This window comes from Paraburkholderia sp. CI2, from assembly GCF_014201055.1.
Lineage (GTDB): Bacteria > Pseudomonadota > Gammaproteobacteria > Burkholderiales > Burkholderiaceae > Paraburkholderia > Paraburkholderia tuberum.
In genome coordinates this window covers 57672-115342 of the sequence record NZ_JACHDL010000013.1, presented here as the reverse complement: position 1 = coordinate 115342, position 57671 = coordinate 57672, and the positions used below count along the sequence as shown (strand labels likewise).

Here is a 57671-nt window from a genome sequence, read left to right as displayed (position 1 = left end):
GCCACTTTCTGCCGCTCGGCACGATTGCGTGGGGGCTCGCGCTGTTCTACCTGTTCGGCAATCTCGACATGCTCGGCAAGTACGACGGCATCAACGGCATCCCGGTGTTGAATGTTTTCGGGATCAACCTCGAGTCCGGCCGCCATATCTATTACCTGATCTGGGTGGTCGTGCTCGGTGCGGTCGTCTCTGTTCAGAATCTGCTTAATAGCCGGCCGGGGCGCGCAATCCGTGCGTTGCGCGGCGGTGGTCTGATGGCCGAGGCAATGGGCGTCAACACCGGCTGGATGCGCGTCGTGATTTTCGTTTATGCGGCAGTGCTTGCGTCGGTTTCCGGTTTTTTGTACGCGCACTTGCAGCGCGCCGTGAATCCGACGCCGTTTGGACTGAATCACGGCATCGAGTTCCTGTTCATGGCGGTGGTGGGCGGCGTCTCGCACGTCTGGGGCGCGGTGCTCGGCGCGGCGATCCTGACCGTGCTGCAGGATTATTTGCAGACGCTGCTGCCAAAACTGCTCGGCGAGAACGGCAACTTCGAAGTGATCGTGTTCGGCATCATCATGGTGCTGCTTCTGCAGTACGCGCGGCAGGGCGTCTGGCCGTTCGTCGCGCGCTTTTTCCCGCGTGGCCCGCGGGCGCATCTCGCCGGTCACGCGGATCCTCTGCCGCAGCGCAACAAGCCACAGACCGGCGAAGACCTGCTGAAGGTGAACAAGGCGCGCAAGCAGTTCGGCGGTCTCGTCGCGGTGAACGACGTCAGCTTCGAGGTCAAAGCAGGGCAGATCATCGGGCTGATCGGACCGAACGGCGCGGGCAAGTCGACGACCTTCAATCTCGTGACCGGTGTGCTGCAGGCGACAAGCGGCGAGATCACGTTCCGCGGCGAGCGCATCGATGCGCTGAGTTCACGTGAAATCGTCAAGCGCGGCATCGGCCGGACGTTCCAGCACGTGAAGCTGCTGCCGGGTATGACCGTGCTCGAGAACGTCGCGATCGGTGCGCATCTTCGTGGCCATGCGGGCGTGTGGCGCAGTGTCGTGCGGCTGAACAGCTCCGAAGAGCAGCGGTTGATGGCCGAAGCCGCTCGGCAGATTCGCCGCGTCGGCCTCGAACAGCACATGTATGACGAAGCGGGCAGCCTGGCGCTTGGTCAACAGCGGATTCTCGAAATTGCGCGCGCCCTGTGCTGCGACCCGACTCTGCTATTGCTCGATGAACCGGCCGCTGGTCTCCGGTATCAGGAAAAGCTTCAGCTCGCCGAACTGCTGCGCAGACTGAAGACAGAAGGGATGAGCGTGCTGCTCGTCGAGCACGACATGGATTTCGTGATGAATTTGACGGACCGGCTCGTGGTGATGGAGTTCGGCACGCGGATCGCTGAGGGCCTGCCGCAGGAAGTCCAGCAGGATCCGGCGGTGCTCGAAGCGTATCTGGGTGGGGTGGAATGATGGACGACATGACAACGACCGGCGTGGCGGCGGCGGGACCGATTCTCGAAGTGAGCCAATTGTCCGTCCGCTACGGCAAGGTTGAAGCGCTGCACAATGCGGCGATCAAGGTGCGGGCGGGGCAGATCGTCTCCGTGATCGGCCCGAACGGCGCGGGAAAGTCGACGCTGCTGAATGCGATCATGGGCGCGTTGCCGACGTCCGGTCATGCGAAAGGCGCGGTTTCCTATCAGGGCGACGACGTCAGCGCGATGCCGGTCGAAAAACGCGTCGCGCTTGGAATGTGCCTGGTGCCGGAAAAGCGCGAGCTTTTCGCTTCGATGACCGTCGAGGACAATCTGCTGCTTGGCGCCTACCGGCGCAAGCGAGCAGGGGAGCGCAACTTTCTCGATCAGCTGGAACCGGTGTTCGAACTGTTTCCGCGGCTGAAGGAGCGGCGCAAGCAGGCGGCCGGCACGCTTTCCGGCGGCGAGCGGCAGATGCTCGCGGTCGGCCGCGCCCTGATGGGCAAGCCCGATCTGCTGATGCTGGACGAGCCGAGCCTCGGTCTCGCGCCGCTGATCGTGAAGGAAATCTTTCACATCATCAGCGCCTTGCGGCAGACGGGCGTCGCGACGCTGCTGATCGAGCAGAATGCGCGCGCTGCATTGCAGATCTCGGACTACGGCTACGTGCTGGAAACCGGCGAGTTGGCACTGGAAGGACCGGCAACCGACCTCGCGCAAAATCCCCGGGTGATCGAAACCTATCTCGGTCTTGCCAAAAAGGTCGCATAAGCCCGCACTTATTTCGCTGATCGCTGTCTCTGGAAGCGGTGTGTTTCACGTGAAACACACCGCTTTTTTATTGTTTCACCATTCGGACGAAATTCGGGCCGAAACTGAACCCGTTATAATTCGCCCATACATTTCTTTTGAAGGCTCACGCGACGATCTGGCGTGAGATCCCGCGATGCTTTTTCCCTCAGAATTTGACGTAATCGTCGTCGGTGGCGGTCATGCCGGCACCGAAGCTGCTTTGGCGTCGGCGCGCATGGGCAACAAAACGCTGCTTTTGACCCATAACATCGAAACCCTTGGTCAGATGAGCTGCAATCCGTCGATTGGCGGCATTGGCAAAGGCCATCTGGTCAAGGAGGTCGACGCGCTGGGTGGCGCCATGGCGGCCGCTACCGACGAAAGCGGCATCCAGTTTCGGATCCTGAATTCGTCGAAAGGACCGGCGGTCCGCGCGACGCGCGCTCAGGCTGACCGCGTGCTGTACAAAGCGGCGATCCGCCATCGTCTAGAGAATCAGCCGAACCTCTGGCTATTTCAGCAGGCCGTCGACGATCTGATGGTCGAGGGCGACCGCGTGGTCGGCGCCATCACGCAAGTGGGTATTCGTTTCCGGTCGCGCGCGGTGGTGCTGACGGCGGGCACGTTCCTCGACGGCAAGATTCACGTGGGGTTGAACAACTACACCGGTGGACGCGCGGGCGACCCGGCTGCGGTTTCGCTGTCGGTGCGGTTGAAAGAGCTGAAGCTACCGCAGGGCCGGCTTAAGACCGGTACGCCACCGCGAATCGACGGTCGCACGATCGACTATTCGCAGCTCGAAGAGCAGCCCGGCGATCTGGACCCGGTGCCGGTGTTCTCGTTCCTCGGGCGTGTCGAGCAGCACCCGCGCCAGGTGCCGTGCTGGGTCACGCATACGAATCAACGGACACATGACATCATTCGCGGCGGTCTCGATCGCTCGCCAATGTACACAGGCGTGATCGAGGGGGTGGGGCCACGCTATTGCCCGTCGATCGAGGACAAGATTCACCGGTTTGCGTCGAAGGAATCGCATCAGATCTACCTCGAGCCGGAAGGTCTGACGACCAACGAGTTCTATCCGAACGGGATCTCGACGAGCCTGCCCTTCGACGTGCAGCTCGAGCTGGTGCGTTCGATGCGCGGCCTCGAGCATGCGCATATCCTGCGCCCGGGCTACGCGATCGAGTACGACTATTTCGATCCGCGTGGCCTGAAGGCATCGCTAGAAACGAAGGTGATCAGTGGCCTGTTCTTCGCCGGACAGATCAACGGGACGACCGGCTACGAAGAGGCAGCTGCACAGGGCACGCTGGCCGGCATCAACGCCGGTCTGTTCGTGCAAGGCAAGGAAGCATGGTGTCCGCGTCGCGACCAGGCTTATCTCGGCGTGCTCGTGGACGATCTAGTCACGCGCGGGGTGTCCGAGCCGTACCGGATGTTCACGAGCCGCGCGGAATACCGTCTGAGCTTGCGCGAAGACAACGCCGATATGCGGCTGACGGAGATCGGGCGCGAACTTGGCGTGGTCGATGACGCTCGCTGGGACGCCTTCAGTCGCAAGCGTGACGCTGTTTCACGTGAAACACAGCGCTTGCGTTCAACCTGGGTCAATCCTAAGACCTTATCGGCAGAAGAGGCGACCGCCTTGCTTGGCAAGTCAATCGACCACGAATACAGTCTCGCGGACCTGCTGCGTCGTCCGGGCGTCAGCTACGACGGCGTCTGCGGGCTGCGTGACGGCACTTGTGGCGCGCCCGAAGCACTTGCGGAAGACCCCGTGCTGCTCGCGCAAATCAAGGAACAGATCGAAATCGGCGTCAAATATCAGGGCTACATCGACCGACAGGCCGGTGAGATCGAACGCAACGAGGCGCAAGAGAACACGCGTCTGCCTGACGGGCTGGACTACACCGAGGTCCGTGGGCTGTCGTTCGAAGCTCGCCAGAAGTTGATGCAGTTCCGGCCGGAAACGATCGGACAGGCGTCGCGTATTTCCGGTATCACGCCTGCCGCGATCTCGCTGCTGATGGTCCATCTGAAGCGTGGCCTCGGGCGTCGTCCGTCGAAGTCCGCCGAGCCCGGCGCCGACAGCACGCCGGTGGTTCAATGACGGCAGCGCAGAGGGGAATCGACCAACAGGCCTTGGCGTCATTGCTGGCGGAAGGTGTCCGTGAACTTGGTCTCGAACTCAGCGACGCGCAGCAGCACGAGCTGCTCGATTTCGTCGCGCTGCTCGCGAAGTGGAACAACGTCTACAACCTGACAGCGATCCGCGATCCGAGGCAGATGCTAATCCAGCACATTCTCGATTCGCTATCGATCGTGCCGCACCTGGCGCCGCGCGGGCCGTCGTCGGTGCTCGACGTCGGTTCGGGCGGGGGGCTGCCGGGCATCGTGCTCGCGATCGTGCTGCCCGATTGGACCATCACGACGAACGACATCGTCCATAAGAAGACTGCCTTTCAGTCGCAGGCGAAGGCGGAACTGGGCCTCGCGAACCTGTCGGTTGTGACCGGTCGGGTGGAGACGCTGCGGCCTGGCGCCGAAGTACCGGCAAAGTTCGACGTAATTGTCTCGCGCGCGTTCGCAGAACTCTCGGATTTCGTTACACTGGCCCGTCATCTGGTTGCGGAGCAGGGCGCAATTTGGGCGATGAAGGGTATGCGGCCGGATGCCGAAATCGCGCGTCTGCCGGCGGGCGCTCACGTGGAACAGATCATCCGGCTGAACGTGCCGTCGCTCGACGCCGAGCGGCATCTGATCGAGGTGCGAGTGGACCCCGAAAGCTGACGGCCGCTTCGGCCTGTCAACACCCTCAACGATTTTCACTTCATCCAAGCAGCAAAAGGGACACACCAACGATGGCAAAAATCTTCTGCGTTGCGAACCAGAAGGGCGGCGTCGGCAAGACGACCACCACAGTCAATCTGGCCGCGAGCCTGGCAGCGCAGGGACAGCGAGTCCTTCTCATCGATCTGGACCCGCAAGGCAACGCCACGATGGGCAGCGGTATCGACAAGGCCGAATGTACGAACACGGTCTACGAGGTGCTCGTGGACAACGTGTCGGTGGCCGATGCGCGAGTACGGCCCGAGGCGGTCGGATACGACGTGCTTCCCGCGAACCGTGAGCTCGCGGGCGCCGAGGTCGAACTCGTCAGTATGCAGAATCGCGAGCGTCAACTGAAGGCGGCGCTCGCCGGGGTCGAGGGCGAGTACGATTTCGTGCTGATCGATTGCCCGCCGGCTTTGTCACTGCTGACGCTCAACGGACTATGCGCCGCGCACGGCGTCGTCATTCCGATGCAGTGCGAATACTTCGCGCTCGAAGGGCTGTCCGACCTCGTCAACACGATCAAGCAGGTCCATGCGAATCTGAATCGCGACCTCAAGGTGATCGGTCTGCTGCGCGTCATGTTCGATCCGCGCATTACGTTGCAACAGCAAGTCTCGGATCAATTGAAAGAGCACTTCGGCGACAAGGTCTTCGACGCGGTGATTCCACGCAACGTGCGATTGGCCGAGGCGCCCAGCTATGGGCTGCCCGGTGTGGTGTTCGACAGGGCGTCGCGAGGCGCGCAGGCGTACGTGCAGTTCGGCGTCGAAATGATTGAGCGGGTGCGCGCGCTGAATGACGCGCCCCAGGCATCCTAAGCGGATCGAGGAAGCACGATGAACGCAGTAGCAAGAAAGAAGGGACTGGGCCGCGGTTTGGAGGCATTGCTCGGCGGCACCGCCGATATCACCGAGGCAGCGGTGATCGACGGCGCACCGAACGTATTGCCGCTCGGCAAGATGCAGGCGGGCAAATACCAGCCGCGCACGCGCATGGACGAAGGCGCGCTGCAGGAGCTTGCGGCGAGCATCCGCGCGCAAGGGCTGATGCAGCCGATTCTCGTGCGTCCGATCGCGGCGGATCGCTATGAGATCATCGCGGGGGAGCGGCGTTTTCGCGCGGCGCGGCTCGCGGGCCTCGACGAGGTGCCGGTGCTTGTGAAGGACGTGCCCGACCAGGCCGCCGCGGCGATGGCGCTGATCGAAAACATCCAGCGCGAGGATCTGAATCCCCTCGAAGAGGCCCAGGGGATCCAGCGCCTGCTCGACGAATTCAATTTCACGCATGAGCAGGCGGCAGAGTCGGTGGGCCGCTCGCGAAGCGCGGTGTCGAACCTGCTGCGTCTGCTGAACCTTGCGACACCGGTACAGACGATGTTGCTCGCCGGCGATCTCGACATGGGCCACGCTCGCGCGCTGCTCGCCGTCGATGCCGCGACGCAGATCACGCTGGGCAACCAGGTCGTCAACAAGCGCCTGTCTGTGCGCGAGACGGAAAAGCTGGTTGCGATGACCACGAAGGTGACGCCGGCGGCCAAGGCCCGCGCGAACCCGGACGGCGGCCGTGACACGCGACGCCTGGAAGAGGAACTGTCGGACCTGCTGTCCGCTACGGTGAAAATCAAGCTCGGCCGACGCGGTCGCGGCCAGGTGCTGGTGGACTTCGGCGATCTCGACGCGCTGGAAGGCATTCTGGTTCGTTTGCGCGGGAACGCGAACGTCTGAGCACAGATTGGCGCTCAGCAGGCAAGAGTGGTGAACGGCTGGCGGCCTGTGCATGAGCACTGCCGCGAGTTGGTCTACCTCGGTGCGAGCGGCTATTGTGGATTCCAAAACAACCGATGCACGAATAATCAGGAATCCTAGCTTCAGACGCTCCACATTCACCCGATAATCATCCTGACGAGCCGCTATCAAAAGCGACCCGATCATCATTGAAATTTGCGGTGAGGCTGATTCAGCTCATTAGAAGAGCTATCCCGTTCAGCCCTTAAAAAGAGGCATTTGTTGCATTTTCGAGACGTCTGCCGCTGGGTCGGAACGCACTGCCAACGAGCTTCGATCCACGCGACCACCCGCACGGGTTTTGCCGCCCCCCGCCCGCCTTACATTTGACGTGTTTCGCGTCGTTAGCGTACGTTTTACCGCATCGTGAAGGGAAGTTTCACGCGGTTATAGGCTGGCCTAAAGTCTTGAATTGCCTGCAACTATCGCTTACAATCGCCCGGATTTAATTGCACGGCAACCCCGTAAGCGCTGCGTAAACTCGCGGGCTGAACGAGACTTTCGGAACATTGCGATGGCGGTCAAAACGTCGAATCTGTCGCCGGAGAATGGTGACGACAGACACCGCGCTGAACGCTCCGCACCCGAGATGTCCTCCAGTCGGCAGTTCGATCCGGCGGAAGCGTGGGATGACGCGCAGGAAGATAACAATATCGTTCCGCTCACGCGGGCCGAGGCGGAAAAGCTGTTTGGTCCCGGCGTGGGTCGTCCATCGCGCGTAACGCCGTTCAGGGTCGTCGCAGCGCAAATGGTTTTGTCCTTGGTCGCAACGCTGTTGTGGTGGCTGTTCTACAAGCCGCCGGGTGCTGCTGCGCTGTCCGCGTTCCTCGGGGGGGCGATCTGCTGGGTGCCGGGCGCGTTGTTCGCGGCACGACTGAAAAAGCAGGGCGGCGCCGAGACCGTGATGAGCTGGATGATCGGCGAAGCACTCAAGATGGGGACAACGATTGCGATGTTTGTCGCAATCGCCTTCTGGTATCACGACGTACGCTGGATTCCGCTGCTCGTGACCTACCTCATCGCGCTGAAGACTTACTGGATCGCCTTGGCGTGGCGCTAAGGTAGCAGCACAAAAAACAGCAGCAAAAAGAATTTAAGGCCGGCGCGCAGCGCCGGCACGGGTGTGCGGGTGAGACAGGGCCCGCACCCGGCGCGTTCCCGCAACACAGTGTTCCGGCAGGAGCGGCCTCGAACGATTTTCGACAATTTGGGTGGCTTTAACGATATGGCAGCTAGCGAAGGCACGCGCGCAATGGATCCGTCCGAGTACATCGCGCACCACTTGCAGAACTTTTCCACCGCACACCAGACGTCGATTTTCGACATCCATGTGTGGAATCTCGACACCCTTTTCTGGTCGATCGTGTGCGGCCTCGTCACGATCTTCGTGCTGCATCTGGCAGCCCGCAAGGCAACGGCCGGCGTGCCGGGTCGCTTCCAATGCGCGATCGAAATGCTTGTCGAAATGGTCGAGGATCAATCGAAGGCCATGATCCACGGCTCGCGCACCTTCATCGCGCCGCTCGCGCTGACCGTGTTCGTCTGGGTCGCGCTAATGAACTCACTCGACTTCATTCCCGTCGACCTGCCGGGCCGTGTGATCGGCTGGCTGGGTCTGTCCGAAGCCATCCCGCACCACCGCATCGTGCCGACCGCCGACCTGAACGGCACGATCGGTATCGCGCTCGGCGTGTTCGTGCTGATGATTTACTACAACTTCAAGATCAAGGGCGTTGGCGGCTTCGTGCATGAACTGCTGTCCGCTCCGTTCGGCGCGCATCCGCTGCTGTGGATCCCGAACCTCGCACTGAACATCATCGAGTTCGTCGCGAAGACGGTCTCGCTCGGCATGCGGTTGTTCGGCAACATGTACGCGGGCGAACTGTTGTTCCTGCTGATTGCCCTGCTCGGCAGCATCTGGAGCTTCGGCGCGGACACGACGGTGCTTGGCTTCATCGGCCACGTGGTCGCCGGCACAGTGTGGTCAATCTTCCACATCCTGATCGTTCTGCTGCAGGCGTTCATTTTTATGATGCTGACGCTGGTGTACATCGGCCAGGCACACGACACGCACTAACCTGCGTTGTCGGCAAAGAATCGTAGTTTTTCAAATCCCAGTTCCAACCAGTTCTAAAAGACTTTTCACAAAGGAGTGATCATGCAAGCTTTCATCGCCAACATCCAGGGTCTGACCGCCATCGGTATCGGCATCATCATCGGCCTGGGTGCTATCGGCGCCTGTATCGGTATCGGTCTGATGGGCGGCAAGTACATCGAAGCATGCGCCCGTCAACCGGAACTGATGAACCCGCTGCAAACCAAGATGTTCCTGCTGGCTGGTCTGATCGATGCGGCGTTCCTGATTGGCGTTGGTGTGGCAATGCTGTTTGCGTTCGCGAACCCGCTGCTCTCGAAGCTGGCAGGCTGAGGTTCCTCGGAGGTTTGCGCCTGAGCTATAACAGGTAAAGGCGCAGGGCGGAACGGGTACTGGGGCGCTGATCGAGCAGAATCGATGAGCGCCTTGCCGTTTCACTTTCCGAACTAGCAACGTTTAAGGAAACACCGTGAATCTCAACGCAACCCTGTTTGCGCAAATGGTCGTGTTCCTGATCCTCGCGTGGTTCACGATGAAATTCGTGTGGCCGCCGCTGATCAACGCCATCGACGAGCGCGCGAGGAAGATCGCCGACGGTCTGTCCGCCGCGGAAAAGGGCAAGCAGGAACTCGAAGCCGCTCACAAGCGCGTCGACCAGGAACTGGCTCAGGCTCGCAACGACGGCCAGCAACGCATTGCCGACGCTGAAAAGCGCGCTGTCGCAGTCGCCGACGAAATCAAGGCTCAGGCGCAGGCGGAAGCCGCCCGCATCATCGCGCAGGCGAAGGCCGACGCGGATCAGCAAGTCGTGAAGGCGCGCGAAGCGCTGCGTGGCGAAGTTGCTGCACTCGCTGTGAAGGGCGCTGAACAGATCCTGCAGCGCGAAGTCGACCAGGCGGCTCATGCTGACCTGCTGAATCAACTGAAAGCCGAGCTCTGATCATGGCCGAACTTGCAACCATCGCCCGTCCGTACGCGGAAGCGCTGTTTGGCGTGGCCGAAGCTGGTGACATCGCCGCCTGGTCCACGCTCGTGCAGGAGCTGGCACAGGTTGCGCGTCTGCCCGAAGTGCTGTCGATCGCCTCGAGCCCGAAAGTGAGCCGTGCCCAGGTAAGCGATCTGCTGCTGGCCGCGGTCAAGTCGCCGCTCAAGGACGACGCGCAAGCGAAGAATCTGGTGCAGATGCTGGTGGACAACCATCGCCTGCAGCTGCTGCCGGAAATCGCCTCGCAGTTCGAAGAGTTGAAGAACGCCCGCGAAGGGGCAGCAGATGTGCTGATCGTCAGCGCATTCCCGCTCGAAGGTGCGCAGTTGAACGAACTCGTCGCAAGCCTCGAACGCAAGTTCAAGCGCAAGCTGAAGCCGACGGTCGAAGTCGATCACTCGCTGATCGGCGGCGTACGCGTGACGGTCGGCGACGAAGTGCTCGATACCTCGGTCCGCGCGCGGCTCGCCAGCATGCAAACGGCCCTGACGGCCTGAAGCGCTTCGCGTTTTAGCGGCTGGCACGCAACAGAATTGACTATCAGGAGCGAATAATGCAACTCAATCCCTCTGAGATCAGCGAGCTGATCAAGAGCCGGATCCAGGGCCTTGACGCGAGCGCAGACGTTCGCAACCAGGGCACCGTGATCTCCGTGACCGACGGTATCGTGCGTATCCACGGCCTGTCGGAAGTGATGCAGGGCGAAATGCTCGAATTCCCGGGCAACACCTTCGGTCTCGCACTGAACCTCGAGCGCGACTCGGTCGGCGCCGTGATTCTGGGTGAATACGAACACATTTCGGAAGGCGACGTCGTCAAGACGACGGGCCGCATTCTGGAAGTGCCGGTGGGTCCGGAACTGCTCGGCCGCGTGGTCGACACACTCGGCAACCCGATCGACGGCAAAGGCCCGATCAACGCGAAGAAGACCGATGCAATCGAAAAGATTGCTCCGGGCGTGATCTGGCGTAAGTCGGTTTCGGAACCGGTCCAGACCGGTCTGAAGTCGATCGACGCGATGGTGCCGATCGGCCGTGGCCAGCGTGAGCTGATCATCGGCGACCGTCAGTGCGGCAAGACCGCAGTCGCAGTCGACGCGATCATCAACCAGAAGGGCAAGAATCTCGTCTGTATCTACGTCGCGATCGGCCAGAAGGCTTCGTCGATCATGAACGTGTTGCGCAAGCTGGAAGAAACTGGCGCGCTGGAGTACACGATCGTCGTGGCCGCTTCCGCTTCGGAATCGGCCGCGATGCAATACCTCGCGCCGTACGCCGGCTGCACGATGGGCGAATACTTCCGCGATCGCGGCCAGGACGCGCTGATCGTTTATGACGACTTGACCAAGCAGGCTTGGGCATACCGTCAGATCTCGCTGCTGCTGCGCCGCCCGCCGGGCCGTGAAGCTTACCCGGGTGACGTGTTCTATCTGCACTCGCGTCTGCTCGAGCGTGCTGCTCGCGTGTCGGAAGAGTACGTCGAGAAGTTCACCAATGGTGAAGTGAAGGGCAGGAGCGGTTCGCTGACGGCACTGCCGGTCATCGAAACGCAGGCAGGCGACGTGACCGCATTCGTTCCGACGAACGTGATCTCGATTACCGACGGCCAGATCTTCCTTGAAACCGACCTCTTCAACGCAGGTATCCGCCCGGCAATTAACGCTGGCGTGTCGGTGTCGCGTGTGGGTGGCGCGGCTCAAACGAAGGTCGTGAAGAAGCTGTCGGGCGGTATCCGTACCGACCTGGCGCAGTACCGCGAACTCGCTGCGTTCGCGCAGTTCGCATCGGACCTCGACGAAGCGACCCGCAAGCAGCTCGAGCGCGGCCGCCGCGTGACGGAACTGCTGAAGCAGCCGCAGTATCAGCCGCTGCAAGTGTGGGAACTGGCTGTGTCGCTGTTCGCGGCGAACAACGGCTATCTCGACGACCTCGAAGTTGCTCAAGTCCTGCCGTTCGAAAAGGGCTTGCGCGACCACCTGAAGTCGAGCCATGCTGACCTGGTCAAGCGTATCGAAGATACCAAGGAACTCTCGAAGGACGACGAAGGCCTGCTGCACACGGCCGTCAAAGACTTCAAGAAGTCCGGCGCTTATTGATCCGCGAGTGATCCGCAAGGCATAAACGGACCTTGAAGCGGCGCGGGCCGCATGCGAATGCTCCCGCGCTACTTCGGCCGCATTGCATGGGACCCGAGTAAGCGCTAAAGCGCTAACTCGGGCCGACAAAGGAGCAAGCAATGGCTGGAATGAAGGAAATTCGCGGCAAGATCAAGAGCGTGCAAAACACGCGCAAGATCACGAAAGCGATGGAGATGGTGGCCGCCTCCAAGATGCGCCGCGCTCAGGAGCGCATGCGCGCTGCTCGCCCGTATGCCGACAAGGTCCGCGATATCGCCGCGCACATGAGCCGTGCGAACCCGGAGTATCGTCACCCGTTCATGGTGTCGAACGAAGGCGCGAAGGCGGCCGGCATCATCCTCGTCACGACTGATAAAGGTCTGTGCGGGGGGATGAACACCAACGTGCTGCGTGCGTCGCTGCAGAAGTTCAAGGAACTGGAAGGCCAGGGCAAGACGATCGAGGCAACCGCGATCGGCAGCAAGGGCCTGGGCTTCCTGAACCGACTGCAGGCGAAAGTCGTGTCGAACGTCGTGCAACTGGGCGATACGCCGCATCTGGAAAAACTGATCGGCGCTGTGAAGGTGCAGCTCGACCTGTACTCGGAAGGGAAGATTTCGGCGGTGTACCTCGCGTACACGCGCTTCGTCAACACGATGAAGCAGGAGCCGGTGATCGAGCAACTGCTGCCATTGTCGGCGGACCAGTTCGAGCGCACGGAAGAAGACGGTACGACGCCGAGCACGCAGTGGGACTACATCTACGAGCCGGATGCGCAGGCAGTGGTGGACGAACTGCTGGTGCGTTATGTCGAAGCGCTGGTCTATCAGGCCGTCGCGGAAAACATGGCATCGGAGCAGTCGGCCCGCATGGTCGCGATGAAAGCCGCTTCGGACAACGCGAAGACGGTCATCAACGATCTGCAGCTCGTCTACAACAAGAGCCGTCAGGCCGCGATCACGAAAGAACTGTCGGAAATCGTCGGTGGAGCGGCGGCCGTCTGACCCCGGTCAGGCAGGTCGTTGCGTGTGCGCCCGAGCGGCGCACCCATCGGAGAAACTGCGCCTTTGCGCGAGTGAAGAATTGAGTATCTAAAGGAAAAGCGATGAGTACTACTGCTTTGGTAGAAGGCAAGATCGTACAGTGCATCGGCGCGGTGATCGACGTGGAATTTCCGCGTGAAACCATGCCGAAGATCTACGACGCGCTCATTCTGGAAGGTTCGGAACTGACGCTCGAAGTCCAGCAGCAGCTGGGCGACGGCGTGGTCCGTACCATCTGTCTGGGTGCTTCGGATGGTCTGCGCCGCGGCACGATCGTCAAGAACACGGGCAACCCGATCAGCGTGCCGGTCGGCAAGCCGACCCTCGGCCGTATCATGGACGTGCTTGGCCGTCCGATCGACGAAGCCGGCCCGATCTCGAGCGAAACCACGCGTGCGATCCACCAGAAGGCTCCGGCGTTCGACCAACTGTCGCCGTCGACCGAGCTGCTCGAAACCGGCATCAAGGTTATCGACCTGATCTGCCCGTTCGCGAAGGGCGGTAAGGTGGGTCTGTTCGGTGGCGCCGGCGTGGGCAAGACCGTGAACATGATGGAACTGATCAACAACATCGCGAAGGAACACGGCGGTTACTCCGTGTTCGCCGGTGTGGGCGAGCGTACCCGCGAAGGGAACGACTTCTATCATGAAATGAAGGACTCGAACGTTCTCGACAAGGTCGCGCTGGTGTACGGCCAGATGAACGAGCCGCCGGGCAACCGTCTGCGCGTCGCGCTGACCGGCCTGACGATGGCCGAGCACTTCCGTGACGAAGGCCTCGACGTGCTGTTCTTCGTCGACAACATCTACCGTTTTACGCTGGCCGGTACCGAAGTGTCGGCACTGCTCGGCCGTATGCCGTCGGCAGTGGGCTATCAGCCGACGCTGGCTGAAGAAATGGGTAAGTTGCAGGAGCGTATTACGTCGACCAAGACTGGCTCGATCACATCGGTGCAGGCCGTGTACGTCCCTGCAGACGACTTGACCGACCCGTCGCCGGCTACGACCTTCGGCCACCTCGACGCAACCGTCGTGCTGTCGCGTGACATCGCTTCGCTCGGTATCTACCCCGCGGTGGACCCGCTCGATTCGACCTCGCGTCAGATCGACCCGCACGTGATCGGCGAAGAGCACTACTCGATCACGCGCGGCGTGCAGCAAACGCTGCAGCGCTACAAGGAACTGCGCGACATTATCGCGATTCTGGGCATGGACGAACTCGCGCCGGAAGACAAGCTTTCCGTCGCGCGCGCTCGCAAGATTCAGCGTTTCCTGTCGCAGCCGTTCCACGTCGCTGAAGTGTTCACGGGTTCGCCGGGCAAGTACGTGCCGCTGAAGGAAACGATCCGTGGCTTCAAGATGATCGTCGAAGGCGAGTGCGACCACCTGCCGGAGCAAGCGTTCTACATGGTCGGCACGATCGACGAAGCCTTCGAAAAAGCCAAGAAGATCCAGTAAAGGTCGGGTGTAACGAAGCGGGTGCCGACCTCGCGCATCACGGCTGCCAAAACGGTAGTGTTGCGCAAAGCCAGCGTCTCTGATTACGCTCAACCCGCCTTGCATGGGACGGGAGTCAGCACTCAAGCGCTAACTCTCGTCGACAGGAGTCGACACATATGGCAACCATTAAAGTAGACGTCGTCAGCGCGGAAGAGGAAATCTTCTCGGGCCAGGCGAAGTTCGTCGCGCTGCCAGGCGAAGCGGGTGAACTCGGCATTCTGCCGGGCCACACGCCGCTCATCACGCGGATCCGTCCGGGTGCGGTGCGCATCGAAGTTGAAAACGGCGAAGAAGAGTTTGTGTTCGTCGCCGGCGGCATCCTCGAAGTCCAACCGGGTGCAGTGACGGTTCTCGCCGACACCGCGATCCGCGGCAAGGATCTCGACGAAGCCAAGGCCGAAGACGCACGCAAGCGTGCGGAAGAGGCGCTGCAGAACACGGGCTCGAACCTCGAGTACGCGACCGCACAGGCGGAACTCGCGTACGCGACGGCGCAACTCGCGGCAATCCAGCGTTTGCGCAAGCTGCGCGGCCAGCACTAAAGCAGCACGTAGTAGAAGAAAGCAGCCTGCGCGGCTGCTTTTTTTTGATAGCTAGTTGACGTTTACGTAAAGGTCGGCAAAATCCACGAGATTGGAGAAGCGGACGGTCGCCGCTCGCCGCGCTCGATGCGACGTGGTGCGGGTAAGACTTGATGCCGGCCGGATACGCGCCGGTGCACAATCGATTTCAAATTCATTTCAATCGAGCGCGCTTGCGCTCACGGAGACAACACCATGGCAACGCATAGCTCGGGAGAAGGTGCGCTCATCGAACCCGCGGATGGACTGTCGTATGTGCGCGGGTCGACTGAAAATCCGTTGAGCGAAGCGACCGTCGGCGAGCTTCTGCGCGACACCGCGGCGCGCTTTCCCGACCGGCCGGCCGTGGTGTTTCGGGAGCAGCGCATCCGCTGGACGTGGAGCGAATTCGCGCAGGAAGTGGATGTGCTTGCGTCCGGGCTGCTTGCACTCGGCATCGCGAAGGGCGATCGCGTCGGCATCTGGTCGCCGAACCGCGTCGAGTGGCTGCTGACGCAGTTCGCGACCGCGCGTATCGGCGCGATCCTCGTCAACATCAATCCTGCCTACCGGCTCGCGGAGCTCGAATACGCGCTGAACAAGGCCGGTTGCAAGACGATCATCACCGCCGAGCGCTTCAAGACGTCGATGTACCTCGAGATGCTGCAGGAACTCGCGCCCGAATTGGCGACGCAGCCGCCGGGTGAACTGCATGCCGCGCGGCTGCCGGAACTGCGCTACGTGATCCGCATGTGCGACACGGAGACGCCAGGCATGCTGAGCTTTTCCGACGTGATCGAGCGTGGCCGTGCGTCGTTCGACGCCACTCGGCTCGATGCGATCGGCGCGACGCTGTCGTGCCGGGAGCCGATCAACATCCAGTTCACGAGCGGCACGACGGGCAATCCGAAGGGCGCGACGCTGACGCATCGCAACGTCGTGAACAACGCGCGCTATATCGCGATGGCGATGCGGCTCAGCGAGCAGGACGGCCTGTGCATTCCAGTGCCGCTGTACCACTGCTTCGGGATGGTGCTGGCGGTGCTAGCGTGCGTGTCGGTCGGGGCGAACATGGTGTTTCCGGGCGAGGGCTTCGATCCGGCCGCGACACTCACCGCGACCGCGGAGGAAAAATGCACCGCGCTGCACGGCGTCCCGACGATGTTCATCGCAGAACTCGACCATCCGACCTTCCCCTCGTACGACTTCTCGCGGCTGCGCACCGGCATCATGGCGGGCTCGCCGTGCCCGATCGAGACGATGAAGAAGGTCGTCTCGAAGATGCACCTGAGCGAGATCACGATCGCCTACGGCATGACGGAAACCAGCCCAGTCTCGTTCCAGAGCTCGACGACCGATCCGCTCGACAAGCGTACGACGACAGTCGGGCGCATCCAGCCGCATCTCGAAGTGAAAATCGTCGATCCGCTCGGCAATATCGTGCCGGTCGGCGAAACGGGCGAGCTATGCACGCGCGGCTACTCGGTGATGCTCGGTTACTGGGGGGACGACGCGAAGACGCACGAGAGTATCGTCGACGGCTGGATGCACACGGGCGACCTGGCGACGCTCGACGCCGAAGGCTACTGCAACATCGTAGGCCGGCTGAAGGACATGCTGATTCGCGGCGGCGAAAACATCTATCCGCGCGAGATCGAGGAGTTTCTGTTCCGTCACCCGAAGATCCAGAGCGTGCAGGTGTTCGGCGTGCCCGATACCAGGTATGGCGAAGAAGTATGCGCGTGGATCGTGCTGCGGACCGGCGAACAGGCGACGGCAGAAGAAATCCAGCAGTTCTGCCAGGGACAGATTGCGCATTACAAGGTGCCGCGATATATCCGCTTCGTCGATGAACTGCCGATGACCGTGACCGGCAAGGTGCAAAAATTCGTGATGCGCGAACGGATGATCGGCGAGTTGAAACTCAGAGAGGACAAGACGGCATGACGCCGCCGCAGCACGCTGCGCAGCCAAATATGCCAAATAGGTACGGTAGAACGGGAATTGGGCGGCGAGGATTCGTCGCGCGCAAACGTTTGAGCAGGCGAAAAAAAAGCGGGCCTGGAGCCCGCTAAAAACCACACGCTACGGGGTTAGCGCGAGGAGACCAAAGATGGGACGGTTATCACGACGCCCCTGCGTCGATGACGGCCCCAGCAGGGATGCCCCTTTACAGGGCTTCGGCAAGCGCCGACCGGCAAGTGCATCGTATCCGCTCACACCACGCACACAGCCACATCCGTGTTGAAACCGTTGAGGGCATTGTGGGCGAATTACCCTAGGAACGCGGTAACAAAGTGTTTCAGGTTGTAACGCCCGCCAGATAAGGCGCTGCGGGATTTATTGCCAAAATGAAACCTTTAAAACGTAGTTATTACCGATGACTACGCCGCAATTTAATACGCATGATTGATGCCATTCATGACGCCTGGTGCAGCAGAAATTGGGTCACTCATCAGCGTGAAATGGTTGCGTCTGCAGCGTTCGAGCGACGAATTTCCTGCGGAACCAGCGCTGTGACCCTGCCCCGAAATACATCGCAATTCGATGAAAAACCTGTGATGCAATGCAGCAAAGCGAATCCGCTTGTGCAGCGTATTGGAAAGGGGCGCATCGCTGCACCTTGGACCTGACCCGGACAGTTATACGACCCGACGACGTCGCCCTTCGTTACATCATCGCCGGCGCCCAAATTTCCAGGCGCGCGCAGGCCGCCCTCGCAATCAGTCAGCAGCTGACGCCCTCCAACGGACACGGTCGGCTTACTTCAACCACTTGTCCGAGATAGCCTGATACTCGCCGGTCGCTCGAGCGAGATGCAGCCACTGATCGACGTATTGCTGGAACGCGACATCCCCGCGCGGTAGCAACCAGGCCTTCTCGCCGTACTGGAACGGCTTGTCCGGATGCACCGAGCAGAGGCCGGGATTGAGTTTCTGCTGCAGCAGCGTTTCCGACGCATCCGTCACCATCACGTCCGCCTTGCCCGCGAGGATCTGCTTGAAGATCGTCACGTTGTCCGGATAAACGGTCACGTTTGCGTGCGTGAAGTATTGCTTCGCGAACTTCTCGTTGGTGCCCCCCGGATTGACGATCACACGTGTGGACGGTTGATCGATCTGCGCGACCGTCTGATATTTGTTGACGTCATCGCAACGGACGATCGGCGTTTTGCCGTCGATCATGTAAGCCTGTGTGAAGAACGCATGCTTCTGGCGCTCGAGCGTCGGCGACACACCGCCAATGCCGATGTCGCACTTTGCGACGAAGTCGTTCATCAGGTTCGACCACGACGTCTTGACGAACTCGACCTTCACGCCGAGCGACTTCGCGAGCGATTCAGCCATGTCGATATCGATGCCCTCGAACTGGCCATCGCCCCTGTAGAACGAATACGGCTTGTAGTCGCCGGTAGTGCAAGCGCGCAGCGTGCCGCGGCTGATGATGTCGTCGAGCCTGGACGGCGCGGGCGCGGCGTTTTGCGCGCTGGCTACGCCGACGTGCATCAGGACGCCGGCGAGCGCGCCGAGCATTGCGAGTGCTGCCTTCTTCATCGAGTCTCCTGGTGGTGTGTAGTGTGCAATTCATCGGTAAAGCTGTCGGATAGTAGCTTGGCAGCGCGGGCTTGAACATCGGCCGTTCAGCCAGGGCGGCCCGGGCAGCGGAAGACATCGACCCTGACCCGTGCGGGCAGTGGCGCGCGGTAGTTGATCGAGGTGCGTCCGAGCTGCTTTCCGCCCGCTTCCCACGACGCGCCGCCGCAACATTCATTACCCCGCGACGCGCGATGTCCGGAGCCGCCTCCGGTAAAATGCTCCTTTGCCCTCAGCTCTTCAGTCGCACGCAACGTGGCCCATCAACTCCTGAACGACACTTTTCTGCGCGCGCTGCTGCGCCAGCCCACCGACTACACGCCGATCTGGCTGATGCGGCAGGCAGGCCGCTATCTGCCGGAATACAACGCCACGCGCGGCCGCGCGGGCAGTTTCCTCGGTCTCGCGAAGAACCCGGCTTTCGCGACGGAAGTCACCTTGCAGCCCCTCGATCGCTATCCGCTCGACGCCGCCATCCTGTTCTCCGACATCCTGACCGTGCCCGACGCGATGGGCCTCGGTCTCGAGTTCGTCAACGGCGAAGGGCCGAGATTTGCCCGTCCGGTGCGCACCGAAGACGACGTCGCGCGCCTGGCGGTGCCCGACATCGACGCGACACTGCGCTACGTGACCGACGCCGTGCGTGAAATTCGCTCGGCGCTGAAGGACGCGCAAGGCCGCCAGCGCGTGCCTCTGATCGGCTTCTCAGGCAGCCCGTGGACGCTCGCGTGCTACATGGTGGAAGGCGGCGGCTCGGCGGACTTTCGCACCGTCAAATCGATGCTGTACGCGCGTCCCGATCTGCTGCAGCGGATTCTCGAGGTCAACGCGCGCTCGGTCGCGGCCTATCTGAACGCGCAGATCGAAGCTGGCGCGCAAGCGGTGATGATTTTCGACACATGGGGCGGAGCGCTCGCCGATGGCATCTATCAGCGCTTTTCGCTGCGCTACATCGAGCAGGTGGTCAGCCAGCTGAAGCGCGAACACGACGGCGAAAAAGTGCCCGTCATCGCGTTCACGAAGGGGGGCGGCTTGTGGCTCGACGACATCGCCGCGAGCGGCGTCGACGCGGTGGGCCTCGACTGGACAGTGAACCTCGGCAAGGCGCGCGAACGTGTCGGTGGCAAGGTGGCGCTTCAGGGCAACATCGATCCGTCGGTGCTGTTTGCGCCGCCTGCCGCGATCCGCATGGAAGCGCGCGCGGTGCTCGACAGTTTCGGCAACCATCCCGGCCACGTTTTCAATCTGGGTCACGGCATTTCACAGTTCACGCCGCCAGAGCATGTTGCTGAACTGGTCGACGAAGTGCATCGTCACAGCCGCGCTATTCGTAGTGGCGCACATACGCCCGCGTGAGTGTGTAATCATTACCGTTTCTTGTTGCATCGCAGCGAATTGGGCTCTCGGCCTAAGGACCGCAGCTCCGCGAATAGGCCGCCAGATGGTGGTCTTACGAAAGTCAAGAGCCGACTTATGCACACTTCGCACGCTGCGCCGCGGTAGAGACTTTAATCGTGCCCCGACCCTTGCACATACTCGGCGCATTTGATCTGAGCCTTGTCGGGCAAGGGTTTGCGGGGCGCGTGACGAAATGTGCGGAATCCCACACAAGGCCGTCGCGGCGCCGTTTGCGGCCCATCGAAGCGAAGTTCTCAACAAAGTTATCCACAGGGCCGCGAGCCGAGCGCAATTGTTCAGTCGAATCCAAAACTTAGCGGTGAAATTAAGGTTTTACTTTAACTTCGACGGCTTCGCGTCCCATGCGACCCACCCCGCGCCGCGAGTTGGCCTCGTGCCGGCTCATCCTCAGCGCCACGCCGAGTGAACGAAATGTTCGTCCGCGTCGCGCTCGACCATCCGCTGCCGACCCTGTTCGACTACCGCTGCGACATCTCCGGGGCGGCTGTCGTAGGCACGCTCGTCAGCGTTCCGTTTGGCAAGCGGCACGTGGTGGGGCTCGTTTGCGAAGTGACCGCTCACAGCGACGTGCCGGCCGAGCGCCTGCGTGATGTGGACCAGGTCTGCACGGCGTGTCCGCCGGTGTCGACACATTGGCTCGCGCTCGCCGCATTCGCCGCGGACTACTATCAGCGCGGTCTCGGCGAAGTGGCGCTGCCGGGGCTGCCGCAGGCGCTGCGCGACGCGTCGCGCTGGTCGCGGCTGTTCGCCCCGGAAGAGCGCTATCGGTTGACGGCCGAGGGCCGCACGGTATTGCCTGACGCCTTGCCGGCCCGCGCGACCGCGCTCCGAGCGCTCGCGCAAGCGCTCGCTCGAGCCGACTTCCTCCTCGCTGCCGACGCCCGCGCGCTGCATCCGAAGGCGCTGGCGACACTCGACACATGGCAGACGGCAGGCTGGGTCACGCTCGATGTGATCGACGCCGCCACGGTGCCCGCCGCCGCGTCGCTGCCGAACATGCCCGCGCCTACCCTGCCAACCCTCACCGACGAACAGGCGAGTGCCGTCGAAGCGATCCGCGACGCCCACGGCTTCGCGCCGTTCCTGCTGCACGGGGTGACGGGCAGCGGCAAGACCGAGGTGTATCTGCGCGCGCTCGCCGCGATTCTGGCCGGCAAGCCCGATGCGCAAGCGCTCGTGCTGGTACCGGAAATCAACCTGACGCCGCAGTTCGAGGCGGCGTTCCGCGCCCGCTTCGCCGCGCTCGACGCCAGCGCGATCGTCACGCTGCATAGCGGCCTCGCCGAAGGCGAGCGCGCCCGCAACTGGTTCGCCGCGCACACCGGCCGCGCGCGCATTGTGCTCGGCACGCGGCTCGCGGTGCTCGCGTCGCTGCCGCGGCTGGCGATCATCGTCGTCGACGAGGAGCACGATCCGGCCTACAAGCAGCAGGAAGGCTTGCGCTATTCGGCGCGCGATCTCGCGATCTATCGGGCGAAGCAACTCGGCGTGCCGGTCGTGCTTGGCTCGGCGACGCCGTCGCTCGAGAGCTGGTGGCAGGCAGATCAGGGCCGCTACGAGCGGCTCACGCTGTCGCGCCGCGCCGTCGCCGAGGCCGCACTGCCGAGCGTGCGTCTCATCGATCTCGAAGACGAGCGCCGGCGCGGGCGGGCATCGATCGAAGGTTTGTCGGGCCCGTTGATCGCCGCGATAAAGGCGCGGCTCGAACGCGGCGAGCAGAGCCTCGTGTTCCTCAACCGCCGTGGCTACGCGCCGCAACTCGCCTGCGACGCGTGCGGCTGGGTGGCCGGTTGTCCGCGCTGCAGCGCCTACGTCGTGCTGCACAAGCCCGAGCGCGCGCTGCGCTGCCATCACTGCGGCTGGGAGTCTCGTATCCCGCGTTCGTGCCCGGAGTGTGGCAACGTCGATATCGCACCGCTCGGGCGCGGCACGCAGCGCGTCGAGGAAACGCTTGCGAGCGCGGTGCCGGGCGCCCGTGTGCTGCGTATCGACGCCGACAGCACGCGCCGCAAGGGCAGCGCGCAGGCGTTGTTCTCGGACGTGCACGCGGGCGAGGTCGATATTCTGGTCGGCACGCAGATGATCGCGAAGGGACACGATTTCCAGCGCGTGTCACTGGTTGGCGTGCTGAACGCCGATACCGCGCTGTTTTCGCATGATTTCCGCGCGAGCGAGCGCCTGTTCGCGCAGCTGATGCAGGTGAGCGGCCGCGCGGGCCGCGCCGGTCTGCCGGGCGAAGTGCTGGTGCAGACGCGCTATCCGCGTCACGCGCTGTATCACGCGCTGTGCCGTCATGACTACGTCGGCTTCGCCAATGCGACGCTCGCCGAGCGACGCGACGCGCACCTGCCGCCGTTCGTCTACCAGGCGCTGTTGCGCGCCGAAGGCCGCACGCTCGAAGCGGCGCTCGCGTTTCTGCAGCAGGCCGCCGCCGAACTTGCGCGGATTCCTGCCGCCGGGCGCGTCACCGTCTACGACGCAGTGCCGCTCACGATCGTCAAGGTGATGCACGTGCATCGCGCGCAGCTGCTGATCGAAAGCGCATCGCGCGCGGCGCTGCAGGCTACGCTGCGCGCGTGGCAGCCACTGTTGCGCGCGCTCAAGGGCGTGCTGCGCTGGAACCTCGAAGTCGATCCGCTCGACATCTGACGCCACGGGCCAGATGACGCCCGCCATACTTCTTTGAGTCATATCCATAGAGCGAATGATCGTTTCGCTTTGCGATCCCGCTCGCCTATAGTCGCCAAATCGGCGCATTTTGGGGCTAAACGACAATAACTTCGCGCCGATGCCACTCAACTTTCGCGGGGCATGTGCAATGAGCGACACCCATCACACCGTGCCGGAGGGCGCCGCGCCGGGTCAGCGGCAAGGTACACAAGACGCCCAAACCGCACGAGGCAGCGGCTTTTCGCTGACCGAAGACTGGCTCGCCGCGGGCGTCGGCCTGCTCGTGATCGTGATCGCGTGGGCGCTGTTCGCGTCGGGCAGCAGCATCAAGTGGCTCGCGGTTGCGCCGGCCAAATGGTCGAGCGTCGCGCAGGCCGCGCAGGACATCGGCAAGCATCTACCCAACTACCTCGCGCTATTCGCGACATTCGCGGTGCTGTTCGGCGCGAGCGTCGCCCTGCTCCGGCAGCGCGTCGGCGCGTTTCTCGCCGCCTTCATCGTCGTGTTCGTCGCTTCCGCGCTGATTCTGACGCTCGGCGCATGGGTCGACGCGTCCAGGTACAACCTCGAGCCGCCGCTCGTCGCGCTCGCGCTCGGGCTGCTCGTGTCGAACCTGTTCACGCTGCCGGAGTGGCTCGCGGCCGGGCTGCGCGTCGAGTTTTACATCAAGGTCGGTATCGTGCTGCTCGGCGCGACGCTGCCGTTCACGCTGCTCGTGTGGGCCGGTCCGGTCGCGGTCGTCCAGGCGAGCATCGTGTCATTGGTGACGTTCTTCGTGATCTTTCTCGTCGCGCGAGCATTCGGACTCGATCGACGCTTTGCCGCCGTGCTCGGTGTCGGCGGCGCGGTGTGCGGCGTGTCGGCAGCGATCGCGATTGCCGGCGCGGTACGGGCAAAACGCGAGCAGGCGTCGGTCGCGATCACGCTGGTCGTGCTGTGGGCGATCGTGATGATCTTCGTGCTGCCGTTCGCGTCGCGCTCGCTCGGACTGCCGACGGCCGTCGCCGGCGCCTGGATCGGCACCTCCGAATTCGCCGACGCCGCGGGCATTGCCGCCGCCCAGGCCTACGGCGATTTCGCGCGCCACGCGGGCGGCGCGATCGCCGGCGCGCCGGAAGCGTCGTTGCAGGCCTTCACGCTGATGAAGGTGGTCGGCCGCGACATCTGGATCGGCATCTGGGCGTTCGTGCTCGCAATCGTCGCGACGACGCGCTGGGAAGCGCAGGACAGCGGCGTCGCCGCGCGCGCGAATGCCGGTGAGATCTGGGCGCGTTTCCCGAAGTTCGTGATCGGCTTCGTGATCGCGTCGGCGTTGGTCACGTGGATCGCGAGCCATTATTCACTCGCCGATTACCGTAAGGTCGTCACGCCGGAGTTCGTCGCGCCGATCACGGTGCTGCGCACGTGGGCGTTCACCTTCTGCTTCCTGAGCATCGGTCTGACGACGCGCTTCCGCTCGCTTGCCGCGACCGGTCTGAAGCCGTTCCTCGCGTTCACAGCGGGCGTGGTGGTCAATATCGCGATCGGTTACGCGCTGTCCGCACACGTGTTCGCGTCGTACTGGAACAGCCTCGGATAACGCCGTGAAGATTTCGATGGATCGTGGCGCCGGCGCTGCGCCATACATAGGCGCCGTAGAGCGCAGCAGCGCGGCGGACGCGCCCTGCTGCGCCGCATGCCGGCATCGCGTGAGCGAACGGGATGCGCTCGAGCGGCGTATCCCAGGGCTTGCCGTGTTCAGTTCAGGGTTCGGCGCGAGCGTCGCCGATAGCCGACTGTGTGGTCTGCATGACCAGTTGGTATCGCCCGGCGATGTCTGTGCGCGGTTCGAGCCGGTTGCGCCGTCGCTCGGGCCGCGCTGATCCAACAAGCGATCTTCAGGCGCAAATCCCCGCGCCAAGCCAGTCGCGAATCCCCACACTCGCGCGCATCCGGCTTCATGAGCCGTTGCGCGCCCTCTCCTGATCTCAGTCGTTCAGCGCGTTTCGCGTATTGCCCGCCGATCCACGCGAGGCCGCGCTCGCACGCTTGCGCTCCTCTTCGCGCCGATTCGAGCCCCTTGTCGCGCCTCGAATGAAAAACACCGCACAGGTCGCGCACATCGCCCAGATGCCCAGTATTACCAGCCACTTTTCCATTACACCAACCCTCGAGAACCCCGTTTATGTTTTCTGCGTGCCCTGAAACCGACGTTTCGGGCCGTCCGTCTTCGTGCTTCTGTATATCGGCGCGCGAAGTCGTTTGATAAGGCTTATTTCAAAAAGAATCACGCCAGGGAAAGTACCGATCGAAAACACCCCGGTTCGACTGTCGGTCACCGCCCGGAAACCCGTGTTCCATAAGGCTTCCGACGGGGTGCAACCAACCTGCCGATTTGGTTGCACCTTTTTATTTGGAGGCGTACGATTCGCCCAACTTTTAGTCTTTCGCCAGGCTCGCGCCCGGTATCAGAGAAGGAAACATGGCTAGCACCACTCTTGGCGTCAAGGTCGACGACCTCCTGCGTTCCCGGCTCAAAGATGCCGCCACCCGCCTCGAGCGCACCCCGCACTGGTTGATCAAGCAGGCGATTTTCGCCTACCTCGAAAAGATCGAGCACGGCCAGTTGCCGCCCGAACTGTCAGGCGCAACCGGCACGGCCGATCTCGCCGACGGCGCGGCGGTCGAGAACGAGGAAGACGGCGCGTCCCATCCGTTCCTCGATTTTGCGCAGAACGTGCAACCGCAGTCGGTGCTGCGCGCGGCGATCACCGCCGCGTATCGCCGCCCTGAACCCGAGTGCGTGCCGTTCCTGCTCGGCCAGGCGCGTCTGCCGGCCAACCTCGCCGGCGACGTGCAGGCGATGGCCGGCAAGCTCGTCGAAACGCTGCGCGCGAAGAGCAAGGGCGGCGGCGTGGAAGGGCTGATCCACGAATTTTCGCTGTCGAGCCAGGAAGGCGTCGCGCTGATGTGCCTCGCCGAGGCGCTGCTGCGCATTCCCGACCGCGCGACCCGCGACGCGCTGATCCGCGACAAGATCAGCAAGGGCGATTGGAAATCGCACGTCGGCCAGGCGCCGTCGCTGTTCGTCAACGCGGCGACCTGGGGTCTGATGATCACCGGCAAGCTGGTGACGACCAATAGCGAGACGAGCCTGTCGTCGGCGCTCACGCGCCTGATCGGCAAGGGCGGCGAGCCGCTGATCCGCAAGGGCGTCGACATGGCGATGCGCCTGATGGGCGAGCAGTTCGTGACCGGCGAGAACATTTCCGAAGCGCTCGCGAACAGCCGTAAGTACGAGGCGCGCGGTTTCCGCTATTCATACGACATGCTCGGCGAAGCGGCCACCACCGAGGCCGACGCGCAGCGCTACTACGCGTCGTACGAGCAGGCGATCCACGCGATCGGCAAGGCCGCGGGCGGCCGCGGCATCTACGAAGGCCCCGGCATCTCGATCAAGCTGTCGGCGCTGCATCCGCGCTACTCGCGCGCGCAGCAGGAACGCACGATGAGCGAGCTGCTGCCGCGCGTGCGTTCGCTCGCGATCCTTGCGCGCCGCTACGACATCGGCCTCAATATCGACGCCGAAGAAGCCGACCGCCTCGAACTCTCGCTCGACCTGCTCGAAGCGCTGTGCTTCGATCCGGAGCTGCAAGGCTGGAACGGCATCGGCTTCGTCGTGCAGGCGTATCAGAAGCGCTGCCCGTTCGTGATCGACTACCTGATCGATCTGGCGCGCCGCAGCCGCCACCGTGTCATGGTGCGGCTCGTGAAGGGCGCGTACTGGGATACGGAAATCAAGCGCGCGCAGGTCGACGGCCTCGAAGGCTATCCGGTCTACACGCGCAAGGTCTACACCGACGTGTCGTACCTCGCCTGCGCGAAGAAACTGCTCGGCGCGCCCGATGCCGTCTATCCGCAGTTCGCGACGCACAACGCGCACACGCTGTCGGCGATCTATCAGCTCGCAGGCAACAACTACTACCCCGGCCAGTACGAGTTCCAGTGCCTGCACGGCATGGGCGAGCAGCTCTACGAAGAAGTCACCGGCCGCGACAAGCTGAACCGCCCGTGCCGCGTGTACGCACCGGTCGGTACGCATGAGACGCTGCTCGCGTACCTCGTGCGCCGGCTGCTCGAGAACGGCGCGAACACGTCGTTCGTGAACCGCATCGCCGACGAATCCGTCGCGATCAAGGACCTGGTCGCCGATCCGGTCGAGGAAGCGTCGAGGATCGTGCCGCTCGGCGCGCCGCACGCGCGCATTCCGCTGCCGCGCAACCTGTATGGCGCGCAACGGCTCAATTCGATGGGCTTCGATCTGTCGAATGAGCATCGGCTCGCGTCGCTGTCGTCGGCGCTGCTCGCGAGCGCGCATCATCCGTGGCGCGCGGCGCCAATGCTCGAAGACAACCAGATCGCGGTCGGCGCCGGGCGCGACGTGCGCAACCCGGCCGACCAGCGAGATCTCGTCGGCACGGTCGTCGAAGCGACGGCGGAGCATGTGAGCGCCGCGCTCGGCCATGCGGTGGCCGCCGCGCCGATCTGGCAGGCGACGCCGGTCGAGGCGCGCGCGGATTGCCTCGCGCGCGCCGCGGATCTGCTCGAAGCGCAGATGCACACGCTGATGGGCCTCGTGGTGCGCGAAGCGGGCAAATCGCTCGCCAACGCGGTCGCGGAAATCCGCGAAGCGATCGACTTCCTGCGCTACTACTCGACGCAGATCCGCGACGAGTTTTCGAACGACACGCATCGGCCGCTCGGTCCGGTGGTCTGTATCAGCCCGTGGAACTTCCCGCTGGCGATTTTCATGGGCCAGGTGGCCGCCGCGCTCGCGGCCGGCAACACGGTGCTCGCGAAACCGGCCGAGCAGACGCCGCTGATCGCAGCTCAAGCGGTGCGAATTCTGCGCGAAGCGGGCGTGCCGGCGGGCGCGGTGCAACTGCTGCCGGGCAATGGCGAGACGGTCGGAGCCGCGCTGGTCGCCGATCCGCGCACGCGTGCGGTGATGTTTACCGGCTCGACCGAAGTCGCGCGTCTGATCAACAAGACGCTGTCCGGCCGACTCGATCCGGATGGCAAGCCGATTCCGCTGATCGCCGAAACCGGCGGCCAGAACGCGATGATCGTCGACTCGTCGGCGCTCGCCGAGCAGGTCGTCGCCGACGTGCTGCAGTCGTCTTTCGACTCCGCCGGTCAACGGTGTTCGGCGTTGCGCGTTCTTTGTTTGCAGGACGATGTCGCGGACCGCACGCTCGAAATGCTGACGGGCGCGATGCGCGAGCTCGCGCTCGGCAACCCGGATCGGCTGTCGACCGACGTCGGCCCGGTGATCGACCTGGACGCGAAGCGCGGCATCGACGCCCACATCGCGGCGATGCGCGACAAGGGCCGCAAGGTCGAGCAACTGCCGCTGCCGGAGGGCGCGACGCAGGGTACTTTCGTGCCGCCGACGCTGATCGAGCTCGACAGCATCGACGAGCTGAAGCGCGAAGTGTTCGGTCCGGTGCTGCACGTGGTGCGCTATCGCCGCAGCCAGCTCGACAAGCTGCTCGAACAGATTCGCGCGACGGGTTACGGTTTGACGCTCGGCATCCACACGCGCATCGACGAAACGATCGCGCACGTGATCAGCCGCGCACACGTAGGCAACATCTACGTGAACCGCAACGTGATCGGCGCGGTGGTCGGGGTGCAGCCGTTCGGCGGCGAAGGACTGTCGGGTACGGGGCCGAAGGCCGGCGGTGCGTTATATCTGCAGCGTCTGCTCGCAACGCGTCCGGCTGGTTTGCCGAAGTCGCTCGCCCAGGCGCTGGTGGTCGAAGTACCGCAGGCGGCGCAGGCTGCAGAACAGGGCGACAATCCGGCGGCCGCGCTGACCGCGTTGCGCGACTGGCTGATCGCCGAGCGCGAGCCGCAGCTTGCCGCGCGTTGCGACGGCTATCTGTCGCATGTGCCGGCGGGCGCGACCGCGGTACTGTCGGGGCCGACCGGCGAGCGCAATACGTACACGCTGGGCCCGCGCGGCACGGTGCTGTGTATCGCGTCGACGGCGAGCGGCGCGCGCGTGCAGTTCGCGGCGGCGCTGGCTACGGGAAATCGTGCGTTGTTCGAGGGCGCGGCCGGTGAACAATTGGTTTCGCAATTGCCGGCGTCGCTGAAGGCCCACGCGAGCGTGAAGAAGAGCGCCGACGCGCCGTTCGACGCCGTGCTGTTCGAAGGCGACAGCGATGAGCTGCTTGCGCTCGTGAAGGAGGTCGCGAAGCGCGCGGGGCCGATCGTGTCGGTGCAGGGCGTCGCGGCCCGTGCGCTCGCGAGCGGCGACGAGGACTACGCGCTCGAGCGTCTGCTCACCGAGCGCTCGGTCAGCGTGAATACCGCGGCGGCAGGCGGCAATGCGAATTTGATGACGATCGGTTGAGCGAACCTCGGCGATTTATTCAATAGAAAGGAAGCGGCACGGCGACCCCGACACCGCTTCATCCACACCTGGTATCAAGGAGAAGCTATGCAATACAAAATGAAACAGCTGGCAGGCGCAGCTCTGGTTGCCGCCATGTCGCTGGCGGGGACGGCCAACGCTCAATCGACGGAAGACGTGAAGATCGGTTTCGCCGGTCCGATGACGGGCGCACAGGCGCACTATGGCAAGGACTTCCAGAACGGCATCACGCTCGCGGTCGAAGAGTTCAACGCGACGAAGCCGGTGATCGGCGGCAAGCCGGTTCGCATCGTGCTCGACTCGGCCGACGACCAGGCCGACCCGCGCACCGGCACGACGGTCGCGCAAAAGCTCGTGGATGACGGCATCAAGGGCATGCTGGGCCACTTCAACTCGGGCACGACGATTCCGGCCTCGCGCATCTACGCGAACGCGGGCATTCCGCAGATCGCGATGGCGACGGCGCCGGAATACACGCAGCAGGGCTTCAAGACCACCTTCCGCATGATGACGTCCGACACGCAGCAAGGCTCGGTCGCTGGCACGTTCGCGGTGAAGAACCTCGGCATGAAGAAGATCGCGATCGTCGACGATCGCACCGCTTACGGCCAGGGTCTTGCGGATCAGTTCGAGAAGGCTGCGAAGGCGGCAGGCGCGACGATCGTCGATCGGGAATACACGAACGACAAGGCCGTCGACTTCAAGTCGATCCTGACCAAGCTGAAGTCGTCGAACCCGGATCTGATCTATTACGGCGGCGCGGATTCGCAAGCCGCACCGATGGTCAAGCAGATGAAGCAGCTCGGCGTGAAGGCGCCGCTGATGGGCGGCGAAATGGTCCACACGCCGACCTTCATCAAGCTCGCCGGCGATGCGGCGAACGGCACGGTGGCTTCGCTCGCCGGTCTGCCGCTCGAAGAAATGCCGGGCGGCAAGGCATACGTCGAGAAGTACAAGGCGCGCTTCAACGAAGACGTGCAAACGTACTCGCCGTACGCGTTCGATGGCGCGATGGCGATGTTCACCGCGATGAAGAACGCGAACTCGACCGATCCTGCCAAGTACCTGCCGGTGCTCGCCAAGACGTCGAAGCCGGCCGTGACGTCGGCCAACCTCGCGTACGACGCGCGCGGCGATCTGAAGAACGGCGGTATCACGCTGTACAAGGTCGTCGATGGCAAGTGGACGACGCTGCAAAGCGTGGGCGGCAAGTAAGTTTTTTGCTGACTACGGTTGATAGAAAACCCCGCTCCGGCGGGGTTTTTTTATGGGCCGCGCATTCGACACGCTGTCAGGCCACGGGGCGATTTTCACTGCCCGCGCATCTTCCTCCCCTGCTCACGAATCATCTCTAGCGTCGCCGCGGGCGTGCTCGCTTCCTGCGGCATGCGAATTTCGATCACGGCCGGCAGCTGCGATTCGATGGCGCGTTGCAACGCCGGCAGAAAATCCCCGGTACGTTCAACGGTTTCGCCATGCGCGCCGAACGATCGCGCGAATGCCGCGAAGTCCGGATTCGTGAGGCCGGTACCATGCACGCGATGCGGATAGTGTCGCTCCTGATGCATGCGGATCGTCCCGAATTGGCTGTTGTTGACGACGATGAACAGCACGCGCAGGTCGTACTGCATCGCTGTCGCGAGCTCCTGCGCGGCCATCATGAAGCAGCCGTCGCCGGCGAGCGCGACCACCGCGCGCTGTGGATACAGCGACTTCGCCGCGAGCGCCGCCGGCACGCCGTAGCCCATCGCGCCGCTCGTCGGCGCGAGCTGAGAACGGAAGTGCCGATACGAGAAATGCCGATGCAGCCACGTCGCGTAATTGCCCGCGCCGTTCGTGAGGATCGCGTCGTCGGGCAAGTGGGCGCGTAACTGCTGGATCACTTCGCCCATCTGCACGTCGCCGGGAATTGGGCGCGGCTCGCGCCAATCCAGATACGCGCGATGCGCTTCCTCAGCGGCACCCGCCCAGGCGAGCCTGCCGGACGGCGACGGTTCCAGTTCCGCAAGCATGGCCGCAAGCTCAGGCATGCCCGAGACGATCGGCAGATCGGCCGCATATACGCGGCCCAGTTCTTCCGCGCCCTGATGCACGTGCACGAGCGTCTGCTTCGTCTTCGGGATGTCGAGCAGCGTGTAGCCGTTGGTCGTCGCTTCGCCGAGGCGCGGACCGAGCGCGAGCAGCAAGTCCGCGTCGCGAATGCGCTGAGCGAGCGCCGGATTGATGCCGAGACCGACGTCGCCCGCGTAGTTCGGATGCTCGTTGTCGAAGGTGTCCTGGAAGCGGAACGCGAGGCCAATCGGCAACTGCCAGTTTTCGATGAAACGCCGCAGGTCCGCGCATGCGGCCGCTGTCCAGCCGCTGCCGCCGGCGATCACCATCGGCCGTTGCGCGCCTTCGAGCAACTCGCGCAGCTTCGCGATCTGCGCGGCCGATGGCGACGCCGCCACGCGGTGATAAGCGGGTGCGCCAGGTACCGCGTCGCACGCATCGCTCAGCACGTCTTCGGGCAGCGCCAGCACGACCGGCCCGGGCCTCCCAGAGGTGGCCGTATGAAACGCATGGCTCAGATATTCGGGGATGCGCTTCGGGTCGTCGATCTGCGCGACCCACTTCGCCATCTGACCGAACATGCGCCGGTAGTCGATCTCCTGAAATGCCTCGCGATCGAGATGTTCGCGCGCGCACTGACCGATCAGCAGAATCATCGGCGTGGAGTCCTGAAACGCAGTGTGAACGCCGATCGACGCATGCGTCGCGCCCGGCCCGCGCGTGACGAGTGCGACACCCGGGCGGCCGGTCAACTTGCCGAGCGCTTCGGCCATGTTCGCGGCCGCGGCTTCGTGACGGCAGACGACTGTCTGGATGCGCCCGGTTTCGTCGTGCAGCGAATCGAGCACGGCGAGAAAGCTTTCGCCGGGGACGCAGAACACGCGCTCGACGCCGTGTGTGAGCAACGCCTCGACGACGAGGCGCGCGCCGGTCGTGCGTGCGGTATGGGAAGCGATAACGGAATTGGAAGCGGAATGGGAAGCGGGAGCATTCGGCAGCGACATTGCGAAGAAGCCTCCTGGCAGTGCGTGGGTGCGTTGGGATGGAGCCGCATCGGCGGAACGTGCAACAGCGGCCGATGGGCGCTTCGACAGCTTACGCCGAGCACGTGGGCGTTGTCATGGCGCAGCGCAACTGTTCGATCGGCGTGCGCGCCACACGATTGCGCAAATGAAAACGCGAGCCGCAGGGCCCGCGCTTTTCCGATGCGATCGCACGCAATTGAATGCCGCGCTCAACGACTCAACACTCGACGATATTTACCGCGAGTCCGCCGCGCGACGTTTCCTTGTACTTGGTCTTCATGTCCGCGCCGGTTTCGCGCATCGTCTTGATCACCGAATCGAGCGACACGTAGTGGCTGCCGTCACCGCGCAACGCCATGCGTGCGGCATTGACCGCCTTCACCGATGCCATCGCATTGCGCTCGATGCACGGAATCTGCACCATGCCGCCGACCGGATCGCAGGTGAGCCCGAGGTTGTGCTCCATGCCGATTTCCGCGGCGTTCTCGACCTGCTTCGGCGTGCCGCCCATCACGGCGGCCAGCGCGCCTGCGGCCATCGAGCATGCGACGCCGACTTCACCCTGACAGCCCACCTCCGCACCGGAGATCGACGCATTCAGCTTGTACAGGATGCCGATCGCGGCGGCCGTCATCAGGAAGTCGATCACGCCCTGCTCGTTCGCGCCCGGCATGAAGCGCGTGTAGTAATGCAGCACCGCCGGAATGATGCCGGCCGCGCCATTGGTCGGCGCGGTGACGACGCGCCCGCCCGCCGCGTTCTCTTCGTTGACGGCGATCGCGTACAGGTTGATCCAGTCGACCATCGACAGCGGATCCTGCAACGCGCGCTCAGGGTTGCCCGTCAACGCGCGATACAGCTGCGGCGCGCGCCGCTTCACCTGGAAAGGTCCGGGCAAGTGACCATCGGCATCGGGATTGTTGATGCCGCATCCGCGCGCGACGCATGATTGCATCACGTCCCAGATCTTCAGCAGACCGGCGCGCGTCTCTTCCTCGCTGTGCCAGACGCGCTCGTTTTCCCACATCAGCTGCGCGATGCTCTTGCCGCTCGCCGCACACAGCGCGAGCAATTCGTTGCCGGTACGGAACGAATGCGGAAGCTGATCGACGGCGCTCAATACCTTCGTGTTCGGCGCGCCGGCCGTCACGACGAAGCCGCCGCCGACCGACAGATAGGTCGACTCGCGCAGCGTTGCCCCTTGCGCATCGAAGGCGAACAGCTTCAGGCCGTTCGGATGCTCGGGCAGCGCCTGACGATAAAACGCGATGTGCTCTTTCTGCACGAAGGGCACCTCGTGCGTGCCGAGCAGCGCGAGTTGGCGCGACGTGCGCACTGCTTCGAGCCGTTGCGCGATCGTCTCGGGATCGACGGTGTCGGGCGCGTCGCCCATCAGGCCCAGCATGACGCCGCGATCGGTGCCGTGTCCCTTGCCGGTCGCGCCGAGCGAGCCGTACAGCTCCGCCTTCACCGATGCGGTGGAAGCGAGCAGCCCGTCGCGCTCGAGTCCCTGGACGAACATCAGCGCCGCGCGCATCGGCCCGACCGTGTGCGAGCTCGACGGACCAATGCCGATTTTGAAGAGATCGAAGACGCTGACTGCCATGTACTGCTCCCTGCCTATAGATAAAGAGTTTAGCGCGCCGGCAGCGGCAAGCACACGGCGAGCCACGCGGGCGGCGTCGGTGCGAGCTGCAGCGCGACTGGCGTAAAGCGTCCATCGAGACGGGCCGCCAGGTGAAACAGTTCCGTCGCGTTCTTCGGATCCCACGGACCCGAATAGCCGGGCAAGCCGGCCTCGCGACGTTTTGCATCGAACGCGACGTTCGAATGCACGAATTCCTCATGCGTCTGAGCGCCGGTAGCAAACGGCACGAGCCAATTCAGCGCGGCGAGCAGCGTCGCGCCGTTCGCGCCCTTCTCCTGCAGCCAGTTGCGGTTGTGGCGGCGCGCGGCGAGCGCGGCCGTCACCAGCGGTTGCAGATCGTAGGTCACATAGTGCAGCGCATCGCGCTCGCCGAAGTCGATCGTCGAGCCGTCCGGGGCGATGTTGTCGCCGATATGCTCGACGAACAGCCGCTGCGCGGCGTTGATCATCTTGCGGTTGTCGAGCGTGAATGCCGCCATCGCGATCAGCTTGATGCGGTGGCTTTGCCAATTGTTGCGGAACGTGCCCGTGAGCGGCCGCGGCTGCGCGTCGATCTGCCCGATGTAGCCGTTCGCGAGCTTCGTCAGAAACGCCATCGCCGCGTTGCGCGTTTTGACGGGCAACGCGCTCGCGGTCATGTCGTACGCGAGGATCAGACCTTCGAAACGCGTTTCGTCGATCGGATTGAAGCTCGGCTGATAGGTCGTGACCCACGCATACAGCAGACGGTCGACGAGCTTCAGGAAGCGGTCGTCGCTGGTCGCGCGCCACGCGAGCGCGGCGTCGCGCAGCAGGTCGAGATCCTTCTCCGCTTCGACGCTCTGATCGTAGATGCCCTCGTGCGGCAGCGTGCCCTCGGTGTGCAATTTGGCGAGCGCATGCGGCTGCTCGTTCAGATGTGCCTGCACGTTGGCGACGAGCGCCTTGACGCCGGGGTCGGCATTGGTGCGCTCGCTCGTTTGCAGCGCCGGCGCCGCGCAGAAATTCATCGCGGCCTGCGCCGCGCGCAGCGGCAGCAACGCGGCCGCTGCGGCCAACAGTACCGCGTAAGCGGGCCGCCACGGACGGACGCCTGCCGCCTCGGCCCGGCTTTGCATCAATCGCACCTTTCGCGCCATGCGAAACTCCTCGTTAGGCTGATTCGGTGTGTGATGTTAGCCGGTTGCGGCTTTCAACGACAGGACCGCGGGTGGACCGCTCGCGGACGCCGACGGACCTTCACAGCGCCGCGCATGACGTCTCGCCGACTCGCACTGCTTACTCGTAATCGGCGATCGGCACGCACGAGCAGAACAGGTTGCGATCGCCGTACACGTTGTCCGCGCGACCGACCGGCGGCCAATACTTGTTCGCGATCAGCGTCTTCAGCGGGTAGGCGGCGGTCTCGCGCGCATACGCGTGCTTCCAGTCGTCCGAGATCACGACCGCCGCCGTGTGCGGCGCGTGCTTCAGCGGATTGTCCTCGCGGTCCGCGCGGCCTTCCTCGACCGCGCGGATTTCCTCGCGGATCGCGATCATCGCCTCGATGAAGCGGTCGAGCTCTTCCTTCGACTCCGACTCGGTCGGTTCGACCATCAGCGTGCCCGGTACCGGGAAGCTCATCGTCGGCGCGTGGAAGCCATAGTCGGCGAGGCGCTTCGCGACGTCGTCGACGGTGATGCCGCTCGTGTCCTTGAGCGGACGCAGATCGAGAATGCACTCGTGTGCGACGAGGCCGCCGGGGCCCGAGTACAACACCGGATAGTGCGGCGCGAGCTTGTTGGCGACGTAGTTCGCGTTGAGGATCGCGGTTTCGGTCGCGGCGGTCAGGTTCTTCGCGCCCATCATCGCGATGTACATCCACGAGATCGGCAGGATCGACGCCGAGCCGTACGGCGCGGCCGACACCGCGCCGATGCCATCCTCCGAGCGCTGGTAGCCCGACGAAGTCTGGTTCGGCAGGAACTGCGCGAGATGCGCGCCGACCGCGACCGGACCGACGCCCGGTCCGCCGCCGCCGTGCGGAATGCAGAAGGTCTTGTGCAGGTTCAGGTGCGAGACGTCGCCGCCGAACTGACCCGGCGCGCACAGGCCGACCATCGCGTTCATGTTCGCGCCGTCCACGTACACCTGGCCGCCGTGCGCATGCACGATCTCGCAGATTTCGCGGACGTTCTGCTCGAACACGCCGTGCGTCGACGGGTACGTGATCATGATCGCCGCGAGCTTATCGGCGTGCTGCGCGGCCTTCTTCTTCAGGTCTTCGATATCGACGTTGCCCTGCGCGTCGCATGCCACGACCACGACCTGCATGCCGGCCATTTGCGCCGACGCCGGGTTCGTGCCGTGCGCCGAAGCGGGAATCAGACAGACATCGCGATGCGCTTCGCCGCGCGACGCGTGATAGGCGTGGATGATCAAAAGACCCGCGTACTCGCCCTGCGAGCCCGCGTTCGGCTGCAGCGACACGGCCGCATAGCCGGTCGCGGCGACCAGCATCTCTTCGAGCTGATCGATCATCTCGCGGTAGCCGACGGTTTGCTCGGTCGGTGCGAACGGATGGATCTGGCCGAACTCGGGCCACGTGACCGGCAGCATTTCCGACGTCGCATTCAGCTTCATCGTGCAGGAGCCGAGCGGGATCATCGAGCGATCGAGCGCGAGGTCCTTGTCCGACAGACTGCGCAGATAGCGCAGCATTTCCGTTTCCGAATGATGACGGTTGAACACGTGATGCGTCAGGTACGCGCTCGTGCGTTCGAGCGCGGCCGGCACCGACGCAGAGTTCGATGCGTTGAGCGCGGTGTCGAGCGCGTCGACTTGCGGCACGTCGCTCGTGAAGGCCGCTTGAGCGAACACCGCGAGCAGGTCGGCCAGATCGTGGCGCGTGGTGGTTTCGTCGATCGACAGGCCGACTTGCGTCGCGCTCACGTGGCGCAGGTTGATGCGCCTGGCCGTCGCCGCGTCGTGCAGCGCTTGCGTGCGTGCGCCGGTGTCGAACGTGAGCGTGTCGAAGAAAGTTTCGTTGACGAGCTTATAGCCAAGCTGCTTCGCGCCCTCGGCGAGCAGCGTGGCGATGCAATTGACGCGCAGTGCGATCGTCTTCAGGCCACGCGGGCCGTGATAGACCGCGTACATGCTCGCCATGATCGCGAGCAGCGCCTGCGCGGTGCATACGTTCGAGGTCGCCTTCTCGCGGCGGATGTGTTGCTCGCGCGTTTGCAGCGCGAGACGCAGCGCGGGGTTGCCTTGCGCGTCGACGGTTACGCCGACCAGACGTCCCGGCATTTGCCGCTTGAATTCGTCGCGCACCGCGAGGTACGCGGCATGCGGGCCGCCGAAGCCGACCGGCACGCCGAAACGCTGCGTATTGCCGACCGCGACGTCCGCGCCCCATTCGCCCGGCGGCGTAAGCAGCGTCAGTGCGAGCAGGTCGGCGGCGACGACGACATGGCCGCCCGCCGCGTGGATCGCTTCGGTCAGCGCGCGGTAGTCGCGCACGTCGCCGTTCACGCCCGGGTATTGCAGCAGCACGCCGAATGCGTTGGCGTCGGCGGCTTCAGCGGCCGGGCCGACTTTCACTTCGATGCCGACCGGCGTCGCGCGCGTCTTCACGACTTCGATGGTCTGCGGCAGCACGTCGTCGGCAACGAAGAACACGTTCGACTTCGGCTTGCCGACGCGTTGCAGCAGCGTCATCGCTTCGGCGGCGGCGGTCGCTTCGTCGAGCAGCGATGCGTTCGAGATCGCCAGGCCGGTCAGGTCGGTGACCATCTGCTGGAAGTTCAGGAGCGCTTCCAGACGGCCTTGGGAAATTTCAGGCTGGTACGGCGTGTACGCGGTGTACCAAGCCGGATTTTCGAGCACGTTGCGCAGGATCACCGTCGGCGTATGGGCGTTGTAATAGCCCTGGCCGATGTAGGAGCGGAACACCTGGTTCTTGTCCGCGAGCTCGCGCAAGGCGGCGAGCGCTTCGGCTTCGCTCTTCGGTTGCGCGAACGGGCCGAGCGGCAGCGTTTCGGTGCGGCGGATCGTCTTCGGGATGACGGCGTCGATCAATGCCGCGCGCGACGCGAAGCCGAGTGCTTCGAGCATCGCTTGCTGGTCGGCCGTATCCGGGCCGATATGCCGTTCGGCGAAGGCGTCGTGCACTTCGAGCGCGGCGAGCGAGAGAGGAGTGCGGTTCATCAGACGATCCGGGTGTTCGAGCTTCATGGGTGTTCCTGGCGGCGCGGCGCGCCGTTGTGCGAGCGCCGCGCCTGACGGTTAAAACGAAAGGTGACTCAGGCGCCGATCGACTTCGCGTAGGCCTCGGCGTCGAGCAGACGGTCGAGCGACGCATCGGCGGCCGGCTTGATCTTGAACAGCCAGCTGTCGTACGGCGTGCTGTTGACGGTGTCGGGCGAGTCGGCGACGGTCGTGTTCGCCTCGATGACTTCGCCCGAGACCGGCGCGTAGATATCGGAGGCGGCCTTCACCGATTCGATCACGGCGACGGTGTCGCCCGCGGTCACGGACTTGCCGAGTTCCTGGACTTCGAAGAAGACGATGTCGCCGAGCGCTTCCTGCGCGTGGTCGGTGATGCCGACCGTCAGCGTGCCGTCCGCTTCGGTGCGGACCCATTCGTGCGATTCGGTGTATTTCAGTTCGGCCGGGATGCTCATTGGATGCTCCTGAACGGTATGTTCGGTAGTGTTTGAATGTAGGGGCGTGCGCCGGCCGCTTAGACCGCCAGCACCTTGCCGTTGCGCACGAACGGCAGTTTTACCACGCTTGCGGGACAGGCTTTGTCGCGAATCTGGACGTGCACGGTGTCGCCCGGCTGCACGCCCTTCGGCACGCGCGCGAAGGCGATCGATTCCTGCATGGTCGGCGAGAACGTGCCGCTGGTGATTTCGCCGTCGCCGTGCGGCGTGACGACTTTCTGATGCGCGCGCAGCACGCCCGCGGCCTTGCCGTTTTCCTTCAGCAGGATCAGGCCGACGAACGCGGCGCGCGAGCCGTCGGCTTCGAGGCTGCTCTTGCCGACGAACTCGCGCGGCGAGGCCAGGTCGACGGTCCATGCGAGGCCGGCGTCGAGCGGCGAGACATTGTCGTCCATGTCCTGGCCATACAGGTTCATGCCGGCTTCGAGGCGCAGCGTATCGCGCGCGCCGAGACCGGCCGGGCGCACGCCGTGGGCCGCGAGCGCATTCCACAGCGCTTCGACGTGGGCAGCCGGCACGATGATCTCGAAGCCGTCTTCACCGGTATAGCCGGTGCGCGCGACGGTCAGCTCGCCGAACGGCGTGCCGTCGACGCGCGCGGCGTTGAACGGCTTCAGCGCTTCAGTCGCGGCGCGCGCGGCCGGCACGGTTTGCCAGGCCTTTTCGCGTGCGTTCGGGCCTTGCACGGCGACGATTGCCAGATCGCGGCGCGGCGTGATGGTGAGACCGAAGCCGCCTGCGTTGAGCTGGCCGAACCAGGCGATGTCTTTGTCGGCGGTGCCGGCGTTGACGACCACGCGGAAGTGGTCTTCGGCGAAGTAATAGACGATCAGATCGTCGATCACGCCGCCGTTCGGATTCAGCATGCAGGAGTAGAGCGCGCGGCCCGGCGTTTGCAGCTTCGCGACGTTGTTCGCGAGCGCGTATTCGAACAACGCGCGGACGCGCTCGCCGGTGAAGTCGACCACGCACATGTGGGACACGTCGAACATGCCGGCGTCGGTGCGCACCGCGCGATGTTCCTCGATCTGCGAGCCGTAGTTGACGGGCATGTCCCAGCCGCCGAAGTCGACCATGCGAGCATTGAGCGCGCGGTGAGCGGCGTGGAGCGGGGTGTGTTTGAGTTCGGTCATGGGGCCTCGGGCATCTCGCGAAACAAAAAAGGCCATGCGGCGCACTGCCTCGCGGCCGTGTGCCTGCGAGCGTGGTTCTGCATGACCCCTCTGTCCTCGATACCTGAGAGATTGCGCCGCCGCGACTGGCTCAATGAGCTCGATCCGTCACGGTGAAACGCGCGCCCCTTCGGTGGGCAGCCTGCCTGCGGTGCACGAGGTGCGACGCGGATGGCTACTGCCGCTCTCCAGAGTGCGAAAAAGCCGCCGGAAGACGGGTTTTTCGACGCGGTCGGTCCTTTTGCCTGAGAGTTTGCGGGTGTGCCCCTTCGGCGGCGCGGCCTGCGATTTTTCGCCTGCCAGCACGCTCTCCCGACGCGTGCGGCGAATTTACGCGACGGGCCGGGGCTTGTCAAATAAAGGCCCGGGAGCGGTGTGGGGCCGGCTGTGGCTGTTCGGGGGCGTCAAAAAGAAAAGCGCGGACCGTGGTGCCCGCGCTTTTCAGTTGCTTCTCCCGGTGCCATCCGTGACCGCACGATGAGCGGTAGTGGGGGCTCACCTGGTGGCTCGTTTGCCGATTCGGTTTGCCCACTTGCTCGCTGACTCACTCGCCGATCGCATGAGCCGCATTGTCCAGTTCCTGATTCAGCACGCGCTGTTCTTCCGCGGACAAACCGCCGCCATGCTGGGCGGCCATGTCATGCGCTTCCTGGCGGATCGTCTCGAGACGGTGATGCAGCGCGGCGCCTTGCGGCGGCGGGTAATAGCCCTGATTCACGCGGTTATCGATACGGTGCGCGAGATTGTCGATGCGGCCGTCGACCTGATGCAGACGCTGGTCCGCGATCTGCTGCGGAGTCGGGCCCGGATGCGGCGCCGGCGGGGGCGTTACCACGCAGGCGGCGACGGAGCCGAGCAGCGCGCATGCAACAAGGGCACGGATGATTCGAGACATGGATTCTCCCGGAGTCGTTGTCGTGTTGGATTGCTACCTCATTAGCAACGGCTGACGAAGAACGCCCGCTGACCTGGCAGCGGGCGAATTTGTAACGTTATGTTCCTTTCCGGAGCGTCAGGAAAGCCCGCGCCGACAGCCTTCGCGGCGCTAAAGGCGGTCCCGTTTTTGGTACACAGATCGTGGTGGCGCGGTGTCGACGCGCAGCGGGGGGGGGGTCAGCGAATCCGCTCGAACGGCAGTCGCACGCCCTGCTCGGAACTGCGCGCGGCCAGGTCGATGATCGTCATCACGTCGACCGCGTCGCGCGTACTGATCGGAAATGCGACGCCGTTCTGGATCGCATCGGTCAACGCAATATAGAAGCCTGCGTACTCGCCGTTGCGGGTCGGCAATTCGCACTCGACTTCCTCGTCGCCTTCGAGCACGCGCAGCACGCCGGGGCTGTTGCCGCCGCCGAAGCCTGCGTCGCCGGGGCGCAGGCCCGCTTTCAGCTGATCTTCCTGGGTGTCGAGGCCGTACTTCACGTAGCTGCCGCGCGTGCCGTGGATAGCAAAGCGCGCTCCCGGCAACGCGGTCAACGCGCTTGCGTGCAGCACGACCTCGAACTCGTCGTAGCCGAGCTGGATGTGCACGTAGTCGGGTGCACTTGCGTCGTCGCGATGGGTGCGCACCGTCGCCGATACGGTCCGCGGCGCGCCGAAGAGGGCGAGCGCCTGGTCGATCAGATGCGGACCGAGATCGAACAGCAGACCGCCGCCGCGCGTCACGTCTTCGCGCCAGCGCTGACGCGGGCCCGGCCGGAAGCGGTCGAAATGCGATTCGTACTGCGTGACGCGACCCAGTTCCACGCGCGCGAGCAGATCGCGCACGGTCAGAAAATCGCCGTCCCAGCGGCGGTTGTGAAAGGGCGCGAACAGCTTGCCGCGCGCGAGCGCGATATTGGCAAGCGTGTGGGCGTCGGCGGCGCTCAGCGTGACAGGCTTGTCGACGACCACGTGCTTGCCGGCTTCGAGGGTGCGGCGCGCGAGGTCGAAGTGGGTGTCGTTGGGCGTCGCGATCACGACGCAGTCGATGTCGTCGAGCGCGAGCAGCGCGTCGAGATCGGCGACGATTTTCGCGTGCGGATAGTCGGTGTGCGCGCGCTCGGATTGCCCGGTCGCAATCGCGGCGACCCTCGCGCGTCCGCAGTGTTCGATCACTGGTGCGTGAAACGTCGCGCCGGCGAAGCCGTAGCCCATCAATCCAATTTTCAGCGATGCGGACATGCGAGTCTTCCTGGAGGAGCGGCGCGCCGCCTTGCCACCGCGGCGGCGGCGCGCAATCTCATCATTGTGGCATTTGTGGGCTGGACTGGGGGCTGAGCATGACGGCCGGCCTTGCGCGCAGCCCGTCGGGGCGTCCGAACCATCGAGGCATCCAACGAGGGCATCCAACGAGGGCGTCCATCGCGGTGGTCATCGCGGTGGTTATCGCAGTGGCCATCGCAGTGGCCATGTTAACATCGCACCTCCCGCGCGCATTGCGCCGCGCAGCATGCCCCGGGCCTTCGGCCGGCGCCACCCGCCGGTCCGACCTCAGCGGCCCTCAACCGCATTACCCATCCACAAACGATGTCCGCAGGCCTGAACCCCGCTCAAAGTGAAGCGGTCCGTTATCTCGACGGTCCCTGTCTCGTGCTCGCCGGCGCCGGCAGCGGCAAGACGCGCGTGATCACGCAGAAAATCGCGCACCTGATCGAAGCCAAGGGCTTCGAGCCACGCCACATCGCCGCCGTCACGTTCACGAACAAGGCCGCGGCGGAGATGCGCGAGCGCGTCGGCAAGCTGCTCGAAGGCAAGACGCTGACCGCACCCGGCAAGGAAGGCCGCAAGGTGCCCGTGAACCAGCTGACGGTGTGTACGTTCCACTCGCTCGGCGTGCAGATTTTGCGTCAGGAGGCGGAGCATGTCGGCCTGAAGCCGCAGTTCTCGATCATGGATTCCGACGACTGCTTCGGCATGATCCAGGAGCAGGTCGGCTCGACGGACAAGGGCTTCATCCGCAAGATCCAGTCGATCATCTCGCTGTGGAAGAATGGCCTGATCATGCCCGAGCAGGCGATCGCGATCGCCTCGACCGAGGACGAGCATCAGGCGGCGATCGTCTATCGCAACTACGTGGCGACGCTGCATGCGTACCAGGCGGTCGATTTCGACGATCTGATCCGCCTGCCCGCCGAACTGTTCGCGAGCAACGAGCAGGTGCGCGACCGCTGGCAGAACAAGCTGCGCTATCTGCTGATCGACGAGTATCAGGACACCAACGCATGCCAGTACGAACTGGTGAAGCTCCTGGCCGGCAAGCGCGCGGCGTTCACGGCGGTCGGCGACGACGATCAGGCGATCTACGGCTGGCGCGGCGCGACCCTCGAAAACCTCGGCCAGCTCGGCAAGGATTTCCCGAACCTGCACCTGATCAAGCTCGAACAGAATTACCGCTCGACGGTGCGCATCCTGAGCGCCGCGAACAACGTGATCGCGAACAACCCGAAGCTGTTCGAGAAGAAGCTGTGGTCCGAGCACGGTATGGGCGACACGATCACGGTGACGGGCTGCAACGACGAGGAGCACGAGGCGGAGTCCGTCGTGTTTCGGCTGTCCGCGCACAAGTTCGAGCGGCGCGCGAATTTCCGCGACTACGCGATCCTCTATCGCGGCAACTTCCAGGCGCGCATCTTCGAGCAGGTGCTGCGCCGCGAACGGATTCCGTACGTGCTGTCGGGCGGCCAGTCGTTCTTCGATAAGGCCGAGATCAAGGACATCTGCGCGTACCTGCGTCTGATCGCCAACGCGAACGACGATCCCGCGTTCATCCGCGCGATCACGACACCGCGTCGCGGCGTCGGCAATACGACGCTGGAGGCGCTCGGCGCGTTCGCGGGTCAGGCGAAGGTGTCGCTGTTCGAGGCGGTCTACATGGGCGGCATCGAGGCGCGTCTGTCGCCGCGTCAGATCGAGCCGATGCGCGCGTTCTGCGACTTCATGCAGCGCCTGACCGACCGCGCGGAGAAGGACGCGGCGGGCACGCTGCTCAATGAGCTGATGGAGGCGATCCACTACGAAGCGTATCTGTACGACGCGTTCGACGAACGCCAGGCGCAGGCAAAGTGGCAGAACGTGCTGGAGTTCATCGAGTGGCTCAAGCGCAAGGGCACGAAGGAAGAGCCGGAGCACGGCAGCGGCAGCGAAGCGACCGGCTACGACACCGCCGACGGCTTCGGCGACACCGGCAAGAACCTGCTCGGGCTGATCCAGACGGTCGCGCTGATGTCGATGCTCGAAGGCCGCGAGGAAGATCCGGATGCGGTGCGGCTGTCGACCGTGCATGCGTCGAAGGGGCTCGAGTATCCGCACGTGTTCCTGGTCGGCGTCGAGGAAGGCATCATGCCGCATCGGGGCGGCGCGGACGACGAGCCGATCGACGACGCGCGCATCGAGGAGGAACGCCGGCTGATGTACGTCGCGATCACGCGCGCGCAGCGCAGCCTGCATCTGAACTGGTGCAAGAAGCGCAAGCGGGCGCGGGAGACGGTCGTCTGCGAGGCGTCGCGCTTCATCAACGAAATGCTGCTCGACGATGCGCCGCCGCCGACACCGGAAGAAGCGCCGATGTCGCCGAAGGACCGGCTCGCGAGCCTGAAGGCGTTGTTGCAGAAGTCGTGAGCGGGCGGGACTGCAAGTGCCCGCCAGTTGCGGTTGCTTGCGATTGCACAGAAAAAATCCCTGCATCGCGTTAGCGCATGCAGGGATTTTTCATTTCAGCGACGACCGATGCCGCGTGCTTTACTTCACCGCGCTGACCATATAGTCGACCGCGGCCTTCACGTCCGCATCCGATGCGTTCGAGCCGCCCTTCGGCGGCATCGCGCCCTTGCCGTGCAGCGCGTAGTTATAGACAGTGTCCATCGGGTCCTTCAGGCGCGGCGCCCATGCTTCCTTGTCGCCGAACTTCGGCGCGTTCAGCACGCCGGTCGCGTGACAGGCCTGGCATACCGACTGATACAGCGCCTTGCCGGCCTGCGAGGCGTCCGCGCTTTGCGCGCCACCTGCTGCCGGGGCGGGAGTCTGCGGCACGTTGGCCATTGCGGCCAGCGCCGCGGCGGCCTGGGCCGCGCCCGCATCCGATGCACCTGCTGCACCGGATGCCGCGGCCGCACCGGATGCCGCAGCCGCGCCCGCCGCCGGCTGCGCCGGCTCGGGGAAGCTCGCGCCCGAATTGTTCGCCATATAGACGACCGCGCGCGCGATCTCGAAGTCACTGTAGTCGTCGGGGCTCGTGCCGCCGCGCGGCGGCATGGCGCCCTTGCCGGACAGCGCGGTGTGCCACAGCGTGTCGAAGCCCTGCGCGATGCGCGGCGCCCAGTCGGCGGTGTTGGTGAATTTCGGCGCGCCTGCGGCACCCGACGCGTGACACGCCGAGCAGACCGCCTTGTAGACTTCCTCGCCGCTCTTGTAGACGCGCGGTGCGTTGGCGTCGCGGATCTCGACTTGGGCGATCGGATGGATGCGGGCGGTGACTTCGGCTTCGGAGAGAGAGTCGGTGCCGGCGCCGGTGCGCGTCGAATTATCGACGTAGACGGCGAGCAGAACGATGATGACGATCGGCACAGCAAACCCGGCGATGACCGCGGCGATAAGCTGTGCTGGGGTTTTGATCGGGGCTCCGTGTGGTGCTTCGCTCATGCTTGTCTCGTCTCCGTGGGTGTGTGAGCGGTACAGCGCGACGGCAACTTCTTGTTCTTTATCAGCCACGGACGATTATAGACGCAAGCTTTCGGCGGCGGCGAGGGGGCCAGGACGGTGTTCAGCAGGCGTTTACCCGGATCGGCATGGACGATGGCAGGAGTCGGGGAAGACGCTGGGATGGGCGTCGGAGGCCGTCCTGTGGACGGTTCGGCCGAAACCGGGTATCCTTGCGGTCTCTCGCGTTGGCGTCGCGTCCGTTCTGGTTGGCGCGCTTTCGCGTAGATTCCCCGCAGTTTTGTGGTGAAGCGCCCGTAGCTCAATGGATAGAGTACTGCCCTCCGAAGGCAGGGGTTGCTGGTTCGATCCCAGCCGGGCGCACCAAAATTCGAAGTGATGCTAGGTCGATGAAACCTGGATAAATCAAGGCCCTAAGGCAAATGCCGAGGGCCTTTTTTCATTTTGGACGACGTCGGAAACCCCACCGTATGCGCCATTTGGCGGAACAGTGGCGGCGTCGAGAATAGTCCAGACATAACCGTCCGATCGAAAACCGGGGCTGCACAAAGGGTTGAATTACCTCACTGGGTGGCGGATTCGCGGTAACGGCTTCGACTGCAGCGGTTAGTCCATCTTTGGTGACGAGAAAGTCGGGGCGGTCATAGCTGCTGTCGACTTTGTGACCGACGTGTTCAAGCATCACCGCCAGAAAGAACTCGAAGGTGCGTGCGTCAAATCCGAAAGTCTGGAACTGCTCAACGAAGTTGCCGTCCGGGTCGGAAAATTCCTGCTGCAACTCGCGAATTCGATTACGCGCTGGAGCATAGCCAGGCATATCCCGCACGCTCAGGAATTGCGGAGGAAGCTCGGAGTCCGGCTTCCCAGTGTGTGCAAAAAGGTCTATGGCCATGGAACTGTACCTTCGGCAAGGATTTGTCCACCGGGAAATCGCCGATATATGCGAGCTGCATCAACCGCGTCCGATACTGCCAACGCGCGCAGAAACACCGTGCATCTACGGCCCAAAGCTGCGTTAGAGGTCACCCGCGTCGATATCGATTTGAACTTCTTGCTCGATAATCGTGGCAATCGGCGCGTAGATGTCAGTCTCCACTGTATCCGCGACGCGAAGCGACACCAGCAAAGCGTAGCGCGCTGTCGAATTCCACTGCTTCAGCTCCTTCCAGTCTTTCCACCATCCGCCTACCGGAAACACCGCAATCTGCGCTTTTGATGCGAGCTGAGCTGCCGTGCCCGTCCAGACGTCCGAATGCAACGAGCCTCGAGCACGAAGTTGCGCGCCGTACTTCCACTGTGCGATTTCCGGGTCGCCGTAGTCCGCGTCTTCTTCTGGATTCCGTTCCAGCTTATTGATTCGGCGCATGAACTCGTCGTCGTCCTCTGTAGCCCCCTTTACCGCAAAGCGCAGCGCGTAGGACTGGTAGCGGAATTTGCTTTGCCAGCCCCGCGAACTCGGATTGGGTTCGACGAAATAGGAGAGGGTCACGCGCATCTCGACCTGCGCCGGGCCAAGACGGTGGAGTTCGTCGGTGGGCCACGGAAGGTCGTGCAATTGCATTTCACCGAGGACGATTCCACCATCGTCACCTTTGCGATAAGGGTTGAACTCTCGCTGAACGACAAGCGTCGGTCGATGAGCTGTCGAGAACTCGGATTGCTCTTGCGTCGCCAGGCCGTAGCTGAAAGTACGGAGCAGCTGTTCCTTCTCCTGTCGGCGCGGCACTTCGGGAAGCGTGGCGCGCATTGCAGCGGTATGCTCCGCGCCATGAGCGACCAACCCACGGATAGTTTCTGGCCAGTAGTCCGGGTACCGCGCTTTGATATGCGCGCAGATGCGTGCAACATCGGCTGCGGCCGCGCTGGTATCGCCCGACGAGCAAAGGAGTTCTCCGGTCGCGTCGCTGGATGTCGTGAGTACGCGGAGAGACTCGGGCCCGACAGTGACGAAAGCTTCACGCTCCAGCGAGCCGTTACCGCCTTCCGCAACTACGTCTGGTTTGAATGGCCATGGGGATCTGGCCCATAAAACTGACGTGGTGGACGCCGGCGAAAGATGTCCCTTCTCAGCGATAGCCTTCAATCCCTTGTGCTTGGCGCTATCGATTTGGACGAGGTTGGTCGCAGCGCCCACGGTGAGCGCATTCCATGCCTGTCCCGGATTCTGCACCGGGCTGTTGGCATTCACGTTTGGATACCCGGTCCACTCGGCCCATTGCACGTTCCCTGCCGACAGCACGAACAACCGCGGAACCCAAGGTGTGTCGTCAGGCTCGTCGTCTATTGACGTGATATCGAGCGGCGGCCGTCCGTAAGCGAGTTGGTCAACCGTAGCGGACCATTCCGACGGATTGCCCTCCAGATGGCCGACGGACGTTGTCATCATGGCGAACAGCCGGTCACGGTCGGGGTCACCAACTTCGACCCGACTGACTGATTCAGTTGTGACAGCGCCCCATAGCTTCGGCGGCGTGGCTCCGTCTGGCGGAAGTATCTTGACCGACTCGAGTCGATGAGGGATTTCAATTTCGTGCTCGCCATTCAGAGCTGCCGTCAGGTCGCCGTAGATGGCGATTCCAGCCATTTCGCTCCCATGGCCAGCATGGTCATGAACTCCCCAAGCCGGGTCATAGGTATGAGCATCGACTTCGTCGAGGACGAAGTCGAGCAGTGGATGGCCGTAGTTCACGCCTGTATCCAAAATGCATACGTGCGGCACCCCGCCGACGGTGAAGGTAGTGCGGCCGAGCAGGTCGTTGACCCAATCCGCGCGTTCTTCCGGCGTCAGGTCGCTCAGATAGAACTCGGCGCTCGGTTCGACAAACCTGATTTCCGCGACCATATCGAGCAATTCGATGGTCTGCTCAAGCGCCGCGCGAGTTCCGCAAGCAGCGACTACCAGCCGCCCCGGGAAGCGGACGTAGCCGGGTTCGACGTCGATGCCGACTTTCTTTGCATGCTCGATGAAGCTTGTGACCAGGTCGTCAATCTTTCCGGAGGTGTGCCGCAACCAGATTTGAAACCAATGAGGCTGCCTGTCTTCCGGCGGCGTTGCCGAATCACTCCACAATTCCGAGAAGGCGGTGCGCCGGATGTTCTCAATTGCATTTACCAGCGATGCATTCTTCGGTGCGGTACCGGCGCGGTTATTTTGCGAGATGTACTCTGAGACGCGCTTTACGAATGCCGACAATTTGCCGTCGGGAACGTGTAGCACGACGACATCGTGGTCTTCGTGGGCATGAACGGTAAGCAGTTCGATACCCTCTCGTTTCCACTCAACGCCGGTATAGTCGTAGGCGCCACGGGGTTTGAACTCGAGAGAGATAGACATCCCGCGCCTTTCTGGAAGCCCCAGTTCCTGGCGAGCCTTTTCAAGGTCAGCGATGCTGTCATTGAGCGCCCCGAGCTGGCCTAGCAGACGGCGTCCGTGGGTTCCCCGGTCTCTTTGTGGCGCTCGCTCGCGTTGTACTGAAAGCGGTGAGCGAAATTCAAGCATTGTCACGTGCCCGCTTACGGGCAGGTGACTCTTAAGTTCGTCTGCCATTCTCTCAAGTTCAAGATTTCGTTTTATTGCCTTGAGAGTCTACAGCAACTCTTACTGATTTTTACGTGCGCAAATCGCGTCCTTGTGTACGTTCTTCCAGGTGGCGCGCCACGCTCGCTTCGCTTACCGTGTCTTCACCTTCCATGATTGCGTCTTTCAACGCATCAAGGCATGCCTTGACAATGTCAGCATGAGACTCACCGTGACCGATGCCCGCCAGGCCGCGAAAGTCGATATTTGAGGTTGCAAACGTCCCAAGGCTGTTCCGCAGAAGGGCTTCAATCTGGCGTTCGTCCGGCGCCTCATATTGGATTACATCGTCAAAGCGACGGAAGAGTGCTCTATCGAGGTCTTTGCCGTGATTCGTCGCCGCTATCAGCAAGCTCTCCGACGTGTCCTGCTCAATCAGCTGTAAGAACATGTTCAACGTACGCCGCATCTCGGCGACGTCGTGCTGGCTGCCTCGCTGCAGGCCTAACGAATCGAACTCATCGAAGAAATAGACTCCGCGCGTCGATTTCAGTGCTTCGAACACCAGCCGGAGCTTGGAAGCACTTTCGCCCATAAATTTAGTTATCAGGCTGTCGAATCGCGCAGTGAATAGCGGAAGCCGCAACTCGCCGGCGAGGGCGGCAGCGGTCATCGTCTTCCCGGTTCCAGGCGGCCCAACGAGCAGGAGTTTGCGTCGGGGGCTCAGGCCATGAACGCGTAGCTGCTCGTGATGGCGCTGTTCGCGCAGAACCCGGTCAAGGTTCCTGCGAACTGAGTCCGACAGGACCATGTGCTGCAGATGCTCGTGCGGGTACTGAACCGTAAGCAGTTCAGACAGTTCACCCTTCGGCTGAGCCAACGGAGTCGGACGTTGCACGCCTTTGCTCCGTACTGTGGACAGCCCGGGCTTCTTTCCTGCCTTCGCAGCATCGACGAGGTCACGCAGCTCTGCCGCCAACTTTGTGTGGCCACGATGCGCTTCGTCTGCGGCCATCTGCATGGCGACCGCGTAGAAATGCTCGTGGTTGTCACCAGCATATGCGCGCAGTAGTGCCTTTACTTGGTCGGAACGTGCCATCAGGAACCTCAAAAAGTCTCGAAACGAAGTATAGACTTCACGCCGATTTGACGATGCTATTATAGCAACCTGATGCAATAACAGCACCAATACTCGAATGTTTCCACCCCGAACGCAAGGCGAACTGATTCGGTGGGCACGCGGCAAAAGCACTCAAGCTGAGTTTGCCGCCGTCCATGGGGTCGCCAAGTCGTCGCTATCGCGATACGAGGCCGAAAAACTCGGGGCACCCACGCGCCTCTTAAATGACTGCCTGTCGCAGCTCGCCGAATTCCTGATGGCAAACTCAAGCTCGGCGGATGGAATTAAGGGCGCCTTGGACAATGCTCGCAAAACGGTCACGTTGCTCGAGGGCCTCGCTAGGATTGACGACTAAGTGAAGGCGCATATATATACAGTAAATCTGCGATTTGCTAGCTTGGAAGACCCGCTTGGCTGAGAACGACGAGATATAAAGTGCATCGCATCATATATAGAGGCGTGTCTGAGTGCGCGACGGCGTGGCCAGGGCTGCAGTTTCGCCGCCTCGGCGCAAGAAAATTGGCCGGCTACCGCTGCTTAGCCTTGTCCGACCGGGCTTTGAGAGAGATGCCAGGTGCGACACCTGTGGAGTGCACTGAGATAGATGTGCGACGTCGGTAGGGTGCACGGCCCTCTAAAACGGCCTTCTGAAGCGGCCGTATTCCCCTGAAATCTGGTCGATAAACTCCGCAAACGACACCGGCAGGGTGTACTTCGCGACATCAGTGGCGTAACGACACAAAACCCGATAAAACAAGGCCCTTTGGCGATAGCCTAGGGCCTTTAGTTTTTTGTCGTGGCGTCAGAACCAACGTCTTGCGCTCCAACATGGCGTGCTTCCAGCATCAGTTGCCGGTCTCATCACGCCCCAGCAACACCGACGACCGGAAAACTTTCTGCGCGAACCCGGAAGCCGCTTCAAGCCACCCTGAAATCCGAGGCCTGCTGAACCAGTTGACCGGCATGGTCGTGCAACGAACTGGCCGCCGCCGCGTTCCGCTGCGTCATCTGGCCCATCTGCGACACCGCCTGGTTCGCCTGCCCGATGCCTTGGGGCTGCTCGTGCTCTGCGCGCCTATGATCGCTGCCGTGGTGTTTCGCAGCATGTGTGACTAGCCTCACTTCAGCGCAAGCGCGGCGTTGATGTCACGCGCCGAACCACGCAGCGCAGGCCTGTCGCACGCGCTCCGCGACTGCGGGCCACGGTTCATCCAGCCCTCGCCTGAACAGGCGAACCGTATTGGGATACCACGGCGAGTCGTCACGGCCGTGCATCCACCGCCAGTCCACGTCGCGTGCCGGCAAGAGCACCCAGCATGGTTTGCCGAGCGAGGCTGCCAGATGTGCTGTCGAAGTGTCCACACAGATCAGCAGATCGAGTTGCGAGATGACCGCAGCCGTGTCGGTGAAGTCTTCGAGATCTGCGCCGAGAGCCAGGATCGGGAGGCTCGCAGGGAATGACAGCGCTTCGTCTTCCCCCGCGCCCTTTTGCAGGCTCACGAACTTCACGCCCGGCAGGCTCCAGAGCGGCGCCAGTGTGTTGAGCAACGGAAGCGAACGGTGCACGTCGTTGTGGTGTTTCGGGTTGCCCTTCCAGACGAGACCCACCCGGTGTCCCGCGCCCAGCACGGCAAGGCGCGCGCGCCAATGCTCGACGCGCGACGGGGCCAGGGTGATGCGCAGGGGAGGCGGAATCGTGTCGAGCGTCGTGCCCAGATACAGCGGTGCGCTGAGCGCGCTGATCCAGCAATCGAAATCGCCGGCGCGCGCCGAGGCTTCGTCATGACTGAGCACCGCGTCGACTCCATCGACATCGGCGAACAGGCGTTGTAGCGGTGCCATACAGGCAAACGCGACGTGCGCGGCGCCCTGAGCCTTCAACAGGCGCAGATAACGCCCGAACTGCAGCATGTCGCCGAGTCCATCCTCCTGCCAAACGAGGAGTGATTTGCCGGCGAGCGGCTCGCCTCGCCAGCGCGGACACCTCAGCATCGACTGCGTGGCGTGATGCGCGAACCCAGCCATCTCGTAGCGGCATTCGTAGAGGAGAAAGCCTTCTTCGAAGCGGCCCATGCCGATGAGCAGCGTGGCGAGACGGAACTTCGCGTCGCCGTAGTCGGGGCGCAGCGCGAGCGCGCGGCGGTAGGCGGCTTCGGCTTGCTCCGGGTCGCCGAGCTCTTTCACGATGCTGCCGATGTTGAAGTGTGTTTCGGCGATGTCGGCGCGCAATGTGAGCGCGTGGCGAAACGCCGCGAGAGCCTCGGGCAGGCGCGCTTGCGCAAGCAGCGTGCAACCCAGGTTATTGGCCGCTTCGACTCGGTTCGGCGCGAGCCGAAGCGCCTCGCGATACGCGCATTCGGCATCGACCAGTTGGTCCAGTGCGTGCAGGACGCAGCCGAGGTTGTAATGCGCTTCGGCGAAGGAGGGGCGCAACGCTAGCGTCTGCCGGTACGCGTTTTCCGCCTCGGGCAGACGCTTGAGTTCGGTCAGCACACAACCGAGATTATTCAGCGCATCCGCGTAGGCCGGGCGGATCTGAAGTGCGAGGCGGCAGGCCAGCTCGGCTTCGCGGAGCTGGCCGCGCGCTCTGTAAAGGGCCCCCAGGTTGTTCAGTGCCTCGGGGTATTGCGGGTGCGCAAGCAGTGCCTGCCGATACGCTTCTTCAGCCTCTTCGATTCGGCCGCGTTCGTGCAATAGATTGCCGAGGTTGTTGTTCGCCTTGGCAAATTGCGGATTCACGGCGAGCGCTGTGCGATAGGCCGCCTCCGCTTCATCGAGGCGGCCCTGTTCGTGAAGCACGATGCCGAGGTTGTAGTTTGCGTCGGCGTGATCCGGGCGATGTGCGAGCGCCACGCGGTACGAAGCCTCGGCCGCGTCGTGTCGTCCGAGACGGTGCAGCACGATCCCGCGATTGCTGTGGAGATCGGCGTCATCGGGGCGTATCGCGGCAAGCCGCCCGTAAACCGCCTCCGCTTCGGCAAGCTGGTTGAGGATCGCGAGCATCGCTCCGAGGCCCAGATACGCGTCGGCGAAATCCGGCTTTGCTTGAATGCAGCGCAGCCAAAAAGCTTGCGCCTGTGCGGGCTGGCCGGCACCTGCGGCGCACATGGCTGCGAGGTTGAGCGCATCGGCGTGCTTCGTGTCCTCGGGCGTGGCCTTCGCGCCGACGAGCGGTGCTAGCAGCGCCAGTGCGTCGGCGAACTGCCCGCTGGCGCTGAGGGCAGTGGCCGCGCTCAGAATGTGCGGGTGCGTGGGGGCAAGTGGGCTCGTAGCGGTCACGGTGGTCCTGGCGGGGCGGTGGATTCGCAGCTTAAGGCATGCGCACGCGCGGTGGCGGCCCGAATTGAGCGGGCAGCGCGGTTCAATTCGACCGATGACGCGCTGCGCGGGCTTTGTCTTTCGAAGTCGTAAGGCCGCGTGCATATCAAGCGCGATTGGGGCACATCAGCATTTCGAAGCGAAGAAGGTCATCGACACCCGCGGGCCTCAAACCGCAGAAACCCGAAGGACGGAGCCCAGGTTCCCAATCTTAAATAGTGCATCCCCGCGACGCGCTGGCGCGAAAAGGGCTGCAGGGGCGTATCAACAAGTCGCTAAAGTTTTTCCAGGTGGGGTCGTAATCACAAACAAGGCGGCAGGCCAACGAACCCGCTGCCGTTACTGGGCCGATAGCCCCATCAGGAGAATCTCAATGCTCGGAATCAACACCAACACCAACTCGCTCATCGCGCAACAAAACCTGACCGGCTCGGGTAGCGCACTGTCGCAAGCGATCACGCGTCTGTCGTCGGGCAAGCGCATCAACAGCGCAGCAGACGACGCAGCAGGTCTTGCGATCTCGAACATCATGCAGACCCAGATCAACGGTCTGAACCAGGGTGTGTCGAATTCGAACGATGGTACTTCGATGGTGCAAACGGCATCGTCGGGTCTGTCGTCGCTGACTTCGTCGCTCCAGCGTATCCGCCAGCTTGCTACGCAAGCAGCTAACGGTTCGATGACCGACAACGACCGTGCTGCACTTCAACAAGAAGTGAACCAGCAAGTCTCGGAAATCAACCGTATCGCGTCGCAAACGACGTACAACGGCATGAACGTCCTCGACGGCTCGTTGGGCAACGTATCGTTCCAGGTCGGCGCAAACGTCGGTCAGTCGATCTCGCTGAATCTCTCGCAGTCGATGTCCGCTGCTTCGATTGGCGGCGGCGTTCCGGCAGCGGGCAACACGCTCGGCTCGTTCTCGGTCTCGCTGGATAGCAACGGCGCTGCGGCGGCGGCTGCGGGTATCACGTCGGTCACGGCTTCGTGGGACAACGCTACGAATTCGGTCTCGTACACGGACCAAAACGGTAACGCCATCACCGATGCTTCGACGATCACGGCCTTCTCGAATGCCCCCGCGGCCGAAGTGACCGGTGGCGCCGCGCTTCCGGCTGCAGCAGGTGATGCTTCGCAGACGTGGACGCTTAAGACGAACGGCAGCGAGAACGCTACTGTCTCGCAGATCAACGTGATTGCCGACGGTAAGGGCGGCTTCACGCTCACGGACCAGAACGGTAAGGCCTTGACTAACGCTGTTGCTAGCGCAGTCTTCACCAGCGGTACTGTTGGTACGGACAGCAACGGCAACACCACGCTGACTGGCGACACCGGTGCGACTATGGCGACCGAAGTCGAAGCGGTAACGGGCGCTATCGCGACCGCGAGTCAAGCGGCCGGCGATAACCCGAATCTCGATGCTGCGGGCAAGACTACAGACGCAATGGGCGCGACCATCGACAAGCTGAGCCAGTCGAACACGGTTTCGCAGATCGACATCTCGACCAAGGACGGCGCTTCGGCAGCAATGCTGACCATCGACAACGCGCTGAGCGCTGTCAACAACCTGCAAGCAACGCTCGGCGCGGCACAAAACCGCTTCAGCGCAATCGGCACGACGCAGCAAGCTCAGTCGACCGACCTGTCGACCGCACAATCGTCGATCCAGGACGCCAACTTCGCAGAAGAAACGGCTAACCTGAGCAAGGCACAGGTTCTGCAACAAGCCGGTATCTCGGTGCTGGCACAAGCGAACTCGCAGCCGCAGCAGATCCTGAAGCTCCTCCAGTAAGGCGCTTCCCGCTGCAGGCAGCCGGCGCGCGGCTCGATGCGCGCCGGACGCAAACCCGTCGGGAGGCTTGCCTCCCGATTGTCTTTTCCCGCGTTACCCCGCTTGTTAAATCGCTTTAACCGGCATTGCCGACGCACGGAGCCTCCTCATGTCCACCGTAACCGGATCTACCTCCACCGTAACCGGATCCACCACCAGCGCGATCGCGAGTGCAGTCGCCACCACGACAGCCGACGCCAACGCCACGGTGCAGGCAGCCGCCCAGTCGATCATTAGCGGCTCGACCAATTCGTCGATGGACACAAGTTCGCTCGTCACCGCGCTCGTCAACTCGAAGACTGCCGGCCAGTCCGCGACCATCGCTGCCGAGCAGACTGCGGACAACACGCTGATCTCGGCCTACGGCACGCTCTCCGCGGCACTGTCCGCGTTGCAGGCCGCCGCCGAGCCGCTCAGCGACGGTGCGACGCTCAACTCGTTCTCGTCCACCTTGAGCGGCAGCGGCGTTACCGCCACGGCCAGCACGGGCGCGGTGGCAGGTTCGTACTCGCTCAATGTGGCGCAGGTCGCCACGTCGCAAGTGCTCACCTCGGCGGGCTACAGCTCGACCAAAAACCTGGCTTCCGGCGCGGCCACGATGGCCCTGACGGTCAACGGCAAGACCAGCACGATTTCCCTGAATAGCTCGAACAGCACGATTGCCGGCATTGCATCGGCGATCAATTCGGCCAACGACAATCCCGGCGTGGTCGCGACCGTGGTGACCGGCGCGGACGGCGCGCATCTCGTGCTGCAATCGACCTCGACCGGCGCGTCGAGCGGCATCAGCATCGCGATCAACGATTCGAGCTCGACCGACGACCTGAACAAGCTCGCGGTGACGACCACCAACGGCAAGGCGATCTCCAGCGCGAGCGACCTCACCGCTCAAGTTCTGGATAGCAGTGGCAACCCGGTTCTCGATAGCAACGGCAACCCGCAGACCTACAACCCCAGCCAGTCGACCATTACCGGCACAGGCTGGACCCAGACGCAGGCCGCCCAGAATGCGTACTTCACGCTCGGCGGCGTGGGCGTAACCAGCTCCTCGAACTCCGTGACGACGGCCGTGTCCGGCGTGACGCTGAACCTCACGGCAGCGGCGGTCGGCACCACGCAGACGCTCACGATCGCGCAGAACACCAGCGCGGAGTCCTCGGCGATCAACAATTTCGTCAGCCTCTACAACACGCTCGTCACGACGATGGGGGCGCTGACGGCGTACAACGCGAACTCGACGTCGCAGGGCGTGCTAATCGGCGATTCCACGTTGAGCACGATCCAGAACCAGCTCGCCAAGATCGTGAGCGGCGGCGTGGGCAGCGGCACCTCGCAGACGACGCTTGCCGCGATCGGCATTACGCTCCAGGCGGACGGCACGCTGTCGGTGGACAACACGACGCTCAGCAATGCGTTGCAGAACAACCAGTCGGTTGTAGCCTCGCTGTTCAATTCCACCAACGGCATCGCCGCGCAACTGGACGACAGCATCACAAACTACACCTCGTCCGGCGGCATCATTCAAAACCGTACGGACGCGATCAACGCCGACCTGACTAGCCTCTCGAACCAGCAGACGACCCTTACAGCGTGGCAGGCTCAGCTCACCAGTATGTATACCGCGCAGTTCACAGCGCTCAACTCGCTGATGGCAACGATGAACAACAACTCGCAATACCTCACGCAACTGTTCGGTGGCGCCAACAGCGCAGGCGCGCTCGCCACGAACAAGAGCTGAGCGCGACGAGGAGCGAGCCATGCAGAACGTCGCCCCGATCGAGCGCATCTGGCAGATAACGAAAGACCTCGAACTGGCGGTCGCTGTTGGCGAGTGGGAGCGGGCCGCGCAGCTCGCGGACGAGCGCTCGCCCCTCCTGACGGCGCTCGGCGCGCCCCAGCCGCAGGAGGTCATCGTGCGGCTCAAGGAGATCCACGAGATCGACAGCCGCATCGTCGAGGCCGCGCAGGCCGCGCAGCAGGTGCTGGGCGCCGAGTATCAGGCGAGCATGCAAGCGAGCCGCAACGCCGGGCGGTATTTGAGCATGGCGCGGTACTGAAGCAGGAGCAACGGTTCATTGCGTCCTTCGCGTCGCAATGGCGTACTCTGGCCCGCCTTGTGCGGGCTTTTTCTTTTCCGTTTGTTTGCCCTGAGAGTTCATCGAAGGCAAATTGGCGGCCGTTTTGGCGCTAGCTCGGACGATCGGCGCAATCGGCCGCCGCCCATAATTCGAACGTTCCGAGTTCTTGACGCGTACGCGCGCCTTCGTCATGACCGCCTTCCTCTCTCCGGGCTGCACCGCCACACCTGCTGCCAAATTGCAGCAGAATCACGACATCGCGCTCGCCATGCAGAGCGCGATCGAACATCATCGCCAGCAGGAATATGACGAGGCGGCCG

At 63.3% G+C, this 57671-nt stretch carries 42 protein-coding genes, 1 tRNA gene and 2 riboswitches (2 of these 45 cut by a window edge); of the genes, 28 read left to right on the top strand and 15 right to left on the bottom strand.

The window, feature by feature from the left end; translation table 11 throughout:
• The 16 genes from HDG32_RS19210 to HDG32_RS19135 all read left to right on the top strand — a co-directional run.
• On the top strand, positions 1–1448 hold the 3' portion of the coding sequence (locus HDG32_RS19210; RefSeq protein ID WP_184069859.1) for an ATP-binding cassette domain-containing protein. Its footprint begins 337 nt before the window's first position; 1448 of the gene's 1785 nt are visible here — the last part of the coding sequence; the start codon falls outside the window, past its left edge; the stop codon is at positions 1446–1448.
• Positions 1448–2224: an ABC transporter ATP-binding protein gene (locus tag HDG32_RS19205; protein WP_184036898.1), complete on the top strand. Its 777-nt coding sequence runs from the start codon at positions 1448–1450 to the stop codon at positions 2222–2224. Before HDG32_RS19210 ends, HDG32_RS19205 begins: the two co-directional genes overlap by 1 nt.
• 175 nt (positions 2225–2399) lie before the next feature.
• Positions 2400–4358, top strand: a complete 1959-nt coding sequence (gene mnmG, locus HDG32_RS19200; RefSeq protein ID WP_184069857.1) for a tRNA uridine-5-carboxymethylaminomethyl(34) synthesis enzyme MnmG — start codon at positions 2400–2402, stop codon at positions 4356–4358.
• Positions 4355–5038, top strand: coding sequence for a 16S rRNA (guanine(527)-N(7))-methyltransferase RsmG (rsmG, locus tag HDG32_RS19195; RefSeq protein WP_184069855.1), 684 nt, complete (start codon positions 4355–4357; stop codon positions 5036–5038). The genes mnmG and rsmG overlap by 4 nt, the downstream gene beginning before the upstream one ends.
• Positions 5039–5109: 71 nt before the next feature.
• On the top strand, positions 5110–5901 hold the full coding sequence (locus tag HDG32_RS19190) for a ParA family protein (protein WP_090802387.1): 792 nt from the start codon (positions 5110–5112) through the stop codon (positions 5899–5901).
• A gap of 18 nt (positions 5902–5919) precedes the next feature.
• Positions 5920–6807 (top strand): ParB/RepB/Spo0J family partition protein, encoded by an 888-nt coding sequence (locus HDG32_RS19185; RefSeq protein WP_184069853.1) that lies wholly within the window; start codon positions 5920–5922, stop codon positions 6805–6807.
• A gap of 574 nt (positions 6808–7381) precedes the next feature.
• A complete protein-coding gene (locus tag HDG32_RS19180) occupies positions 7382–7927 on the top strand; it encodes an ATP synthase subunit I (RefSeq protein WP_090802391.1) in 546 nt (181 codons plus the stop codon).
• 165 nt (positions 7928–8092) lie between these two features.
• Positions 8093–8944, top strand: coding sequence for a F0F1 ATP synthase subunit A (atpB, locus tag HDG32_RS19175; protein WP_184069851.1), 852 nt, complete (start codon positions 8093–8095; stop codon positions 8942–8944).
• 81 nt (positions 8945–9025) lie between these two features.
• A complete protein-coding gene (gene atpE, locus HDG32_RS19170; RefSeq protein WP_007180033.1) occupies positions 9026–9295 on the top strand; it encodes a F0F1 ATP synthase subunit C in 270 nt (89 codons plus the stop codon).
• Positions 9296–9431: 136 nt separating this feature from the next.
• On the top strand, positions 9432–9902 hold the full coding sequence (locus tag HDG32_RS19165; RefSeq protein ID WP_090802394.1) for a F0F1 ATP synthase subunit B: 471 nt from the start codon (positions 9432–9434) through the stop codon (positions 9900–9902).
• 2 nt (positions 9903–9904) lie between these two features.
• Positions 9905–10444, top strand: coding sequence for a F0F1 ATP synthase subunit delta (locus HDG32_RS19160; RefSeq protein WP_184051706.1), 540 nt, complete (start codon positions 9905–9907; stop codon positions 10442–10444).
• 56 nt (positions 10445–10500) lie between these two features.
• The gene (atpA, locus tag HDG32_RS19155; RefSeq protein ID WP_184069849.1) at positions 10501–12042 is read left to right on the top strand and encodes a F0F1 ATP synthase subunit alpha; all 1542 of its coding nucleotides are present in this window, start codon (positions 10501–10503) and stop codon (positions 12040–12042) included.
• Positions 12043–12182: 140 nt separating this feature from the next.
• Entirely contained in the window at positions 12183–13067 is an 885-nt protein-coding gene (gene atpG, locus HDG32_RS19150) for a F0F1 ATP synthase subunit gamma (protein ID WP_184069847.1), read from the top strand.
• A 101-nt stretch (positions 13068–13168) separates the two neighbouring features.
• Positions 13169–14563: a F0F1 ATP synthase subunit beta gene (atpD, locus tag HDG32_RS19145; RefSeq protein WP_184036913.1), complete on the top strand. Its 1395-nt coding sequence runs from the start codon at positions 13169–13171 to the stop codon at positions 14561–14563.
• Positions 14564–14721: 158 nt separating this feature from the next.
• Positions 14722–15147, top strand: a complete 426-nt coding sequence (locus HDG32_RS19140; protein WP_008917918.1) for a F0F1 ATP synthase subunit epsilon — start codon at positions 14722–14724, stop codon at positions 15145–15147.
• 234 nt (positions 15148–15381) lie between these two features.
• Positions 15382–17112 (top strand): AMP-binding protein, encoded by a 1731-nt coding sequence (locus HDG32_RS19135; protein ID WP_184069845.1) that lies wholly within the window; start codon positions 15382–15384, stop codon positions 17110–17112.
• Between the two features lie 815 nt (positions 17113–17927).
• On the opposite strand, the gene HDG32_RS19130 is transcribed toward HDG32_RS19135, so the two are convergent.
• Positions 17928–18719 (bottom strand): transporter substrate-binding domain-containing protein, encoded by a 792-nt coding sequence (locus tag HDG32_RS19130; protein WP_184051712.1) that lies wholly within the window; start codon positions 18717–18719, stop codon positions 17928–17930.
• A 294-nt stretch (positions 18720–19013) separates the two neighbouring features.
• On the opposite strand from HDG32_RS19130, the gene hemE reads away from it, so the two are divergent.
• From hemE to HDG32_RS19105, 5 genes are all read left to right on the top strand, one after another.
• Positions 19014–20114 (top strand): uroporphyrinogen decarboxylase, encoded by a 1101-nt coding sequence (gene hemE / locus HDG32_RS19125; RefSeq protein WP_184051714.1) that lies wholly within the window; start codon positions 19014–19016, stop codon positions 20112–20114.
• Positions 20115–20588: 474 nt separating this feature from the next.
• Entirely contained in the window at positions 20589–22826 is a 2238-nt protein-coding gene (locus tag HDG32_RS19120) for a primosomal protein N' (protein WP_184069843.1), read from the top strand.
• Positions 22827–22995: 169 nt separating this feature from the next.
• Complete coding sequence (locus HDG32_RS19115; RefSeq protein ID WP_184069841.1) at positions 22996–24426, top strand: YeiH family protein; 1431 nt, start codon at positions 22996–22998, stop codon at positions 24424–24426.
• An 882-nt stretch (positions 24427–25308) separates the two neighbouring features.
• Positions 25309–29247 (top strand): trifunctional transcriptional regulator/proline dehydrogenase/L-glutamate gamma-semialdehyde dehydrogenase, encoded by a 3939-nt coding sequence (gene putA, locus HDG32_RS19110; protein ID WP_184069839.1) that lies wholly within the window; start codon positions 25309–25311, stop codon positions 29245–29247.
• 87 nt (positions 29248–29334) lie between these two features.
• On the top strand, positions 29335–30483 hold the full coding sequence (locus tag HDG32_RS19105) for a branched-chain amino acid ABC transporter substrate-binding protein (RefSeq protein WP_184069837.1): 1149 nt from the start codon (positions 29335–29337) through the stop codon (positions 30481–30483).
• Positions 30484–30578: 95 nt separating this feature from the next.
• Here the strand turns inward: HDG32_RS19105 and HDG32_RS19100 are convergent, their stop codons facing one another.
• The 8 genes from HDG32_RS19100 to HDG32_RS19065 all read right to left on the bottom strand — a co-directional run bounded on the left by HDG32_RS19100 (position 30579) and on the right by HDG32_RS19065 (position 42013).
• Positions 30579–32324, bottom strand: coding sequence for a thiamine pyrophosphate-binding protein (locus HDG32_RS19100; protein ID WP_184069835.1), 1746 nt, complete (start codon positions 32322–32324; stop codon positions 30579–30581).
• Positions 32325–32562: 238 nt separating this feature from the next.
• Positions 32563–33951, bottom strand: a complete 1389-nt coding sequence (locus HDG32_RS19095; protein ID WP_090802417.1) for an L-serine ammonia-lyase — start codon at positions 33949–33951, stop codon at positions 32563–32565.
• Positions 33952–33980: 29 nt separating this feature from the next.
• Positions 33981–35111 (bottom strand): alginate lyase family protein, encoded by a 1131-nt coding sequence (locus HDG32_RS19090; RefSeq protein WP_184069833.1) that lies wholly within the window; start codon positions 35109–35111, stop codon positions 33981–33983.
• Between the two features lie 139 nt (positions 35112–35250).
• Positions 35251–38187 (bottom strand): aminomethyl-transferring glycine dehydrogenase, encoded by a 2937-nt coding sequence (gene gcvP, locus HDG32_RS19085; RefSeq protein ID WP_184069831.1) that lies wholly within the window; start codon positions 38185–38187, stop codon positions 35251–35253.
• A gap of 68 nt (positions 38188–38255) precedes the next feature.
• A complete protein-coding gene (gene gcvH, locus HDG32_RS19080; protein ID WP_090802422.1) occupies positions 38256–38636 on the bottom strand; it encodes a glycine cleavage system protein GcvH in 381 nt (126 codons plus the stop codon).
• A 59-nt stretch (positions 38637–38695) separates the two neighbouring features.
• A complete protein-coding gene (gcvT, locus tag HDG32_RS19075) occupies positions 38696–39811 on the bottom strand; it encodes a glycine cleavage system aminomethyltransferase GcvT (protein WP_184069829.1) in 1116 nt (371 codons plus the stop codon).
• Positions 39812–39891: 80 nt separating this feature from the next.
• Positions 39892–40052: riboswitch (glycine riboswitch) on the bottom strand.
• A gap of 20 nt (positions 40053–40072) precedes the next feature.
• Positions 40073–40175, bottom strand: a riboswitch (glycine riboswitch).
• 219 nt (positions 40176–40394) lie between these two features.
• Positions 40395–40745: a hypothetical protein gene (locus HDG32_RS19070; RefSeq protein WP_018418835.1), complete on the bottom strand. Its 351-nt coding sequence runs from the start codon at positions 40743–40745 to the stop codon at positions 40395–40397.
• A 218-nt stretch (positions 40746–40963) separates the two neighbouring features.
• Positions 40964–42013 (bottom strand): oxidoreductase, encoded by a 1050-nt coding sequence (locus tag HDG32_RS19065; protein ID WP_184069827.1) that lies wholly within the window; start codon positions 42011–42013, stop codon positions 40964–40966.
• Positions 42014–42358: 345 nt separating this feature from the next.
• Here HDG32_RS19065 and HDG32_RS19060 point away from each other — a divergent pair, with 345 nt between their 5' ends.
• On the top strand, positions 42359–44449 hold the full coding sequence (locus HDG32_RS19060; protein WP_184069825.1) for a UvrD-helicase domain-containing protein: 2091 nt from the start codon (positions 42359–42361) through the stop codon (positions 44447–44449).
• Between the two features lie 120 nt (positions 44450–44569).
• On the opposite strand, the gene HDG32_RS19055 is transcribed toward HDG32_RS19060, so the two are convergent.
• Complete coding sequence (locus HDG32_RS19055) at positions 44570–45469, bottom strand: cytochrome c5 family protein (RefSeq protein WP_184069823.1); 900 nt, start codon at positions 45467–45469, stop codon at positions 44570–44572.
• A gap of 308 nt (positions 45470–45777) precedes the next feature.
• On the opposite strand from HDG32_RS19055, the gene HDG32_RS19050 reads away from it, so the two are divergent.
• Positions 45778–45853 (top strand) — tRNA-Arg (locus tag HDG32_RS19050).
• Positions 45854–45926: 73 nt separating this feature from the next.
• Here the strand turns inward: HDG32_RS19050 and HDG32_RS19045 are convergent.
• The 3 genes from HDG32_RS19045 to HDG32_RS19035 form a co-directional block, all read right to left on the bottom strand.
• Positions 45927–46379 carry a hypothetical protein gene (locus HDG32_RS19045; protein WP_184069821.1) on the bottom strand — a complete coding sequence of 151 codons (453 nt, stop codon included), beginning with the start codon at positions 46377–46379 and terminating at the stop codon, positions 45927–45929.
• 123 nt (positions 46380–46502) lie between these two features.
• Complete coding sequence (locus HDG32_RS19040) at positions 46503–48821, bottom strand: S8 family peptidase (protein WP_260336526.1); 2319 nt, start codon at positions 48819–48821, stop codon at positions 46503–46505.
• 274 nt (positions 48822–49095) lie between these two features.
• The gene (locus HDG32_RS19035) at positions 49096–50103 is read right to left on the bottom strand and encodes an AAA family ATPase (protein ID WP_184069817.1); all 1008 of its coding nucleotides are present in this window, start codon (positions 50101–50103) and stop codon (positions 49096–49098) included.
• Between the two features lie 837 nt (positions 50104–50940).
• Between HDG32_RS19035 and HDG32_RS19030 the strand changes: the two genes are divergently transcribed.
• The gene (locus tag HDG32_RS19030) at positions 50941–51240 is read left to right on the top strand and encodes a hypothetical protein (protein WP_184069815.1); all 300 of its coding nucleotides are present in this window, start codon (positions 50941–50943) and stop codon (positions 51238–51240) included.
• Positions 51241–51270: 30 nt separating this feature from the next.
• Here the strand turns inward: HDG32_RS19030 and HDG32_RS19025 are convergent, their stop codons facing one another.
• A complete protein-coding gene (locus HDG32_RS19025; RefSeq protein ID WP_311540094.1) occupies positions 51271–53403 on the bottom strand; it encodes a tetratricopeptide repeat protein in 2133 nt (710 codons plus the stop codon).
• A 412-nt stretch (positions 53404–53815) separates the two neighbouring features.
• On the opposite strand from HDG32_RS19025, the gene HDG32_RS19020 reads away from it, so the two are divergent.
• The 3 genes from HDG32_RS19020 to HDG32_RS19010 all read left to right on the top strand — a co-directional run bounded on the left by HDG32_RS19020 (position 53816) and on the right by HDG32_RS19010 (position 57330).
• Positions 53816–55234 (top strand): flagellin, encoded by a 1419-nt coding sequence (locus HDG32_RS19020; RefSeq protein WP_184069948.1) that lies wholly within the window; start codon positions 53816–53818, stop codon positions 55232–55234.
• Between the two features lie 148 nt (positions 55235–55382).
• On the top strand, positions 55383–57011 hold the full coding sequence (gene fliD, locus HDG32_RS19015) for a flagellar filament capping protein FliD (RefSeq protein ID WP_184069811.1): 1629 nt from the start codon (positions 55383–55385) through the stop codon (positions 57009–57011).
• 19 nt (positions 57012–57030) lie between these two features.
• Positions 57031–57330: a flagellar protein FliT gene (locus HDG32_RS19010; RefSeq protein ID WP_184069809.1), complete on the top strand. Its 300-nt coding sequence runs from the start codon at positions 57031–57033 to the stop codon at positions 57328–57330.
• 15 nt (positions 57331–57345) lie between these two features.
• Here the strand turns inward: HDG32_RS19010 and HDG32_RS19005 are convergent, their stop codons facing one another.
• The gene (locus HDG32_RS19005; RefSeq protein WP_184069807.1) at positions 57346–57543 is read right to left on the bottom strand and encodes a hypothetical protein; all 198 of its coding nucleotides are present in this window, start codon (positions 57541–57543) and stop codon (positions 57346–57348) included.
• Between HDG32_RS19005 and HDG32_RS19000 the strand changes: the two genes are divergently transcribed.
• A protein-coding gene (locus HDG32_RS19000; RefSeq protein WP_184069805.1) for a tetratricopeptide repeat protein crosses the window boundary here: on the top strand, positions 57542–57671 show its 5' end (the start). 3314 nt of this gene lie beyond the right edge of the window; 130 of the gene's 3444 nt are visible here — the first part of the coding sequence; it begins with the start codon at positions 57542–57544; its stop codon lies beyond the right edge, outside the window. The genes HDG32_RS19005 and HDG32_RS19000 overlap by 2 nt on opposite strands.

Coding starts and splice junctions, on each gene's coding strand:
- atpD (WP_184036913.1), top strand. CDS start 13,169: ATGAGTACTACTGCTTTGGTAGAAGGCAAGATCGTACAGTGCATCGGC.
- HDG32_RS19180 (WP_090802391.1), top strand. CDS start 7,382: ATGGCGGTCAAAACGTCGAATCTGTCGCCGGAGAATGGTGACGACAGA.
- atpG (WP_184069847.1), top strand. CDS start 12,183: ATGGCTGGAATGAAGGAAATTCGCGGCAAGATCAAGAGCGTGCAAAAC.
- HDG32_RS19135 (WP_184069845.1), top strand. CDS start 15,382: ATGGCAACGCATAGCTCGGGAGAAGGTGCGCTCATCGAACCCGCGGAT.
- HDG32_RS19095 (WP_090802417.1), bottom strand. CDS start 33,951: ATGGCAGTCAGCGTCTTCGATCTCTTCAAAATCGGCATTGGTCCGTCG.
- putA (WP_184069839.1), top strand. CDS start 25,309: ATGGCTAGCACCACTCTTGGCGTCAAGGTCGACGACCTCCTGCGTTCC.
- rsmG (WP_184069855.1), top strand. CDS start 4,355: ATGACGGCAGCGCAGAGGGGAATCGACCAACAGGCCTTGGCGTCATTG.
- mnmG (WP_184069857.1), top strand. CDS start 2,400: ATGCTTTTTCCCTCAGAATTTGACGTAATCGTCGTCGGTGGCGGTCAT.
- gcvT (WP_184069829.1), bottom strand. CDS start 39,811: ATGACCGAACTCAAACACACCCCGCTCCACGCCGCTCACCGCGCGCTC.
- HDG32_RS19040 (WP_260336526.1), bottom strand. CDS start 48,821: ATGTCTATCTCTCTCGAGTTCAAACCCCGTGGCGCCTACGACTATACC.
- HDG32_RS19065 (WP_184069827.1), bottom strand. CDS start 42,013: ATGTCCGCATCGCTGAAAATTGGATTGATGGGCTACGGCTTCGCCGGC.
- HDG32_RS19045 (WP_184069821.1), bottom strand. CDS start 46,379: ATGGCCATAGACCTTTTTGCACACACTGGGAAGCCGGACTCCGAGCTT.
- HDG32_RS19185 (WP_184069853.1), top strand. CDS start 5,920: ATGAACGCAGTAGCAAGAAAGAAGGGACTGGGCCGCGGTTTGGAGGCA.
- HDG32_RS19120 (WP_184069843.1), top strand. CDS start 20,589: ATGTTCGTCCGCGTCGCGCTCGACCATCCGCTGCCGACCCTGTTCGAC.
- HDG32_RS19140 (WP_008917918.1), top strand. CDS start 14,722: ATGGCAACCATTAAAGTAGACGTCGTCAGCGCGGAAGAGGAAATCTTC.
- HDG32_RS19205 (WP_184036898.1), top strand. CDS start 1,448: ATGGACGACATGACAACGACCGGCGTGGCGGCGGCGGGACCGATTCTC.
- HDG32_RS19010 (WP_184069809.1), top strand. CDS start 57,031: ATGCAGAACGTCGCCCCGATCGAGCGCATCTGGCAGATAACGAAAGAC.
- HDG32_RS19115 (WP_184069841.1), top strand. CDS start 22,996: ATGAGCGACACCCATCACACCGTGCCGGAGGGCGCCGCGCCGGGTCAG.
- atpE (WP_007180033.1), top strand. CDS start 9,026: ATGCAAGCTTTCATCGCCAACATCCAGGGTCTGACCGCCATCGGTATC.
- HDG32_RS19035 (WP_184069817.1), bottom strand. CDS start 50,103: ATGGCACGTTCCGACCAAGTAAAGGCACTACTGCGCGCATATGCTGGT.
- gcvH (WP_090802422.1), bottom strand. CDS start 38,636: ATGAGCATCCCGGCCGAACTGAAATACACCGAATCGCACGAATGGGTC.
- HDG32_RS19020 (WP_184069948.1), top strand. CDS start 53,816: ATGCTCGGAATCAACACCAACACCAACTCGCTCATCGCGCAACAAAAC.
- HDG32_RS19090 (WP_184069833.1), bottom strand. CDS start 35,111: ATGGCGCGAAAGGTGCGATTGATGCAAAGCCGGGCCGAGGCGGCAGGC.
- HDG32_RS19190 (WP_090802387.1), top strand. CDS start 5,110: ATGGCAAAAATCTTCTGCGTTGCGAACCAGAAGGGCGGCGTCGGCAAG.
- HDG32_RS19160 (WP_184051706.1), top strand. CDS start 9,905: ATGGCCGAACTTGCAACCATCGCCCGTCCGTACGCGGAAGCGCTGTTT.
- atpB (WP_184069851.1), top strand. CDS start 8,093: ATGGCAGCTAGCGAAGGCACGCGCGCAATGGATCCGTCCGAGTACATC.
- HDG32_RS19105 (WP_184069837.1), top strand. CDS start 29,335: ATGCAATACAAAATGAAACAGCTGGCAGGCGCAGCTCTGGTTGCCGCC.
- HDG32_RS19060 (WP_184069825.1), top strand. CDS start 42,359: ATGTCCGCAGGCCTGAACCCCGCTCAAAGTGAAGCGGTCCGTTATCTC.
- fliD (WP_184069811.1), top strand. CDS start 55,383: ATGTCCACCGTAACCGGATCTACCTCCACCGTAACCGGATCCACCACC.
- gcvP (WP_184069831.1), bottom strand. CDS start 38,187: ATGAAGCTCGAACACCCGGATCGTCTGATGAACCGCACTCCTCTCTCG.
- HDG32_RS19100 (WP_184069835.1), bottom strand. CDS start 32,324: ATGTCGCTGCCGAATGCTCCCGCTTCCCATTCCGCTTCCAATTCCGTT.
- HDG32_RS19055 (WP_184069823.1), bottom strand. CDS start 45,469: ATGAGCGAAGCACCACACGGAGCCCCGATCAAAACCCCAGCACAGCTT.
- HDG32_RS19070 (WP_018418835.1), bottom strand. CDS start 40,745: ATGTCTCGAATCATCCGTGCCCTTGTTGCATGCGCGCTGCTCGGCTCC.
- HDG32_RS19130 (WP_184051712.1), bottom strand. CDS start 18,719: ATGAAGAAGGCAGCACTCGCAATGCTCGGCGCGCTCGCCGGCGTCCTG.
- HDG32_RS19005 (WP_184069807.1), bottom strand. CDS start 57,543: ATGACGAAGGCGCGCGTACGCGTCAAGAACTCGGAACGTTCGAATTAT.
- atpA (WP_184069849.1), top strand. CDS start 10,501: ATGCAACTCAATCCCTCTGAGATCAGCGAGCTGATCAAGAGCCGGATC.